Source organism: Sphingomonas arantia (genome assembly GCF_042682045.1).
Taxonomy (GTDB): Bacteria; Pseudomonadota; Alphaproteobacteria; order Sphingomonadales; family Sphingomonadaceae; genus Sphingomonas_R; species Sphingomonas_R arantia.
Genome location: NZ_JBHUGS010000005.1, coordinates 1 through 56,706 on the forward strand (window position 1 = coordinate 1; position 56,706 = coordinate 56,706).

The 56,706-nt window shown below is 67.1% G+C and carries 56 protein-coding genes (1 of these 56 only partly in view); 34 read left to right on the plus strand and 22 right to left on the minus strand.

Going from position 1 to position 56,706, the window contains the following annotated elements:
• The 8 genes from ACFSGX_RS15170 to ACFSGX_RS15205 all read left to right on the plus strand — a co-directional run.
• The coding region (locus tag ACFSGX_RS15170) for a hypothetical protein (RefSeq protein WP_380931163.1) at positions 1-2,394 on the plus strand (2,394 nt) is incomplete at its 5' end.
• Positions 2,391-5,597 (plus strand): hypothetical protein, encoded by a 3,207-nt coding sequence (locus ACFSGX_RS15175; RefSeq protein WP_380931164.1) that lies wholly within the window; start codon positions 2,391-2,393, stop codon positions 5,595-5,597. The genes ACFSGX_RS15170 and ACFSGX_RS15175, both read left to right, overlap by 4 nt.
• Positions 5,594-7,498, plus strand: a complete 1,905-nt coding sequence (locus tag ACFSGX_RS15180; protein ID WP_380931165.1) for a tail fiber domain-containing protein — start codon at positions 5,594-5,596, stop codon at positions 7,496-7,498. Before ACFSGX_RS15175 ends, ACFSGX_RS15180 begins: the two co-directional genes overlap by 4 nt.
• A 108-nt stretch (positions 7,499-7,606) precedes the next feature.
• Positions 7,607-8,110 (plus strand): hypothetical protein, encoded by a 504-nt coding sequence (locus tag ACFSGX_RS15185; protein WP_380931166.1) that lies wholly within the window; start codon positions 7,607-7,609, stop codon positions 8,108-8,110.
• Entirely contained in the window at positions 8,107-8,415 is a 309-nt protein-coding gene (locus ACFSGX_RS15190; RefSeq protein ID WP_380931167.1) for a hypothetical protein, read from the plus strand. The genes ACFSGX_RS15185 and ACFSGX_RS15190 overlap by 4 nt, the downstream gene beginning before the upstream one ends.
• Positions 8,416-8,566: 151 nt before the next feature.
• Positions 8,567-9,052, plus strand: a complete 486-nt coding sequence (locus ACFSGX_RS15195) for a M15 family metallopeptidase (protein WP_380931168.1) — start codon at positions 8,567-8,569, stop codon at positions 9,050-9,052.
• Between the two features lie 44 nt (positions 9,053-9,096).
• Positions 9,097-9,363 carry a ubiquitination-like system serine protease family protein gene (locus ACFSGX_RS15200; RefSeq protein ID WP_380931169.1) on the plus strand — a complete coding sequence of 89 codons (267 nt, stop codon included), beginning with the start codon at positions 9,097-9,099 and terminating at the stop codon, positions 9,361-9,363.
• Entirely contained in the window at positions 9,360-9,779 is a 420-nt protein-coding gene (locus ACFSGX_RS15205) for a hypothetical protein (RefSeq protein ID WP_380931170.1), read from the plus strand. Before ACFSGX_RS15200 ends, ACFSGX_RS15205 begins: the two co-directional genes overlap by 4 nt.
• Before the next feature lie 157 nt (positions 9,780-9,936).
• Here the strand turns inward: ACFSGX_RS15205 and ACFSGX_RS15210 are convergent, their stop codons facing one another.
• From ACFSGX_RS15210 to ACFSGX_RS15220, 3 genes are read right to left on the minus strand one after another with little or no spacing between them, the layout of a single operon-like run.
• The gene (locus ACFSGX_RS15210; RefSeq protein WP_380931171.1) at positions 9,937-10,419 is read right to left on the minus strand and encodes a hypothetical protein; all 483 of its coding nucleotides are present in this window, start codon (positions 10,417-10,419) and stop codon (positions 9,937-9,939) included.
• A 47-nt stretch (positions 10,420-10,466) separates the two neighbouring features.
• A complete protein-coding gene (locus ACFSGX_RS15215; protein WP_380931172.1) occupies positions 10,467-10,640 on the minus strand; it encodes a hypothetical protein in 174 nt (57 codons plus the stop codon).
• Positions 10,637-10,768, minus strand: coding sequence for a hypothetical protein (locus ACFSGX_RS15220; RefSeq protein WP_380931173.1), 132 nt, complete (start codon positions 10,766-10,768; stop codon positions 10,637-10,639). Before ACFSGX_RS15220 ends, ACFSGX_RS15215 begins: the two co-directional genes overlap by 4 nt.
• 233 nt (positions 10,769-11,001) lie before the next feature.
• Between ACFSGX_RS15220 and ACFSGX_RS15225 the strand changes: the two genes are divergently transcribed.
• On the plus strand, positions 11,002-11,841 hold the full coding sequence (locus ACFSGX_RS15225) for a DNA adenine methylase (RefSeq protein WP_380931174.1): 840 nt from the start codon (positions 11,002-11,004) through the stop codon (positions 11,839-11,841).
• 225 nt (positions 11,842-12,066) lie between these two features.
• Here the strand turns inward: ACFSGX_RS15225 and ACFSGX_RS15230 are convergent, their stop codons facing one another.
• A complete protein-coding gene (locus ACFSGX_RS15230) occupies positions 12,067-12,672 on the minus strand; it encodes a hypothetical protein (protein WP_380931175.1) in 606 nt (201 codons plus the stop codon).
• Between the two features lie 680 nt (positions 12,673-13,352).
• On the opposite strand from ACFSGX_RS15230, the gene ACFSGX_RS15235 reads away from it, so the two are divergent.
• From ACFSGX_RS15235 to ACFSGX_RS15260, 6 genes are all read left to right on the plus strand, one after another.
• Positions 13,353-14,990 carry an FAD-dependent oxidoreductase gene (locus ACFSGX_RS15235; RefSeq protein ID WP_380931176.1) on the plus strand — a complete coding sequence of 546 codons (1,638 nt, stop codon included), beginning with the start codon at positions 13,353-13,355 and terminating at the stop codon, positions 14,988-14,990.
• A complete protein-coding gene (locus tag ACFSGX_RS15240) occupies positions 14,987-15,289 on the plus strand; it encodes a UBP-type zinc finger domain-containing protein (RefSeq protein ID WP_380931177.1) in 303 nt (100 codons plus the stop codon). The genes ACFSGX_RS15235 and ACFSGX_RS15240 overlap by 4 nt, the downstream gene beginning before the upstream one ends.
• A 177-nt stretch (positions 15,290-15,466) precedes the next feature.
• A complete protein-coding gene (locus ACFSGX_RS15245) occupies positions 15,467-15,778 on the plus strand; it encodes a hypothetical protein (RefSeq protein ID WP_380931178.1) in 312 nt (103 codons plus the stop codon).
• Positions 15,779-15,802: 24 nt separating this feature from the next.
• Positions 15,803-16,501, plus strand: a complete 699-nt coding sequence (locus tag ACFSGX_RS15250) for a pirin family protein (protein ID WP_380931179.1) — start codon at positions 15,803-15,805, stop codon at positions 16,499-16,501.
• A gap of 49 nt (positions 16,502-16,550) precedes the next feature.
• Positions 16,551-17,471, plus strand: a complete 921-nt coding sequence (locus tag ACFSGX_RS15255) for a pirin family protein (RefSeq protein ID WP_380931180.1) — start codon at positions 16,551-16,553, stop codon at positions 17,469-17,471.
• A 27-nt stretch (positions 17,472-17,498) separates the two neighbouring features.
• Positions 17,499-18,092 carry a TMEM175 family protein gene (locus tag ACFSGX_RS15260; protein WP_380931181.1) on the plus strand — a complete coding sequence of 198 codons (594 nt, stop codon included), beginning with the start codon at positions 17,499-17,501 and terminating at the stop codon, positions 18,090-18,092.
• Here the strand turns inward: ACFSGX_RS15260 and ACFSGX_RS15265 are convergent.
• Positions 18,089-23,188 (minus strand): trifunctional serine/threonine-protein kinase/ATP-binding protein/sensor histidine kinase, encoded by a 5,100-nt coding sequence (locus ACFSGX_RS15265; protein ID WP_380931182.1) that lies wholly within the window; start codon positions 23,186-23,188, stop codon positions 18,089-18,091. The genes ACFSGX_RS15260 and ACFSGX_RS15265 overlap by 4 nt on opposite strands.
• Before the next feature lie 161 nt (positions 23,189-23,349).
• Between ACFSGX_RS15265 and ACFSGX_RS15270 the strand changes: the two genes are divergently transcribed.
• Together ACFSGX_RS15270 and ACFSGX_RS15275 are read left to right on the plus strand one after the other, a co-directional pair.
• A complete protein-coding gene (locus ACFSGX_RS15270) occupies positions 23,350-24,012 on the plus strand; it encodes a response regulator transcription factor (protein WP_380931183.1) in 663 nt (220 codons plus the stop codon).
• A gap of 80 nt (positions 24,013-24,092) precedes the next feature.
• Positions 24,093-24,470, plus strand: coding sequence for a response regulator transcription factor (locus tag ACFSGX_RS15275; RefSeq protein WP_380931184.1), 378 nt, complete (start codon positions 24,093-24,095; stop codon positions 24,468-24,470).
• A 14-nt stretch (positions 24,471-24,484) separates the two neighbouring features.
• Here ACFSGX_RS15275 and ACFSGX_RS15280 read toward each other — a convergent pair whose 3' ends face one another.
• From ACFSGX_RS15280 to ACFSGX_RS15315, 8 genes are all read right to left on the minus strand, one after another.
• Positions 24,485-25,186 carry a YoaK family protein gene (locus tag ACFSGX_RS15280; protein WP_380931185.1) on the minus strand — a complete coding sequence of 234 codons (702 nt, stop codon included), beginning with the start codon at positions 25,184-25,186 and terminating at the stop codon, positions 24,485-24,487.
• A gap of 16 nt (positions 25,187-25,202) precedes the next feature.
• Positions 25,203-26,636, minus strand: coding sequence for an alginate export family protein (locus ACFSGX_RS15285; RefSeq protein WP_380931186.1), 1,434 nt, complete (start codon positions 26,634-26,636; stop codon positions 25,203-25,205).
• A complete protein-coding gene (locus tag ACFSGX_RS15290) occupies positions 26,629-27,078 on the minus strand; it encodes a DoxX family protein (RefSeq protein ID WP_380931187.1) in 450 nt (149 codons plus the stop codon). The genes ACFSGX_RS15285 and ACFSGX_RS15290 overlap by 8 nt, the downstream gene beginning before the upstream one ends.
• Positions 27,075-27,983: a glyoxalase gene (locus ACFSGX_RS15295; RefSeq protein WP_380931188.1), complete on the minus strand. Its 909-nt coding sequence runs from the start codon at positions 27,981-27,983 to the stop codon at positions 27,075-27,077. Before ACFSGX_RS15295 ends, ACFSGX_RS15290 begins: the two co-directional genes overlap by 4 nt.
• Positions 27,984-28,006: 23 nt before the next feature.
• Entirely contained in the window at positions 28,007-29,851 is a 1,845-nt protein-coding gene (locus tag ACFSGX_RS15300) for an amidohydrolase (RefSeq protein WP_380931616.1), read from the minus strand.
• Between the two features lie 110 nt (positions 29,852-29,961).
• Positions 29,962-30,228: a DUF1427 family protein gene (locus tag ACFSGX_RS15305; protein ID WP_380931189.1), complete on the minus strand. Its 267-nt coding sequence runs from the start codon at positions 30,226-30,228 to the stop codon at positions 29,962-29,964.
• Positions 30,229-30,266: 38 nt separating this feature from the next.
• Positions 30,267-31,109, minus strand: a complete 843-nt coding sequence (locus tag ACFSGX_RS15310; RefSeq protein WP_380931190.1) for an alpha/beta fold hydrolase — start codon at positions 31,107-31,109, stop codon at positions 30,267-30,269.
• A gap of 162 nt (positions 31,110-31,271) precedes the next feature.
• A complete protein-coding gene (locus ACFSGX_RS15315) occupies positions 31,272-31,919 on the minus strand; it encodes a hydrolase (RefSeq protein WP_380931617.1) in 648 nt (215 codons plus the stop codon).
• 524 nt (positions 31,920-32,443) lie between these two features.
• Here ACFSGX_RS15315 and ACFSGX_RS15320 point away from each other — a divergent pair.
• On the plus strand, positions 32,444-32,971 hold the full coding sequence (locus ACFSGX_RS15320; RefSeq protein WP_380931191.1) for an NADPH-dependent FMN reductase: 528 nt from the start codon (positions 32,444-32,446) through the stop codon (positions 32,969-32,971).
• Between the two features lie 64 nt (positions 32,972-33,035).
• On the opposite strand, the gene ACFSGX_RS15325 is transcribed toward ACFSGX_RS15320, so the two are convergent.
• The gene (locus ACFSGX_RS15325; RefSeq protein ID WP_380931192.1) at positions 33,036-33,968 is read right to left on the minus strand and encodes a LysR family transcriptional regulator; all 933 of its coding nucleotides are present in this window, start codon (positions 33,966-33,968) and stop codon (positions 33,036-33,038) included.
• A gap of 213 nt (positions 33,969-34,181) precedes the next feature.
• On the opposite strand from ACFSGX_RS15325, the gene ACFSGX_RS15330 reads away from it, so the two are divergent.
• Positions 34,182-34,712 (plus strand): winged helix-turn-helix domain-containing protein, encoded by a 531-nt coding sequence (locus ACFSGX_RS15330; RefSeq protein ID WP_380931193.1) that lies wholly within the window; start codon positions 34,182-34,184, stop codon positions 34,710-34,712.
• Here ACFSGX_RS15330 and ACFSGX_RS15335 read toward each other — a convergent pair.
• Entirely contained in the window at positions 34,699-35,337 is a 639-nt protein-coding gene (locus tag ACFSGX_RS15335) for a response regulator (RefSeq protein WP_380931194.1), read from the minus strand. The genes ACFSGX_RS15330 and ACFSGX_RS15335 overlap by 14 nt on opposite strands.
• Entirely contained in the window at positions 35,337-35,606 is a 270-nt protein-coding gene (locus ACFSGX_RS15340) for a hypothetical protein (protein ID WP_380931195.1), read from the minus strand. Before ACFSGX_RS15340 ends, ACFSGX_RS15335 begins: the two co-directional genes overlap by 1 nt.
• A 498-nt stretch (positions 35,607-36,104) precedes the next feature.
• Here ACFSGX_RS15340 and ACFSGX_RS15345 point away from each other — a divergent pair, with 498 nt between their 5' ends.
• From ACFSGX_RS15345 to ACFSGX_RS15395, 11 genes are all read left to right on the plus strand, one after another.
• The gene (locus tag ACFSGX_RS15345) at positions 36,105-36,419 is read left to right on the plus strand and encodes a hypothetical protein (RefSeq protein ID WP_380931196.1); all 315 of its coding nucleotides are present in this window, start codon (positions 36,105-36,107) and stop codon (positions 36,417-36,419) included.
• Positions 36,420-36,439: 20 nt separating this feature from the next.
• Positions 36,440-36,601 (plus strand): pirin-like C-terminal cupin domain-containing protein, encoded by a 162-nt coding sequence (locus ACFSGX_RS15350; RefSeq protein WP_380931197.1) that lies wholly within the window; start codon positions 36,440-36,442, stop codon positions 36,599-36,601.
• A 107-nt stretch (positions 36,602-36,708) separates the two neighbouring features.
• Entirely contained in the window at positions 36,709-37,221 is a 513-nt protein-coding gene (locus ACFSGX_RS15355; RefSeq protein ID WP_380931198.1) for an OsmC family protein, read from the plus strand.
• Positions 37,218-37,541, plus strand: coding sequence for a hypothetical protein (locus ACFSGX_RS15360; protein WP_380931199.1), 324 nt, complete (start codon positions 37,218-37,220; stop codon positions 37,539-37,541). The genes ACFSGX_RS15355 and ACFSGX_RS15360 overlap by 4 nt, the downstream gene beginning before the upstream one ends.
• Positions 37,541-39,469 carry an amidohydrolase gene (locus ACFSGX_RS15365; protein ID WP_380931618.1) on the plus strand — a complete coding sequence of 643 codons (1,929 nt, stop codon included), beginning with the start codon at positions 37,541-37,543 and terminating at the stop codon, positions 39,467-39,469. The genes ACFSGX_RS15360 and ACFSGX_RS15365 overlap by 1 nt, the downstream gene beginning before the upstream one ends.
• Before the next feature lie 192 nt (positions 39,470-39,661).
• On the plus strand, positions 39,662-40,078 hold the full coding sequence (locus tag ACFSGX_RS15370; RefSeq protein ID WP_380931200.1) for a DoxX family protein: 417 nt from the start codon (positions 39,662-39,664) through the stop codon (positions 40,076-40,078).
• A 184-nt stretch (positions 40,079-40,262) separates the two neighbouring features.
• Positions 40,263-41,234 carry an alpha/beta fold hydrolase gene (locus ACFSGX_RS15375; protein ID WP_380931201.1) on the plus strand — a complete coding sequence of 324 codons (972 nt, stop codon included), beginning with the start codon at positions 40,263-40,265 and terminating at the stop codon, positions 41,232-41,234.
• A 49-nt stretch (positions 41,235-41,283) separates the two neighbouring features.
• Positions 41,284-42,015, plus strand: a complete 732-nt coding sequence (locus tag ACFSGX_RS15380) for an alpha/beta fold hydrolase (RefSeq protein ID WP_380931202.1) — start codon at positions 41,284-41,286, stop codon at positions 42,013-42,015.
• 1 nt (position 42,016) lies between these two features.
• Entirely contained in the window at positions 42,017-42,946 is a 930-nt protein-coding gene (locus ACFSGX_RS15385) for an alpha/beta fold hydrolase (RefSeq protein ID WP_380931203.1), read from the plus strand.
• Complete coding sequence (locus ACFSGX_RS15390) at positions 42,943-43,623, plus strand: isochorismatase family protein (RefSeq protein WP_380931204.1); 681 nt, start codon at positions 42,943-42,945, stop codon at positions 43,621-43,623. Before ACFSGX_RS15385 ends, ACFSGX_RS15390 begins: the two co-directional genes overlap by 4 nt.
• A 16-nt stretch (positions 43,624-43,639) precedes the next feature.
• Complete coding sequence (locus ACFSGX_RS15395; RefSeq protein WP_380931205.1) at positions 43,640-44,257, plus strand: pyridoxamine 5'-phosphate oxidase family protein; 618 nt, start codon at positions 43,640-43,642, stop codon at positions 44,255-44,257.
• 146 nt (positions 44,258-44,403) lie between these two features.
• Here ACFSGX_RS15395 and ACFSGX_RS15400 read toward each other — a convergent pair whose 3' ends face one another.
• Positions 44,404-47,496 carry a sensor histidine kinase gene (locus ACFSGX_RS15400; RefSeq protein ID WP_380931206.1) on the minus strand — a complete coding sequence of 1,031 codons (3,093 nt, stop codon included), beginning with the start codon at positions 47,494-47,496 and terminating at the stop codon, positions 44,404-44,406.
• Between the two features lie 416 nt (positions 47,497-47,912).
• Between ACFSGX_RS15400 and ACFSGX_RS15405 the strand changes: the two genes are divergently transcribed.
• Positions 47,913-48,995 (plus strand): AraC family transcriptional regulator, encoded by a 1,083-nt coding sequence (locus tag ACFSGX_RS15405; RefSeq protein ID WP_380931207.1) that lies wholly within the window; start codon positions 47,913-47,915, stop codon positions 48,993-48,995.
• A gap of 46 nt (positions 48,996-49,041) precedes the next feature.
• Entirely contained in the window at positions 49,042-50,526 is a 1,485-nt protein-coding gene (locus tag ACFSGX_RS15410; RefSeq protein ID WP_380931208.1) for a S41 family peptidase, read from the plus strand.
• Positions 50,527-50,533: 7 nt separating this feature from the next.
• Here the strand turns inward: ACFSGX_RS15410 and ACFSGX_RS15415 are convergent, their stop codons facing one another.
• From ACFSGX_RS15415 to ACFSGX_RS15430, 4 genes are read right to left on the minus strand one after another with little or no spacing between them, the layout of a single operon-like run.
• Positions 50,534-51,940 (minus strand): amino acid permease, encoded by a 1,407-nt coding sequence (locus tag ACFSGX_RS15415; protein WP_380931209.1) that lies wholly within the window; start codon positions 51,938-51,940, stop codon positions 50,534-50,536.
• A 19-nt stretch (positions 51,941-51,959) separates the two neighbouring features.
• Positions 51,960-52,124, minus strand: a complete 165-nt coding sequence (locus ACFSGX_RS15420) for a hypothetical protein (RefSeq protein ID WP_380931210.1) — start codon at positions 52,122-52,124, stop codon at positions 51,960-51,962.
• 49 nt (positions 52,125-52,173) lie between these two features.
• Complete coding sequence (locus ACFSGX_RS15425; RefSeq protein WP_380931211.1) at positions 52,174-53,172, minus strand: 4-hydroxyproline epimerase; 999 nt, start codon at positions 53,170-53,172, stop codon at positions 52,174-52,176.
• Positions 53,172-54,098, minus strand: coding sequence for a dihydrodipicolinate synthase family protein (locus tag ACFSGX_RS15430; RefSeq protein ID WP_380931212.1), 927 nt, complete (start codon positions 54,096-54,098; stop codon positions 53,172-53,174). The genes ACFSGX_RS15425 and ACFSGX_RS15430 overlap by 1 nt, the downstream gene beginning before the upstream one ends.
• A 58-nt stretch (positions 54,099-54,156) precedes the next feature.
• Here ACFSGX_RS15430 and ACFSGX_RS15435 point away from each other — a divergent pair, with 58 nt between their 5' ends.
• On the plus strand, positions 54,157-55,410 hold the full coding sequence (locus tag ACFSGX_RS15435; RefSeq protein WP_380931213.1) for an NAD(P)/FAD-dependent oxidoreductase: 1,254 nt from the start codon (positions 54,157-54,159) through the stop codon (positions 55,408-55,410).
• Positions 55,407-56,582, plus strand: coding sequence for a M24 family metallopeptidase (locus ACFSGX_RS15440; protein WP_380931214.1), 1,176 nt, complete (start codon positions 55,407-55,409; stop codon positions 56,580-56,582). Before ACFSGX_RS15435 ends, ACFSGX_RS15440 begins: the two co-directional genes overlap by 4 nt.
• Before the next feature lie 9 nt (positions 56,583-56,591).
• Here ACFSGX_RS15440 and ACFSGX_RS15445 read toward each other — a convergent pair whose 3' ends face one another.
• On the minus strand, positions 56,592-56,706 hold the final stretch of the coding sequence (locus ACFSGX_RS15445; protein WP_380931215.1) for a DUF885 domain-containing protein. Its footprint extends 1,652 nt past the window's final position; the window shows 115 of its 1,767 coding nt (coding positions 1,653-1,767); the start codon falls outside the window, past its right edge; its stop codon occupies positions 56,592-56,594.

Here is a 56,706-nt window from a genome sequence, read left to right on the forward strand (position 1 = left end):
GCGGCCTCCGGCATGACGGAAGCATTCGGCAAGGTCGGCACGGCGATCGGCGACGTCCTGACCGGCCTGGTGTCCTACGGCGCTGAGCAGGCGCGGCTGGCACAGGAAGAACAGGACCGCCTGAAGATGCTGGACGGATCCACTATCGAGGGCGCGAAAGCACGTGCGGCGGTCGAGCGGCAGTATGCGATCCGCAGTGCCGCTGACCGGGTGTCGGGCTACGCGACGATGACGAACGCGGCCAAGTCGATGTTCTCCGAGCACAGCCGGATCTACAAGGGCCTGCAGGCGGCCGAGATGACGTTCCGCGCCGTGCAGCTGGCGATGTCCATTACGTCGATGGTCCAGAACTCGGCCGAAATGGCCGTGACGGTGGCAAACGCGGCGGTGAAGGCATCGGCTGAAGGCGCGGTCGGCGTTGCCAAGCAGAGCCAGCTACCCTTCCCCGCCAACATCGCCGCGATGGCGGCGACCGCGGCGGCGCTGGTCGGCATCGGCGTCGCGATTCTCGGCGGCGGGGGCGGCAGCACGAACACGTTGCCGAAAGCCAACGAGGGCACCGGCACCGTGCTGGGCGATACCGATGCCAAGAGCGAAAGCATCCAGCGGTCGATCGACATGCTGGGCGAAATCAACGACGCCACGCTCGGCGTCAGTCGCGGCATGCTGTCGTCGCTCCGCTCGATCGAGAGCAGCCTGGGCGGCCTTTCGACGCTCCTCGTGCGCGCCGGCAACATCGACGCCAGCGGCGGCGTCAACGAGGGCTTCAAGACCGACGCCGTCGGATCGATGCTGAGCAAGATCCCGGTCATCGGCGGCCTGCTCGGCAGTCTTTTCGGTAGCAAGACGACGGTGGTGGCCAGCGGCCTGTACGGCGACAGCCAGTCGGTCGGCGACATCCTGTCCGGCGGGTTCGACGCGTCCTACTACAGCGACGTCGAGAAGAAGAAGAAGCTGTTCGGGCTGACCACGTCGACGAAGTACAGCACCAGCCTGACCGGTGCGGACGCCGGGATCGAGGACCAGTTCACACTGCTGCTGCGGCAGTTCTACGACACGATCGGCGCGGCGGCCGCGCCACTCGGCCAGTCGCTCGCCGCCGTGCAGGATCGCCTGCTCGGCTTCACCGTCGATATCGGCAAGATCGACCTGAAGGGCCTGACCGGCACCGAGATCCAGGAGAAGCTGGAGGCGGTGTTCGGCGCGGCGGCGGACGGCATGGCGGAGGCCGCGATCCCCGGCCTGTCGCGCTTCCAGCAGGTCGGCGAGGGCGCGTTCGAGACGCTTGTGCGGGTCGCGTCCACTGTCGAGCAGGTCGACGCGGTGTTCCAGAAGTTGGGCGTCACGTCCGGCACGATGGGCGTCGACATAGACATGGCGGTCGCGGGGCTGTTCGACAGCGTGTCGGACTTCACCAGCGCGGCGGACAGCTACTTCCAGGCGTTCTACTCGGACGCCGAACAGGCCGCTGCGCAGACCGCGCAGATGGGTCGCGCGTTTGCGGGGCTCGGGGTCGCCATGCCCGAGACGCTGGCCGGATATCGGGCGCTGGTCGACGCGCAGGACTTGTCCACGGCGGCAGGTCAGCAGATGTACGCCACGCTGATCCAGCTTGCGCCCGCCTTCGCCGACCTGAAGGGGTCGCTGGACGGTGCGGCGTCGGCCGCCGCGATCGTGCGCGAGCGCGAGGACCTGCAGAAGCAGCTGCTCGATCTGGCGGGCGACACCGCCGCGATCAGAGCGGCGGAGCTTGCCAAGATCGATCCGAGCAACCGCCCGCTGCAGGAGCAGGTCTGGGCAGTCCAGGATGCGCAGGAAGCCGCCAAGGCGGCCGAGCAGCTGCGCGATGCCTGGAAGGGCGTCGGGGACAGCATCATGGACGAAGTGAAGCGGATCCGCGGGCTGACCGATGCCGCGGGCGACAACAGCTTCGCGAGCCTGATGGGGCAGTTCAACGCGGCGAACTCGGCAGCGCGCGCGGGCGACATGGATGCGGCCAAAAATCTGCCCCAGCTTTCGAAGTCGCTGCTCGATGCCGCGACGCTGGCGGCGACCAGTCGGCAGGAACTGGACCGCGTCCAGGCGGAGACGGCCGCGATGCTGGAGGCGACCTATGGCGCGATCGACGGGCTGGGCGGCGCGGACGCCGTCGACGGCGCGATCCCGGCGGCGCTGACCGCGGCGACGTCGGACGCGAGCGGCAGCACCAGCCCAACGGCGGACCTGGTGTCCGAGGTGAAGGCCCTGCGTGAGGAGGTCGCCATGCTGCGCGCCGATACCAACAGCGGAAACGCAACGATCGCCGGCAACACCGGCCGAATTGATCGCCGTCTGGAGGCCGTCACGGCTCCGAACGGAGGTGAGGCGATCAGCGTCACGGGTGTCGCCGCATGAGGGTGGTGACGCCTTCAGGCGAGAGTATCGCCCTCGGCACGACCGAGACCGGCGCCACGATCGGGATCATCGACTATAGCCGCCGGGTCACCGACGACTTCGGTGTGACGACCGTCGTGGAGCGCGGGTTCGCGCGCAAGATGTCGGTGCGCCTGGCGGTTCCGTCCCCCGACGTCGACGCGCTCCAGCGCAGGCTGGCCGAGCTGCGCGCGACGTCCGCGCTCTGGGTCGCCGACGAGCGGTACGCCAGCCTGCAGGTCCAGGGGTTCTACAAGGACTTCCAGATCGACCTGCCGGGCACGTCGGTCAGCTTCTGCTCGATGTCGATCGAGGGCATCGCGTCGTCGGCCGCGGCGGTCGATGCGGGCGGCGATCCCGCGCCCGACGATCGCGCGTCGACGCTGCAGCTGCTCCAGCCCGTCACGGTGACGGACGCGGTGCTGGCGGTCAGCAGCGTGCCGGAGACCGACGCCCCGGCGTGGGACGCCGCGACGCCCTATCCGATCGGTGCGCGGGTCATCCGCGGATCGACGCACCGGATCTACGAGAGCCTCGCCTCCGGCAACCTCGGCAACGATCCGGCTGCCCCGGCCGGGCGCTGGCTGGACCTCGGCCCGACCAACCGTTGGGCGATGTTCGACCAGGCGCTGGGCACGGTGACGACGGCGGCGGGCGCGATCGTCGTGACGCTGGATGCCGGCACAGCCGGTGCGGTCGCGCTGCTCGACGTGAAGGCGGCGACGGTGCGGGTGCAGGCGCTCGGTTATGATCGGACGGTTCAGGCCGGCGCAGGCACCCTCACCTTCCTCGACCTGCCGGCCGGCCCGGTGAACGTCCGGATCGCTGGCGATGGTGCGGTGTCGGTCGGGACGCTGCTGATCGGTCGATGTGTCGGGCTGGGCATCACCGAGGCGTCGCCGACCGCCGGCATCACGGACTTCAGCCGCAAGGTCGTCGACGACTTCGGCGAGGTGACCGTCGTCGAGCGCGCCTGGGCGAAGCGCATGACGGCCAAGGCGCTGATCCGCACCGACGCGCTCGACGTTGTCGCCAGCCGGATCGCGGGGGTGCGCGCGCGACCGTGCCTGTGGATCGGTCAGTCCGGGCTCGACAGCCTGACCATCTACGGGTTCTTCAAGGACTTCTCGGTCGAGGTCGCGGACGGCGTCAGCAAGCTGAGCCTGTCGATCGAGGGGCTGAGCAAGGCCGCGCCCATCACGCCGCTGGGCGTCAATTGGGAGGACGTGCGGGACAGCAATCCGGCGAAGCCGAAGCCTGCCGACGGGGCAACCAACACCGCCGACCCCAACTCCTCGTTCGGACCTGACAAGAACGTCGGCGACGTACTCTACGACCTGACGCAGTTCGATGCGACGATCGCCGCGGCGCAGGAATCTATCCGCGAACTGGACGAAGTCGGCCAGGTGGCCGCGGCCGCCGTGGACGCCGTCAAGTTGCGCGCGGATGCGCTGGAAGTCAGCAGCGATGCGTCGATTGAGGCGGCGCTGCGCAGCATCGTGATCGCTGATGCGGAGCGGCTGGCCCGCGAAGCCGGCACTTTGGTCGACGGGCAGAAGATCAAGGTCGTGGTTCGGCAGGAGGTCGTCGACCGCCAGCTTGGCGAGGCACGGACGCTGGATCGTTTCGACATCCTCGGCATCTTCGGCCAGGACGGTCAGAGCGTGATCCTGAACCTGGACCGGGTGAAGCTCGGACCGAGTGAAACGATGGCGTCGCGGCTCTCGACGATTAACGTGTCGCTCGGCACCACCGCCGGCAAGATTACTGCTCTCGAAGAGATCACGACCAACGGGACGCTGATCACCGCGACACGCTTCAACGAACTGGCGCTGACCGTAGGCGGGGCGGACGGCGCGGGCGGCATCCTCGGCAAGATCACGAACCTCGAAACAATCACCAGCGATGGCACCTTCGCGACCGCAACCGCGCTGCGCAATCTGACGTTGGATGTGGCGGGTGAGGACGGCACCGGCGGGCTCAAGGGGCGCATCGGCAACCTGGAGCAGATCACCACGAACGGCACTTTCGCAAGCGTGTCCGATCTCGAAACGCTTGAGCTGATCATAGTCGGGCCAGACGGGACCGAGGGGCTCCGCGGGAAGATCACGGACCTCGAACAGATCACCACGGACGGGACGTTCGCGACCGCGACGGACCTAGACCTGCTGGAACTGGAGTTCAAAGGACCGGACGGCACCGGTGGCATCAAGGGCGAGATTGCCGACCTTCGCGAAATAACTACGGATGGAACGCTCGCCAAGGCGATCGATCTCGAGACACTCGAGCTTGAGGTCGTCGGGCCTGACGGCACCGGCGGTGTAAAGGGGGCCATCACCGATCTGAAAGAGATCATCGTCGACCCGGATCCGTCGAGAGGTATCGTCGCCAAGGCAGTCTTCGGCATCGACGTCGATGGGTATGTTGTCGGCCGAGTAGAGACGAACGACGGCACGGTCGGCACGCTTACCTTCCGATACGACAACGTCACCTTCCTGGGTCCGAACGGCAACGCGCTGTTCGTGATCGACGCGAACGATCCGCTCGGCGTCTACGCCCCGAACTTCCGGGTCGGCCGGCTGGTCGCCGAGACCGTCACCGAGAAGGAAGTCTCCTTCGGCGCAACCGGCCAGATGTCGCTCTACGATCGTGCGGCGTCGAACGACAACAGCCAGACGACGTTCACCGGGTTCATGGGCGTCGGCATCGTCAGCCGCGACGGGTCGCCCATGACGGGCTTCGTGTCGTTCCATGCGCAGAACATCGGCAGCCCGAACGGCGCTGCCTATTACCGGATCGTCCGGGTGCAGGACGGGCATGTCGTTTGGGGTGGTGCGAACGGGTTGCCAATTGCGGTGTCGCCTGTCGGGCAGATGATGGCCTGGGGTTTCTCGGACAGCGTGCCGATCGCCGCGGAAGCTCAGTACGACGTCCAGGTGCGCTGCACCGGCGGCGCGAACATTCGGTCGTCTGCCCGTCACGAGGAAATCACCGAACGCGTCCGAACGGCCTTTACCCAGATCTGGATCAGCGCGCCGCCGGGGGAAGGTCCCGGCGCGGGCGCTGGCGGTGGCGGGCAGATCAACGGCGATAGCTCCGGTGATGGCGGCACGACCGGGACAACAACCAACAATCCAAGCGGCGTCGGCGGACTGCGCCAGAAGCAATTTGAGGAAATCCCATGACCGATACGGCCATTCCCGCCGAGCTTCTGCAGGGCGTCTCGACGCTGGTCGGGCGTCAAGGCGGCGTCATCGGCGGAAACAGCAACTTTCTCGCTGGCACGCGGGATGACCCGGACAGCTTCAATGCGGAGGGCGGCAAGACCGGCGATCTCGGATACTACCCGATGCAGATGGCGGACGGGCGGGTGGTCTATTTTCCCTGCCTTGACCGTTTCACCCAGATCGCTGCGTTGATCGTCGGGTCGGGTGGTGACCCCCAGCTGACGATCGCCGGCTCCGCCGCGTCATCCAACGCGCGGGAATATGTCTATTCCGGCGTTGTCGTGGACGACGACGCGGTTTCGCAGACGGTCCCGAACAGCGGGTTCAGCTCCAAGGTCAATGCGTTCAACGCGGATCTGCACTTCGGTGGCCCGACTGCCCGCGGCGGCCGGCACGCGGTCAAGGGCTCGACATTTCAGCGCGCGCCAACAGCCGGCGACAATCCAGATCGCAACTTTGTGGGTGTGCAGGGGCAGTCCCAGACCTTCACCGGGGACGGCGGCACCCCGTCCGCCCCGCTCGGTGCGTATTTCGGCATGTCGTCGATCACGCAAATTGAGAGCGGGGCGTACGGCGTTTTCAACGCCACGGCCTTCGAAAGCAATTGCGTCACCATTGCCGGCAGCACCGTCCAGTACCGCAGCGGCATCCAGATCGCGGACTATGTGCAGACGCGCGGCGCACTGATCGATGCTGCGCTCAGCATCTCGGCGATCATCGGCCCGAACCTCGGCGCCCGGTTCGGCATCCACGTCGGTGCCCAGAATGGCGGCAATCCGCTCGGCAGCGATAGTACGCTACTGCGGCTCGACGACACGCCGGTGCTGGCGAACGGTATCGACATGCGGAACACTGCCTTCACCGGGTCCGTGTTCCGGACCCAGAACAGCGATTGGACCGACGGCAACCTGTCCTTGTACAACCCGAACGCGGGCCTTGAGCTGGGCTCGCTGTCCATTGCCGGCAAGCCGCATATCGACTTCCACAGCAGCGGGACCAACGTCGATTACGATAGCCGCATCGAAGCCGAGGGCGGCAACGGCGGTGTCGGCAACGGCGCGATCTCGGTCCGGTCGATCTGGTTTGGTACGCATACGCATCTGCCGCTCGTCGATGCGGGCTACGATCTAGGGTCGGCGATTCGGCGCTGGAACAACAGCTACTTCGCCAACAACCCGACGGTCGGCTCGGACGCCCGACTGAAGCACACCCGCGGCCCGATCAGCGACGCGGAGAAGGCGGTCGCGCGCGGGCTGCCGCTGGTCGTGTTCCAGTATCTCGACGCCGTGGCAGCAAAGGGCGAGGACCATGCCCGGCTGCACTTCGGCATCATCGCGCAGGATCTGATCGCGGCGTTCGAAGCGCAGGGCCTCGACTGGCGGCGGTACGGCGTGATCGGCGAGGATCCAGTGATGGAGCCATTCGAGGTTCGCGAGTTGGTGGACGAGCCGGTGACGCAGGAGGTTACTGAGGACGACGAGCGTGTCGAGGTCGTCGACGGTGTCGCTACCCTGATCCGCGAGCCGGTGACCAGGCGCGTTCCCGTCGTCGACCATCTGCCGATCGTCGACACGGACGGCAACCCCGTCATGCTGCCGGCGATCGGGCCGCGCACGATGCCCGGCGAGCGCGGCTGGATCGGCCGATTGATCCGCGGTCCCGCCGAACCGGTCGTGACGATCCCGGGCACGCCCGAGCGGCAAGCGACCTATCAGCGTCCGCGCACGCAGAAGGTCGAGCGGGTCGTGCGGACCGACACGCGTCCCCAGCTGGACGCGGAAGGTCAGCCGGTGACGCGCTACTCCGTTCGGTACGAGCAGCTGGCCGTGATGATGCTCGCTGCCCTGCGCGACGCCTGATCACAGGCCACTGAACCCCGCGCCGCCGGCGTAATCCAAGGAGCACCCGATCATGAATACGACCCACGTCGTCGGCCTCGTGCCGGTGCGGCCGCAGGCGTGCGACCTGTGACCGATCCTTCCGTTGTCCATGTCGTCGGGGTCACCGCGGTCTGGATCATCTTCCTGTCCGCGCTGCGGTTCATAGCGGTCAGCCTACACGGCCTCCGTCCGGTGCTTCACAGCATCAGGCGGATGACCCGCGCTCGGAAGGCCACATGGGCGGACCGTCGGCGGTGGTTCGGCGCGAGCCTCGATGCGCAATATGCGAACCTTATCATCGCGTTGACGACGCGGTGGTCCGGGGTGCTGCTGTTCGGCGGCATGACGCTGATCGGGCTGGGGTTGTCGTTCGGTAGTGTCGGCGACGTCGTGCAGCTAGTGGCGCGTCTGCCGGATCGCTGGAACGCCTTCGACCGCAGCATGGATTTCGCCGGTGCGATCGCGTTGTCGCTGGGCATGTCGGCAGTTCATGCCGCGGTGACGCGGAAGCGATCGCTCAGCATCTACGTCAGCATTGCCTTCGCGTTGATGGGCCTCGGCATCGGCATCGTCACGGCGGTGCGGCCATGAGGGTTCCTGACACTTGGTGGGTGTTCGCGCTGATGGTGTTCGCCGTCGCGTCCGGGCAGATCGGCCGGCTGGGTCGGCGAATGGAGCAGGATCTTCCCGTCGGTCGCAAGCAGATCATGGTCGAGCTGACGATGCTCCCCGCGTTCGGTGCGCTCGGTGGCGCGCTGGCCGCCGAATATGACTGGCCGGTCTACTTCATCCTCGGTGCCGGTATCGCCGCTGGGTGGACCGGGTTCGGCACGTTCCGACTGATCGTGGGTGTGGTGCGTGCGGCCATGAAGGGGCCGGACGACAAGCCCGAGTAGAAGGGGAAATCCCCGCCGCGATCCTAGGGGGGACATCGCGGCGGGGTGAGCCAAACTTTACCCTGGCTGCCTCACCTCTAGACCTCCCCCGCTTAAAATATCGTTACCGCCGCCCGTGCGGACCGCGGGCCACCTGACATCGGAGATCATCATGAGCATCACTCTCGGTGCGCGATCCGTCGCGCGCCTCGCCGGCGTGCATCCAGACCTGGCCCGCGTCGTGAAGCGCGCGGCGCTGATGGCACGGTCGACAGAGGACTTCACGGTCCTGGAAGGTGTCCGTTCGGATCAGGACGCCTATGCGAACTGGGGCAAGGGCCGCACCGCCGCGCAGCTGGCGGCGAAGGGGATCCCGACCAGCTACGCCCAGCCCAAGCTGGCGAAGGTCACCTGGCTGTCCAACCCGCTCTCGACGAAGCATCGGAAGCAGAAGGACGGCTACGGTCACGCGGTCGACCTCGCACCCTACCCGATCGACTGGAACGACTATGATCGGTTCGATCAGATGGCGAAGCTGGTGATGGCCGCGGCGGAGGTCGAGGGCGTCGAGATCCGATGGGGCGCGGACTGGGACGGCGACGGCAAGCCGCGCGAGAAGGGTGAAACGGACAGCCCTCATTTCGAGCTGGCGCGGTGAGCGCGCTTTCGCCCATCCTCCGCTCCGTCGAGGGCGGCGGCCTTATGTTCTGGTGTCCCGGCTGCGATGGCGCGCATCAGGTGTTCGTCGGCGAGGGCGGCGGGCCACGCTGGGGGTGGAACGGCGACGCAGTCCGCCCGACCTTCACGCCATCGATCCTGGTCGGTTACAACGGCAGTGACGCAGGGGTCGACGGCGCGCCGCCCGAGACCTGTCACAGCTTCGTCGTCGATGGCCGCATCCAGTTCCTATCGGACTGCACCCACGCACTTACGGGCCAGACGGTCGATATTCCGGAGTGGAGCCGGTGACGGCCGGGTTGCTGCTGATCCTGCGCAGGATCTGGCCATACCTCGCGATCGTAGCGGGGCTGGCCGCCGCCTACTTCTGGATTGACCATCGCGGCTACGCGCGCGGCAAGGCTGACGTTGAGGCCCGACACGCGAAGGCGGCCGCACGGATGGTCGCTGCGGCCGATCGCATCCGCACCGCCACCGACAGGCTGGCCGGACAGGCCGCCACCGCTCGCACCGAGCAGGTCACCACCGAAAGGACCATCTACCGTGATGCGATCAAGATCGTCGACCGTCCTGTCTATCGCAGCATCTGCGTTGATGCTGATGGCGTGCAGCTGCTCGACCGTGCCCGCGACAGCGCCAACCGTGGCCTTACCGGCGAGTCTGCTGGCGCCGCCGCCGACGCTTCCCCCGATACCGCGCAACGCTGACGGGACGCTGAGCGGGCAGCAGTGCCTGATCGGGGCGCTGGACCTGTACGGCGTTGCCGGCGGGATCCGGTTGCAGTTGCTTGGTCTGATCGCGGCCGAGAAGGCGCGTCAGGAAACGAAGTAGGCGGGTGATCATCGAGGGCCTGTAGGTCAGCCCTCACTCGTCGGGCAACCCGAGCTGACGAAGGATGCCACGCCAACCACCATAAACGCTGGCGCTGACCGCGATCGGGTTGCTGCCGCCAGCGTCTTCATAGAGGCGGTTGCACCATGACGGATCGGCGCAATGACAGGAAAGCCGGGCCAGAGCGACGCGCAGCGCCTCCGTCTGGATCGGCTCTTTCCCTGCTCGCCCGACTGACCACCGGACGAGCTCGAGCGCCTCGGCGAACCGCTGCCGCGTCTCGTCACCCAGCTTATCGGCGAACGCGACGACCGATAGACGCACGTCCTTCGACCCGCACGCGCAACGGAAGTGGTGGTGTAGCAGGTACCAGTCGAGGTTGCGGCGCCGGCGCATTAGGTCCGCGATCAGAGCCTCTCGGTCGAACTCGCGCGAGTGCCGGCACGCCCGGCAGGTGACGATAAGGTTCGCTTCGATCTTGCGGAGATCGCGAAGAGACTTGGGTGGACCAACCATGCGGAATGAGAACGCATAGGGAACACGTGTAGGAAAGCGATTCGCGGTCAGCCGTCGCCGATGTCGGCCTCGAGAACCCATGCGCCCTTGATCACCACGGCCCGCACACCGCAATATCGGCAGACCGCGCGGAACGGCTCGCCCTCGGCCTGCGGCGGATACGACCATTCGTGATGGACCCCGTCGCACTCCATGGGCGGCGGCAGTTCGTCCGGCGTCATGTGTCCGCCAGCGGGTGCCGCTGCCCCGGCTCTTCCCAGTCCGTGACGATGTCGGTTGGGACCGCTACGAAATGCTCGCGCTTCGTCTCGTCCCAAGATGCGAGCCGTGCCGCCACGGCATCTTCCATCGCCTGCTCTCGGGTCTCCCGCCACGGTCCTCGTGGTCGGTCGAAGACGGTAAGACGATGCCGGGTCATGCACCGGATATAATGAACACACCCGCCGACCGGTAGGCCGAGCGGGGGTGCCGTGCGCCAACACGGCAACCGACGGGAGCTGCCCCGTCACGCGCGGTCGACCAGCCGCATGCGCCCGCACCCGGCGACGCCGGGCAGGCACTACAGAAAGCAGCAAATCCAACATGTATCCAACAATCGAAGTGCGTCCGGTCCGACCGGTCGCCCCCTACCTAGGCGGCAAGCGCAATCTCGCCGGCCGCCTCTGCAAGATGATCGACGCGATCCCCTGCCAAACCTACGTCGAGCCGTTCGTGGGCATGGGCGGCATATTCCTGCGTCGATCGCGCCGGCCAGCGGCCGAGGTCATCAACGACCTGTCGGGCGATGTGGCGAACCTGTTCCTGGTCCTGCAGGAGCACTATCCGTTCCTGATGGATATCTTACGTTGGCGGTTGACCAGCCGGGTGGAGTTCGAGCGACTGCTCGCATTGCCGGCGGACCGACTGACGGATCTCCACCGAGCAGCCCGGTTCTTATATCTTCAGCGACTCGCATTCGGCGGGAAGATTGAGGGACGGGCCTTCGGCGTCAGCCCGGCTACTCCAGGACGATTCGATATATCGAAGCTTGAGCCGATGCTTGCTGAGCTCCACGAACGGTTGTCGGGCGTCGTGATCGAGCGATTGCCATACGATCAGATCATCCTGCGGTATGACGCCCCGGGTACGCTGTTTTATCTCGATCCGCCTTACTGGGGGTGCGAATCGGACTATGGTCCTGACAGTTTCAGCCGAGCCGAGTTTGGACGGATGGCCGAGTTGCTCACGTCGGTTGAGGGCCGGTTCATCCTCTCGCTCAACGACACCCCCGAGGTTCGGGCGACATTTGCAGCCTTCTCGATCGACGAGATCGAGACAACCTGGTCAATCTCCTCGCCTACCCCTGCCGGCGCGACACGGGTCACCGAGCTGGTCATCAGTGGTGGTCGGGCTCCCCTGCCGGCCACGAACCTGCTGCTGTAGGCGAGGCCGGCTGGAACAGGGCGGAAACATCCTCCGGGACTATTCCGGGACTCAGCGTCCCGGAGGATGCCGTTTGATGCCGTAGCATGCCGTCCGAAGAACCTTTCGCTTGCGCCTGTAAGGCAGGTTCGCCTAGGGAAACCGCAGTCGGGGAGTGGCGCAGCCTGGTAGCGCATCTGGTTTGGGACCAGAGTTGCGATACAAATCGCAACACGACAGAGCCCTTCAAATTGGCGGCAAGATTGACGGCCTTCCGTAAGGATGGACAGCTGTTAAGTCTTTCGTCGCGAATATACGCGTGCCGTCAATCGATTGGACCATCGTATAATTATTGTCCGATAGAAGCAGTATACCAATCGCACGCTTTTTTCCGAAATGATAAGCGTAGCATCCGTTGGCGCACTTTTTATTTAATAAATAAACTATCCTTGTCGCAGAGAACGTCCCTGTGCCCATTCCGGATAGCGCGCCAAAGATAAGAAGCTGATAAATGCCACCAAATGCCATCACAGTTTTGAAAAGTTTACCATTCAGCTTCTTGCGTAGGTAAACCCTTCTTGCAGAGGGGCTACGGAATCTGTTTGGAAACCACTTGTGTAGAGCAGAGCGCCAAACGTAGTTGAATATCACGACCACAATAGCACCAACGACTATTAGAATTAGCTGAAGAAGAACAGAGATATACCCGCGAGCAATTGTTGTTTGAATACTTTCCGTGAACATCGCCGGTGAAATGCCAAAGAAGCTCAGTAAAAGTTGCCTGTGAATGTAACCGCCCAGGTAAAACATTCCGGTAAGCGCAACGACCAGCGGTGCTGCGAATGCTGACAAGCTCGATGACCACCCGGCCGGGGTGGGTAAAGCGTTCCCGTCCGAGGGTGTGTGGTTTGAGGCCAAGCAAGGCACCTTTCGCGAATAGACCATCGAGTTGGCGTGAGCCTGGGCAGAAGGGTTCTTAGACCGTTCGACGAGGAAGCCCAACGGTTTGCATTGGCGCGAAGGCGACCAAATTCTTTACCCCAACCTCTCTAACGCATTGATATGCATAACCACGCTTGACGACACCTATGGGGTAAATACCGTTGTTATTGCTGAACAATATGGCTCCACGGCGAAAACACGGGTTCGATTCCCGTTGGGGTCACCATCCACGCTCTAGGCGCGGACTGGCGCGATCAAGCAATCCTTTGCCGCCTGCTGATGCAGCGCGCACTGAGATGGCACTTACGGCGACACCGTGGAAGCATCCGAAGACCGGGGTCTATTTTCTCCGGCGGCAGAGCTCGATCAGCAATTCAATTCCAGACACGCGCGGAGAACCGCGGTGCGCAGATGTGTGCCAGCCTGACTCGCTGAATTGTGCCGTTGAAACACGGTGCCGCCGACCGCGTCCGCCGACACCTCCGTATAATGGTGTACCGTCCGAAAAAGCGTGATGAGAAGACCAACGTACGACCGTGTCGTTCTCAAACGAAGCGATGAAGCGGGATAATCAGAGGGGTCGCAGGTCCATGATCGACACGCGCGAGCATCAACGCTTTCCTGTCCTCGACCAGGCGCAGGTCGAAACCGCGCGCCGGTTCGCCAGTGGCCCGGAACAGCGCTTTGACCCTGGTGCCACGCTCTACGCGATCGGCGATCATGGTGCCCCCGCCTGGCTGGTCATCGACGGCACGATCGAGGTCTTCCGCCGCGACGGGCTGAGCCGCGAGGCACCGATCACCGTCCATCACGCTGGGCAGTTCTCGGGCGAGGTGAACCAGCTTGCCGGCCGACCGTCGATCGCGGCCGGGCGGGCGGGACCCGACGGCTGCACCGCACTGCCGCTCGATCCCGCGCACCTGCGCGCGCTCATGGTCGGGTCGGCGGACCTGGGCGAAATCGTGATGCGCGCGCTGATCCTCCGGCGGGTTGGCCTGATCGAGGCAGGCGGCGCGGGTACCATCCTGATCGGCATGCCCGGCACCCCGGACGTCCTGCGTCTGCAGGATTTCCTGGGGCGCAGCGGCCTGCCCAACCTCGTCCTCGATGTCCGGTCGGACGAGGAAGGGCGCGCGCTGGTCGAACGGATCGGGGTCCTGCCCTCCGAACTGCCGCTTGTCGTCTGCCCCACCGGTCCCATCCTCAAACGCCCGAGCGACGAGGAACTCGCCGCCTGCCTCGGTATTGTCCCGACGATCGATCCGGACCGGCTGTTCGACGTCGCGGTTGTCGGTGCCGGCCCCGCCGGGCTTGCGACCGCGGTCTATGCGGCGTCGGAGGGCCTCTCGGTGATCGTGCTGGACGCGCGCACCATGGGTGGACAGGCCGGCGCATCGGCCCGGATCGAGAACTATCTCGGCTTCCCGACCGGCATCTCGGGCCAGGCCCTGGCCGGCCGCGCGTTCAACCAAGCGCTGAAGTTCGGGGCCGACATCGCGATCCCCGTCGCGGTCGCCGGACTGGACTGCGAGACGTCCGAACTGCGCCTGCGATGCGCCGGCGATCGCACGATCAAGGCGCGGTCCGTCGTGATTGCGTCGGGTGCACGCTACCGCAAGCCCGACGTGCCGAACCTGGCCGAATTCGAAGGCGCCGGCGTTTCCTACTGGGTCTCCGCGGTCGAGGCGCGGTTGTGCGCCGGTGAGGAGGTTGTGCTGGTCGGCGGCGGCAATTCGGCGGGCCAGGCCGTCGTGTTCCTGGCACCGCAGGTCCGGACGCTCCATTTGGTCGTCCGCCGCCCGTTGGCGGAAACCATGTCGCGCTACCTGATCGATCGCATCACGGCGCTGCCAAACGTCGTGCTGCACATCGGTAGCGAAATCGTCGCACTCGAAGGCAGCCGCGAGACAGGGCTAACCGCCGCCACATTCCGCGACCGGCGTGACGGCACCTTGCTCCGGCGCGACGTGAGGCACCTCTTCCTGTTCATCGGCGCGGACCCGAACGCAGACTGGGTCCGCGACTGCGTGGCAACCGACACCAAGGGTTTCGTGCTAACCGGGGCCGGCACGTTGCCGCTCGAAACCAGCATGCCCGGCGTCTTCGCCATCGGCGACGTCCGCGCCGGCTCAACCAAGCGCGTCGCAGCCGCCGTCGGCGAAGGTGCCGCCGTGGTCGCGCAGATCCACGGCATGTTCGCCGAACAGCTCGTCCGGGAGGTACAATGATGTCCTGCACCCACACCCGCACCGTCCGGGACGTGACGCCCAATGCGCGGGGTTGCGCGGAATGCCTGCGGATTGGCAGCGCGTGGCTGCACCTGCGGCTCTGCCGTGCGTGCGGCCATGTCGGCTGTTGCGACCAGTCGCCGCACCGCCACGCCCGCGCCCACTTCCACGCCACCGCCCACCCGATCATCGAGGGCTATGATCCGCCCGAAGGCTGGGGCTGGTGCTATGTCGACGACATTGCGGTCGACCTGCCCGACCAGACGCCGCAGCGCGGCCCCATCCCGCGCTTCTATTAGGCCGCCGCAAGGGTCGGCACGCGGTATTCGCGTGGTTGCAGACGCCGCAGCCGATGACGGGCGGCGCGCCGACAACGGGCATTTCAACATCGTCGAACGTTCGGGATCATTTTATCCGACTGATCGAGCGGGTCGCGATCGCCTATTTCCACCGCATCGGAATGAAGGGAGGACAGCATGAGGAACGGTACAGACACTGGTCCCGATCTGACCCGGCTCGAATGGCAGGCCGTGTCGGTGGCCCTGAACGACGCATCGCGTTGCGGTTGCGGGACCGCCGGTAAGCCAGGCGTCGCCCGCCGCCTATACCGCGCACTGACCGGCATCGAGGGCCCCCGCCCGCTCGCCGATCCCCGGCTGGAGGCAGTCCGCAGCTTCGTCGGCGCGACCAGCCGCCGCCGCCGGATCGCGGAGGATCATGTCCCCGCCCTCCATGACCTCGGCTTCAACGATCGCCAGGTCGACGCCCTCGCCCGGCTGTCCGCCTGACCCGCTCGCTTAAGGAGACACGACATGATCGAACTTCGTCCCTTCGCCTCGCTCGGCGGCGCCAACCATGGCTGGCTCGACGCGAAGCATCATTTCTCGTTCGCCAACTATCATGATCCGAAGCGTGAGAGCTGGGGCAACCTCCGCGTCTGGAACGACGACACGATCGCCCCCCAGTCCGGCTTCCCGCCCCATCCGCACCGCGACATGGAGATCATCACCTATGTCCGCGAAGGGGCGATCACGCACCAGGACACGCTGGGCAACCTCGGCCGCACGGAGGCCGGCGACGTCCAGGTGATGTCGGCCGGCACGGGCATCGCGCATGCCGAATACAACAAGGAGGACGTCACGACGAAGATCTTCCAGATCTGGATCGAGCCGACCCGGACCGGCGAGAAGCCGAGCTGGGGCGCCCGCCCCTTCCCCAAGGGTGACCGGTCCGGCCGCTTCGTCACCCTGGCATCCGGCTTCGCCGATGACGACGACGCCCTGCCCATCCGCACCGATGCCCGCGTCGTCGGCGCGTCGCTGAAGGCCGGCGAAACGGCGGACTACGCGCTCGGCAGGGGTCGTCACGCCTATCTGGTGCCCGCGACCGGCGCCATCGAGATCAACGGCACGCGGGCCGAGGCGCGCGACGGTGTCGCGATCCGCGACGTCGAAACGCTGCGCATCACCGCGATCGAGGACAGCGAGATCGTCCTGGTCGACGCCGCCTGACAAGACTGCCGCCGGGTCCGGCCCGGCGGTTCAACCCGGAGCCTACCAAATGTCCATTCGTTCCAGCGACGTCGGAGGCGTCGATCAGGTCATCCTGCCCCCCGTCCGCGATCTGGGCGACGGCTTCACCGTGCGCCGTGCGCTTCCCTCCGCGCATCGTCGCATGGTCGGGCCCTTCATCTTCTTCGACCAGATGGGCCCCGCGGCGTTCCGCGGCGGCGAAGGGCTCGACGTCCGGCCCCACCCGCATATCGGTCTTGCCACCGTCACCTATCTGCTCGAGGGCGAAATCCTGCACCGCGACAGCGTCGGCTCCGTCCAGTCGATCCACCCGGGCGAGGTCAACTGGATGACGGCCGGATCGGGCATCGTTCATTCCGAACGTACCAGCCCGGAGGTGCGCGCGACCGACGCTAAGCTGTTCGGCCTGCAGACATGGCTAGCCCTGCCGGCCGATCGGGAGGAGGTCGCGCCCGATTTCGACCATTACCAGGCCCAGGACATTCCGATCACGCAGGCGGACGGCACTCGCTTCACACTCATCGCCGGCCGGTCCGACGGTCTCGTATCGCCGGTGAAGACCTTCTCGGACCTCGTCTATGCCGACATCCACCTGCAACCCGGCGCACGGTATCAGGTCCGGGCCGAGCATATCGAACGCGCGCTCTACGTCGTGGGCGGATCGATCGCGGTCGTCGGCCAGACCGGCAGCTTCGCGATCGGCGAACTCGTCGTCCTGAAGCCCGATGCGGAGATCGTCGTCCAGGCCCCGCAGGGCGCGCGGCTGATGCTGATCGGCGGCGAGCCGTTCCCCGAGCGGCGCCACATCTTCTGGAACTTCGTCTCGTCGCGTGAAGACCGCATCGAGCAGGCAAAGCTGGACTGGAAAACGGATCGCTTCCCACATGTACCCGGCGAAACGAACTTCATTCCGCTCCCCGCACAGCCGGAACCGGTCCGCTATCCATAAGCATCCAGAGGGAGGGGAGACACCGGCATGGGCGCACGGGTCATCGGTAAGGGGCGGATCGAGGCGTTCAGCGACGGCGTGATCGCGATCATCATCACGATCATGGTGCTGGAACTGAAGGTCCCGCACGGCACCGGCTTCGCCGATCTGCTGCCGACCGTGCCGGTGCTGCTCGGCTACCTGCTCAGCTTCGCCTATGTCGGCATCTACTGGAACAATCATCACCATCTGTTCCAGGCCGCGCACGGCGTCACCGGGCCGATCCTGTGGGCGAACCTGCATCTCCTGTTCTGGATGTCGCTCATCCCGTTCGTCACCAGCTGGATCGGCGAGGCGGGCGACGCCGTCGCGCCGGTCGCAAGCTACGGGTTCATCCTGCTGCTGACCGCGGCGGCCTACCGCCTGCTCGCGACCATGCTGGCGCGTCACGACGGTCCGGGGTCGCCGCTCGCCGTGGCGCTCAGCGGCGATCGCAAGGGACGGACCTCGCTCATCCTCTATGCGGCCGGGATCGGCGTCTCGTTCCTGTCCCCGGCGCTCGGCCTCGCCAGCTACGTCGCCGTCGCGCTGATGTGGTTCATGCCCGATCGCCGCGTCGAACGCGTGCTGTTGCGGGATTAGGCTGTTCCGGACCCGGCCGACAGCGGCACGGTGAACTCGAACGTCGTGCCCGCGCCCGCCGCCGACCGCACGTCGAGCACACCGCCATGCGCCGCGATGATCGATCGGCAGATCGCCAGCCCCATCCCCATCCCGCTGTCCTTCGTCGTGTAGAACGCGTCGAACACACGCGGCACCGCGGCCGGATCGAGCCCGGGGCCGTTGTCCGCGACCGTCACGGTGACGCTGTCCCCGCCCCGCACCGACGCCAGCGTCAGGCGCCGCGCCACGGCCGGGATCGCGTCCATCGCCTCGATCGCGTTGATGACGAGGTTGTAGACCACCTGGCGCAGCTGCACCGCATCCCCCGCCACGCACTCGTCCCCGGCCTCCAGCTCCGTCACGACGGAGACGCCGCGCCCGTCGATCTCGCTCGCGGCGAGCTTCAGCACCTCGGTGATGATCGTGTCGATCGATATCGGCGCGAGCACGACCGGGATCTGCTTGGCCAGCCCGCGCAGCGCCTTCACGATATCGGCGGCGCGCAACCCGTCCTCGCGGATGCTTTCCAGGCTCGCCTGCACCTCGGCGATATCGGGCTCGGCCCGCCGCAGCCAGCGCAGCCCGGCCCCGGCATTCGACACGATGACCGCCAGCGGCTGGTTGATCTCGTGCGCGATCGATGCCGCCAGATTGGCCATGACATTCAGGTGGGACGTCTTGGCAAGCTCCGCTCGCGCCAGCCGCAGCGACGTCTCGGTTGTCGCGCGCAGCCGGTTCTCCTCGACCAGGTCCGCATATAACGTCGCGGTGGTGATCGAGATCGCGGCCTGCGCGGCGATGATCTCCAGCATGGTCAGCAGGCCGGGCGTGAACACGCCGGACGCCAGGTTGTTCTCCAGGTACAGCAGCCCGATCAGGTCGCCCTGCTTCATCAGCGGCAGGCACAGGATCGACCGCCGCCCGGCCAGCGCCGCCTGCGTCGTCGGGTCGAACCGGCGGTCATGCTGCGCATCGTCCAGAACCAGGCTCCGCCGCGTACGCAACACGGTGTTGAGCAGCCCGATCGGAATGTCGTCCCCCGTCGGGCCGGTCGACACGCGATCGAACGTCACGCCGCCATCGGCCACATGCACGCGCGCCTCGATCATCGGCACCCCGTCGCAGATCAGGATCAGCAACCCGGTCCGCGCCGCGGCATGGACCAGCACCTGCCGCATCAGCGTCTCGATCAGCCGGTCGAGCACGATCTCCTCGGCCACCGCGCGCGCGGAGGCGAGCGCGGTGGCGACGTCGAATTGCGCCTGCTCCAGTGCCACCACCGGCTGATGACCGGGCGCACCCGGCGCGACGGCGGCACGGTCGTCGAGCCGCGCCGCCATGGCGACGGCCCCCAGCCGCCGGAACGCCTCGCGCGACAGGCGGTAATGATGCCGCGCGGCAGACGCCATGTCGTGCGTCGCCAGCAGGTCGCCGGCCAGCCGGTGCGCCAGCGCCTCCTCGCCCGAGAAACCCGACGCCAGCGCCGCGGCGGCCGCCCGATCATAGCGCGCGGCCGCACCCGGCACGTCGCCGTTCAGCCGCGCGATCTCGGCCTCCACGATCAGCATCTTGCTGCGGAATACCGGCGGGTTCAGCGCCGCCCATCCCGCCAGCCGGTCGCGGTCGCGCGCCAGGCACGGCAGGACGTCGCGCGCGCCACCGTCCGCATGAGCCAGCGCCACCGACCGGAAAAGGTGGAAATCGGCGACGTTGATGTTCGCGATCAGCGACCAGATCAGCGCTTCGGTCGCGCCCAGCCATGCCGCGGCGGCCGCGTATCGCCCGCGATACACCTCGCCCATGCCCGCATAGAGCCGCTCCCATGCGATGGTCGGGATCGAGATCGGCCGCCCGTCCTCGTCCGCCAGCCGCTGTTCGCCCGGACCGGCCACCGCGGCCGGATCGTCGCCGTCGCGCAACGCGCGGACCAGGCCGTGCTGCGCGGCGATGATCCCCTCCACGTCGCGATAGCCGACGTGGCGCGTCAGGGTGAAGCCATCCTGGATGTCCCGCTCGACCTGCGCCAGCGGCTCGCCGATCGCGATGACGTCCGTGATGATATGGTTGCAGGCATAGCATGCCATGCCGAGGTCGCCGGTCGAAATCCCGACCGCCGCGCCCGCACGCGCATGGGCCAGCGCATCCGACAGCGGCGCGGTGAACGGCGTGACCTGGTCCAGCGCGACCAGCGCCGACGTGCGCGACGCGCTGTAGTCATACCGCTCCACGATCGCCAGCGCGACCTCCGAATAGGCGCGCCCGTCCGCATAGGCATCGTAATGCCGCGCGATGTAGACGCCGAACCACGCGAGCCCCGTGGGACTGCTCGGTGTCAGCCCGTGGTCCAGCGTCAGCTCCACCATCTTGGCGAGATGGAGGAAGCTCAGATCGTCCTCGATGAAGAAGGACGACGAGAGTGTGGCGAGCAACTCCATCGTCACCGCCACGCCGATGTCGGTCGTCGTGGGCAGTTCGACCAACGCCGCGATCGGCCGGTCGCCCAGCTTGGCACCGACGATATCGTACGCGGTACGCAGTTGAACGGGCGTGGGATGGCGCGGCAGATCGACGTCGAACAGCGCGAGACCGGCCAGCGCCGCCGCCACCGCCGCCTCGTACTTCGACTGGATGGTCAGCAGGATCGCGCGCAGCCGATAGGCACGCGCCCGGTCGATCGGGCGGGACGCGTGGTCGAGCAGCACGGCGATCGCCCGCTCCGCATCGATCAGGCGGGCATTGGCAAGCAGGCATTCGGCACGCAGCAGGCTGGCGGCATAGGCCATGTCGGGACGATCGCGCCACGCGTCCGGCCCGAGCAGTTCCAGCGCCTTGGCGACATAGGCCTGCGCGTTGTCGACCGCCGCCGCCAGCTTCGCCCGCCGGGCCGCGGCGATCAGCGTCTCCACGAACAGCGTCGCCTGCGCGACGGGCAGCGCGTCGCGGTCGGCACGCTCCACCTGGCTTGCGATATCGAACACATGCTCGCTTAGGGCGTCGGACCAGACATCCAGCATGATCGTCGCGATCCGTGCATGCACGCGCCCGCGATCGGCGACCTTGGTCAGCCCGTACGCCGCATCGAGCACCCGATCGTGCGGGAATGCATAACCCGGGCCGCTCCGGACCAGCAGCCCGGCCTCCGCCGCCGCTGCGGCATGGCGGTGCAACGCGTCCGGATCAGCATCCATCAGCCGCGACAGCAGCGCGTCGTCGATCCGCCCGCCGATCAGCGCGGCGCGCCCGACCAGATCGCGCGTCGCCGCCGGCAGACGCTGCAACCGCCGGATCATCAGCGCGACCACGTCTTCGGGCTGCCCATGCCCCGCCACGCGCGCCGGGTTCCAGATCCAGTGGTCCTGCGCCGGGGCGTAGGTCAGCATGCCCTCATCGACCAGCGCGCGCAGCCACTGCCGTACGAAGAACGGATTGCCCGTCGTCCGCTCGTGCAGCATCGCGACGAACGCGTCCGCATCGTTGCCGATCCGGCCCAGCACCCGCCCGGTCAGCCGCGCGACGTCCTCCACGCCGAGCGGCGCGATCGTGAGTTCGGTCAGGGCGGGAATGCCCTGATCCGCCACGCCGCGGATCGCGGCCACCATCGCCTCGGCCCGCGGCTCGGCATCGCGATACGCGATCACCAGCAGGACATGAGCCGGCAGGCTCGCGGCAAACGCCTCGATAAAGCCCGCCGTCGCGTCGTCGGCCCATTGCACGTCGTCGACGAACAGCAGCAGCGGCGTCTCGCGACCGGCGAAGGCCGCGAACACGTTCGACAGCGCCGCGTGGAACCGCGCCTTCGCCTGCAGCGGCGGCAGGTCGAGCAGCGCGGGCGTCGGCCCGATCAGCAGTTCGATCTCGGGCGCCAGGTCGACGATCAAGCGTCCATGCCCGCCGAGCGCCTGGATCAGCACCGCCCCCATGCGCGCGATCTCCGCATCGCCGCGCGCCAGCACGCCGGTGACCAGCGCTTCCACCGCCTGCCCGAGCGCATGGTTGGGAATGTCGGTGCGCAGCCGTTCGCACTTGCCGTGGACCATGTTGACCGCGGACGCTTCGAACGCGCCGGCCAACGCGCGGACCAGCGCGCTCTTGCCGACCCCGGCCGCCCCCTCGATCAGGACGATCTCCGACGCACCGCTCGTCGCCACCCGGCGGAACGCCTGCCCCAGCCGCGCCGTCTCCGCCTCGCGACCGACGAACGCATCCGCCCGGTCGTTCAGCAGCGGCGCGTCCGCCGTGCCGAGCGCGAACGGCTCGATCGTGCCCCGCGCGTCCCACGCCTCGCGGCATTGCTGCAGGTCCGTCACCAGCGCGGCCGCACTCTGGTAGCGATCGGCGGCATCCTTCGCGATCAGCTTCATCACGACCGAACCGATCGCTTCCGGCACATCGCTGCGGACGCGGTGCGGCGCCGGCGGTTCGGCGGCGAGATGCGCGTGCAACCACCCGGCGGCAGTGGTCGCAGTAAACGGCAACCGCCCGGTCAGCCGCTCGTAGAAAATGATCCCCAGCGCATACAGGTCGCTGCGGACATCGCCGCCGGGCTGCACCCCGCGCAAGCTCTCCGGCGCGGCATAGGGCATGTCCGCCTCGTGCCGGTTCGGCGGCGGCGCATCCGAATGGGCGGGGCAGCAGAACCCGAGCGCCGTGAGCCTGACGGTGCCGTCGGTGTGCGCCACGATCCGCGCCGGGCACAGCGCGCGGTGGATCAGCCCCGCCCGGTGCATGCCGTCCAGCGCACCCGCCGCGGCCTCCGCCCCGCGCAGGAACGCACCGATATCGCGGTCCTGCCCTCTGCCGCCATCGCTCGACGAACCGCGATCGTCATAGACCAGGCTTAGCCCATCGCCGGTCCGGATCCGCGCGATCGGCACCATCGCCCACGCCGCATCCAGCTGATCGCGGATCGCGAACTCATGCTCCAGCGCGGCGATGTCGGCCGCCGCCTCCCACGGCCCGCAGGCGACGATCATGGTCTCGCCCGACGCCCGATCCTCGCGGCGATAGCGCGTCCCGTTGCCGGCCGGGAGTGCGCTCTGCCGACCGCTGCGCAGCCATTCTTCGTCGAAATGCACCGCGCGACCCGCCTTCCCCTGTCGATGGCCGGAGGGATAACAGCGCCCGCGGCCAAGCGCGACCGGCAATGGACCGACGATCCGGCGATACCTTAGGTTAGGTTGCGCCGGACGGCCGTTGGGTGCGACGACCCGGTTCGGCCCATCCGCTGGAAGGAAGCATGTTGCGTACCGGTTCCCCCGACATCGAACCCGGAACGGCGGCCGCGGTCGATCCCGATCTGGCCGGCACCGTCGTGGTCGTCGATGACGATCCGATGGTCCTGAAGGCGATGAGTTCGCTCTTCCGCTCGCTCGGGCTGGAAACGGTGCTGCACGCGGCCGCCGACGGCATGCTCGAAATGCCGACCCCGCCCGCACCCGCCTGCGTGCTGATGGACATCCGCATGCCGGGGCTCGGCGGCCTCGACGTGCAGAAACTGCTAACCGTGAAGGGCGAGACGATCCCCGTGATCTTCATCACCGGGCACGGCGATGTCCCGATGAGCGTCACCGCGATGAAGGCCGGCGCGGTCGATTTCCTGCCCAAGCCGTTCCGCGACGAGGATGTGATCGCCGCCGTCCGCACCGCGCTGCTCCGCGACCGCGACCGCACCGCCGTCGATGCGGTCCAGGCGCGCTACCGCTCGCTCACCCCGCGCGAGCGCGAGGTCCTGACGCTAGTCTGCGACGGCCTCATGAACAAGCAGATCGCCGGCAAGCTCGGCCTCAGCGAGATCACCGTGAAGCTCCACCGCGGCAGCATGATGCGCAAGATGGGCGTCCGGATGGTCGCGGATCTCGTCAAGCTGGTTCGCGTGCTGGACTTGCCGAGCGCAACCTAGACCTAAATATGGTTTCGGCGCCCGGCCGGCGTTTCTACCTCATTCGTTTTGGCGATGGGCGCATGCCCGGAAAAGGAAGCATGAGCATCGCAAGCCCCGCCGTCGCCATCGTCGAGGACGACGCCGCCGTGCGAACGGCCGTCGGCAACATGGTGCGATCGCTCGGCCTGCGCGCCTGCCCCTACGACTCAGCCGAGGCATATCTGGCCGTGCTGCCGGGCGACATCGACTGCATCATCTCCGACGTGAACATGCCCGGCATGTCCGGGCTCGATTTCCAGGAGGCCCTCCGCGCACAGGGGGTCACGACGCCGTTCATCGTCATGACCGGGTTCGCCACCGACGCCATGGCCGCGCGGGCGAACGCCAACGGGGCCTGGTGCTTCCTCGAAAAACCCTGCGATCCCGAAGCCATCGTCGGCTGCCTGCGCCGCGTGTTCCACGACCTGCCGGACTGACGCCGGCCGCCCGCTCAGCCGCCCACAGGCTCGGCCGACCGCGGATGCAGCGCGCAGGCGATCGTGCCCGCCAGCACCAATCCGCCGGCCACCGCCAGCGCGGCCGACAACCCCCAACGCGACACAATCACCGCCCCGATGACCGCCCCGACAAAGATTGCCGCGACCGATGCGACCCGCCGCCCGATATTCGGATTGCCGCCGCCCGCCAGGCTGGAGTCCGCCGCCAGCCCCGTCAGCGTCAGCGTCAGTACGGTCGTGGTCAGGTCCGGGATCTTCAGCTGGCGGATCGTCGCGTTGCGGAACCCCATGGTGACGGCGGTCAGCGCGATGATCGCGTAGAGCCGCCCGTCCGGGCTCTGCGCCGCCACGTCGAACCCGGTCGCGACCGCCGCCGCGATCCAGAGCAGCCCCGCCTCGACCAGTGCGGCGACCAGCAGCCAGCGGCGCAGCGGCTTGTCGGCATGCGCCCTGCCCGTCCGCCCGGCGGCGAGCGCGCCGATCAGGAACGCCCCGATCGCGACGACATAGGACGGCGCATGGAAATTCGGCGTGCCCGCCGTCGCAAAGCCCAGGAACACGACATTCCCGGTCATGTTGGCGGTGAACACCTTGCCCAGCCCCAGCACGCTGATCGCATCGACCAGTCCGGTCGCGACCGACAGGGTCAGCATCAACGGGACCCGCGGGTCGAATGGAGGGGGCGCAGCACTCATCGATCGAAATCCTTCTTCAAAACCGGAAATTGCTCTCGAGCCCCAGCATCGTGATCGTCTTCGCGGGCCCCGTCTGACGGATGAACCCGCCGGGTGCGAAGGCGGAGAGCGAGGTCGAAAGTTCGAGTTCGGGGGTCGCCTGCCACGCCAGCGACGCCTCCACCTCGCGCCCGATGAAGCGCGCGGTGGCGGTGCCGGGCGCGCGGATCAGCTGGCCCGGAATGTCGTAGACCCCGTCCGCCCGCGCGTAGCGCCAGTAAGCCATACCGGCGAGGCTTGCGGAGACGCCCGACCCGATCGCCATCGCGACGCGCGGATTGACGCTGACGATGTTGGTCGGACCGACCGGCGACAGCTCACCGAAATACTTGCCCTTGGGGAACAGCGCGTTGAACGTTCCCAACCGCCCGTCGCCGGCCCGCCTGTCGCCGCTCACGATGTTGACGCGCAGCACCGCGTCCGGCGTCAGCGGCGCATCGGGAAAGGACCGCCCGACCTCCGACCCGAGCGTCCACGCCGCGATCCTGCCACCGGCGAAGCGGCCGAACTGCGCGACCCCCTCGATGTTCCAGTGCCAGCCGGCCGCGCCACCGAACAGCCGCGCGCCGACGCTGTGCCGAACCTCCCGCCCCGTCCGCTCGCCGAACGTCGCGGCCCGGTTGCGATACCCGAGATAGTAGAGATCAAGCCCCGAACCCGCGCCGACCGCCGGCACCGTCATGTACGCCCCCCACAGCGCCTTGCCGCGGAATCGCCTGTCGTCGAAACTCCGCGTCCCGGCCGCCACCGGCCGCACCGCCAGCAGGCTGATCGTCGCGCCGCGCAGCGACACCAGCCCGCGCAGCCCGTCGAACGCCAGCGGCACGTTCGGTCCGTAACGCGTGCCGACGAGCCGCTCGGTCCCCAGCGACAGCATCTGCCGCCCGCCGCGCACCGTCACCCCCGCGCCCGCCGTGCTGCCCGTATCGGCGTCGCCCAGCCGAACGTCGACGAACCCTTGCAACAGGTCGACCCGCGTCTCGTCGACCGGTCCCGCCGACGGCGCGACGCCGATGGCATAGGCCGCAATCGGCTGCACGAACGCCCGCACCCCGATCGCCCCCGTGCCGACATGCAGGTCGGCATAGGGCATCGCGCGCAGCCAGAGATAGCCGTCGTCCGGCGCCTCAGCCCCGCCCCACAGGCTGTCGCGATACGCCTCGTTCCGCGCGCGCAGCTCGACGCCGGTGGTCAGCCAGGCCTCCGCCCCGACCGGCACATATTTGAACCGGCCGGTCCAGTGCGCCGCCCGCTCGGCCGGATCGGCCAGCGCGGTCCAGTGCTCGTCGTAGCGCGTGATGGTCAGCGTCGGCGCCTGCCACGCCTCCGTGGCGGCCGGCGCGGCGCCGGGCTCCGTCTGCGCCGCCACCGGGGCCGCGACGCAGATCGCCAGCAGCGCCAGGCTACGCACCGCCCCCGGCTCCTCGCCGCTGCCCGGCCTCCGCCACGATCGCGGCAAGGACGAACCCGCCGATCAGCCCCAGATGCTCGAAAAAGGCGTTGGTCGCCATGAACCGGTCCTGCCCGGCGGGCATCGCCCAGAACGCGTTGGCGGTGATCGCGGCGAACAGGGTGAAGGCGCCCAGCATCCCCGCACCCAGCCACACCAGCCGCCCGGACAGGATCAGCAGCGGCCCGACGATCTCCACCGCGATCGTCGCCGCCGCCCAGAACGCGGCCGGCTGCATCCCGAAATGCGCCTGCTCGGCGACCGCCGCCGGCCAGTCGCTCGCCTTGACGATCCCGCCCAACAGGTACGCCCCGACCAGCGCCAGCCGGGCAAGGAACCCCGTCCAGCGCCAGTCCAGGATCGCATCGACGAAGCGCGGATCGCGCGCGGACAGCGTCGTCATTGCGTGATCGGCGAATGGACTTCGGCGATGTAGCCGCCGGGAAACCGCACGATCGCGGACTGCCGGTCGTTCTCGGTATGCGCCGCGACCAGCGTCTCGACGCCCGCCGCCTGCGCCTTGGCGAGCGTCGCCTGGAGGCTGGCCACCTCGTAGCCCGTCACGTCCCGACCATAGGGCCATGGCAGCTGGTTGTCGGACACCATCACGGTCATGCGGCCGTAGCCCGAGGCGACCCGGATGCGGCGATAGACCTTGCCGGGTTGCCCGATCTCGCCGCCGTCGGCCGCCCTGTCGTCGGAGACGATCCGGCCATGCGCGAACCCGGTCCAGCTGCGGACGAAGGCGTCGGCAGCGTCCGGCGTCAGATAGACACGGTTTTCGGGTATGGTCGCGAGCGTCGGATAGTTCGGCTTGGTGGTGTGCCAGTACATCTGCATGCCGACGCCGCCCGGCCACTGCACCACCGCGTCGCGACCGATCGGGTCGGGAAACGTCGCGATCAGCCGCGTCGCGCCGTGCTTCACCGCGGACGCCACGGCCCCGTCGATGTCGGTGACGAGATACCCATTGCGTTCGGCGCCGAACGGGAATGGAATGGGCGTCGTGAAACCGAACACCGACACCGACCCCGCAGGGGTCAACACCAGCTGCGAGAGGGTCTTGCTGGTGGTCGGCGTGACCTGAAACGCGCCCTTCTTCGTGCTCGTGCCGCCGAAGGTCGCCGTCAGGCTCGCGACGAACCGGTCGAAATCCTCCGGCGCGACATAGACATGCGTCGTGTCATACTGCGGGCCGACCGCGAAATCCGCCGTCGCCGCGGCCGCCGGAACCGTCCGGGCCGCGACCGGCACGACGGGTGCCGCACCGAACAGCGCGATAGCCGACAGGATCGTGAAGCGCTTCATCGAACGTCTCCCTTGCAAATGGATCAGACCGCCCAGCATCCGCAGCCGAACGAACCCCAGAAGCCCTGCACGTCGGCGACGGGCACCTCACGTCCCAGCGCGGCTGCATGGTTATGACCGTGGACCGAACAGGCACTGGCGCAGCCGCACGCGCTCGCCAGCTTCGCTGCGGCCTCCGGCGTGCGGTGGTAGCCGCCGAACGTCGCGATCGGCGACCAGTCGGGCATCGGCCGCGGCAGTGCCGGCGCGAGCGGCGCATAGTCGCCCTCCCCCGACACGACCTTGCCGCCGAGGATCGTCAGCACGGATCGCAGGTGCGGAATGTCGCGCTCCGGCACCGCGAAATAGTCGCCCGACAACACCGCCAGATCTGCCAACTGTCCCGCCTTAATCCGCCCCTTCTTGCCCACCTCGCTTGAAAACCACGTATTCTCGTGCGTCCACATGGCGAGCGCCTTCTCGCGGCTCACGCGGTTGGCACCGGGGTAAAGCCCCAGACCGCCGACCGTCCGACCGGTCACCAGCCAATTGAGCGATACCCAGGGATTGTAGCTTGCGACGCGCGTCGCGTCGGTGCCCGCCCCGACATGCAGCCCGGCGGCGAGCATCTTCGCGATCGGCGGCGTGCGTTCGGCGGCCTTCGCGCCGTAACGCTCGACAAAAGACTCGCCCTGATACGCCATGCGGTGCTGTACCGCGATCCCGCCGCCCAGTGCCGCGATGCGGTCGATGTTGCGATCGCTGATCGTTTCGGCATGATCGAAGAACCAGTTGATCCCGTCGAACGGGATGTCCCTGGCGACCTTCTCGTACACGTCGAGCGCGCGCCCGATCGTCTGGTCGTAGGTCGCATGCAACCGCCACGGCCATTTATGTTCGGCGAGCAGTCGGATGACGGGTTCGAGGTCGCCTTCCATGTTCGCCGGCATGTCGGGCCGCTCGACGCGAAAATCCTCGAAGTCCGCGGCGGAATACACCAGCATCTCCCCCGCGCCGTTGTGGCGGTACGTGTCGTCGCCCTGACCCGGCGTCACCTGCTTCACCCAGCCTTGGAAATCAGCGAGTTCCTCCTTCGGCTTTTGCGTGAACAGATTGTAGCTGATGCGCAGCGTCAGCTGGCCGTCGGCGTGCAGCTTCTCGATGATCGCATAATCGTCCGGATAATTCTGGAACCCGCCGCCCGCGTCGATCACGCCCGTGACGCCCAGCCCGTTCAGTTCGCGCATGAAATGGCGCGTCGAATTGAGCTGATATTCGGGCGGCAGCTTCGGCCCCTTGGCCAGCGTCGCATACAGGATCGTCGCGTTCGGCTGCGCGAGCAGCAGCCCGGTCGGATTGCCCGCGGCATCGCGCACGATCTCGCCGCCCGGCGGATTGGGCGTGTCCTTGCCATACCCCACGACGCGCAGCGCCGCGGCGTTGAGCAACGCGCGATCGTACAGGTGCAGGATGAAGACCGGCGTGTCCGGCGCCACCGCGTTCAGCTCGGCGATCGTCGGCAAGCGCTTTTCGGCGAACTGATGCTCGGTGAAGCCGCCCACCACGCGCACCCATTGCGGTGCGGGCGTCTTGTCCACCTGGGCGCGGAGCATCGCCATGGCATCCGCCAGGCTCGGCACCCCGTCCCAGCGCAGCTCCATATTGTAGTTCAGCCCACCGCGGATGACATGCATGTGGCTGTCGATCAGGCCGGGAATGATCCGGCGGCCCCTGGCGTTGATCACCTCCGCCGTCGGGGCCGCGGCGCGTACTTCCTGCTCGCTGCCGACCACCAGGAACCGGCCGTCGCGGATCGCCACGGCCTGCGCCTCCGGGTTCTCGCGGTCGAGGGTCGTGACCAGGGCGTTGACGAGGATCAGGTCGGTCATGGCGGGCTTCCTTGTGGCGGCGGGCAGAGGGCCGGCGGACGGCGCACCGGCGAAGGCGGGCATGGCCGCGGACGCCGCCAAGCCGGCCAGCGTCTCCCGGCGGGTCGGCGTCATGCGACGTCCTTCCGCGCGGCGTCGGCCGACCGGTCACCCGGCAACCGGCCGAGCACCGGTGCCGCGCAGATGTCGGCCACCGACGCTGCAACCGGCTCCCCGGCCAGCACGCGCCGGACAACCGGCAGGACCTGTTCGCCCAGCAGGATGCCGAGCAGACCGACCAGCGCGATCACCGGCGGCGCGGGCGACTTGACGCCGAGGAGGCCGTACACGCCGCCCACCAGCAGGCCGGCGGCAAGCGCGATCAGATACGGTTTCATTGCGCGGACCTCCCCGAACGTCAGGACTTGGGGGGCGATCAGCCGCGGATGAACGCGAGCAGATCGGCGTTCAGGACATCCGCGTTCACGGTCAGCATGCCGTGCGAATAGCCCTTGTAGAGCTTCATCGTTGCGTTCGGCAGCAGCTTGGCCTGCAACTCCACCGCGTTCTGGTACGGCACGACCTGATCGTCATCGCCCTGCATCACCAGCGTCGGCACCGTGATCGCCTTCAGGTCGTCGGTCTGGTCCGTCTCCGAAAACGCCTTGATGCCCGCATAATGGGCCAGCGCGCTGCCGGTCATGCCCTGCCGCCACCAATTGTCGATCACCGGCTCCATCACCGTCGCGCCCGGCCGGTTGAAACCGTAGAATGGCCCCGCGGCGACATCGCGAAAGAACTGCGCACGGTTGGCGGCCAGCGCACTGCGGAACCCGTCGAACACCGCGATCGGCAGGCCGCCCGGATAACGCTCGGTCTTCACCATGATCGGCGGCACCGCACTCACCAGCACCGCCTTGGCGACGCGGCCCTGCGGCTGGCCGTGCTGCGCGACATAGCGCGCCACCTCGCCGCCACCCGTCGAATGGCCAATATGCACCGCGTTCTTCAGGTCCAGGTGGCGCGCCACGGCGTCCGCATCCGACGCATAATGGTCCATGTCGTGACCGCTATCGACCTGCGCCGACCGGCCATGACCGCGCCGGTCATGCGCCACGACGCGGAACCCCTGCGCCAGGAAGAACAGCATCTGCGCGTCCCAGTCGTCGGACGACAGCGGCCAGCCATGATGGAACATGATCGGCTGGGCGGCCTTCGGACCCCAGTCCTTGTAGAAGATGTCCGTGCCGTCGGTGGTCTTCACAAATCCGCTGCTCATCTTGCTCACTCCATTTGATTGGTTGCGTTGCGATCGGGCGAAGGCACCTGCCGGCAGCAGCGTTGTCGCGGCCGCGCTGGCGGAGCCGAGGACGACCGACCGCCGGGACATCGTGATGTTGGGACCCGCCATGGGATCGTCCTCCTGGCTGGGGTCGCGCGATCAGCCGTGGCTGCCTTCCGAGGCACCGAACATCGTCTTGGCGTATGTGACGCCCAGCCCGTAGGCGCCGCCCCAAATCTTCGCGATCCCGGTGGTCGACTCATATGTCTCGGTCCGCGCCCAGTCGCGCTGCAGCTCGAGCAGATACTGGAGCGACGTCATCGGCACGGCACCCAGCTGAATCATCCGCTGCACCGCGCGCTCATGCGCCTCGACCGAGATGTCGCCGCACGCGTCGGCGATGAAATACACCTCGAACCCCTGGTCGATCGCGGAGGCGACCGGCCCCACGATGCAGACGCTGGTCCACAGGCCCGCGAACACGATCCGCTCCTTGCCGATGCGGTTGACCTCGTCGATCACCGCGGCGTCCTCCCACATGTTCATCGACGTGCGGTCCAGCATCGGCTGATGCTCGAACGCCGCGACGATCTCGTCGAACATCGGGCCGGAGAAGCTCTTCTCGGCCACGGTCGTCAGGATGGTCGGCACGCCGAACGACTTGGCCGCGTGACTGACGAGCGCGGCGTTGTTGCGCAGCTGCGTCGTGTCGATCGACTTCGTCGCGAACGCCATCTGCGACTGGAAGTCGATGAGGACCAGCATGTGATCGGTTGGCGAGATCAGGGACTTGCCGGGTTGCGCCATAGCCTCGATATTCACGATAAATCTCCCGAGATTAAAGTCATTGTTAAATTAGAAGCGATTGATTGGAATACATTTACCAAGAAACAAGGTGGCATGTTCGATGCGATATCGGTCTACCAACCAGCTTTTTAGCACTGACCGCCTTCTGTCTGACCCAAACTGCTAAATCTACTATACCTAGGGTTATGCCCATCTGGCTGTTTCAGCCCAGCAAGCCTCTGCTTGGAAGAACGCAGGGCAAAGGTCGGTACGGAGCGACTGACCGGCAGAACAGCAGTTGCAGTCGGCTCGGCGCCCCGAGGCGTCCTGCCGTGGGCGTGGAACATCCAGCAGCACAAAAACAGGATGGGGGGCTCCGCATGACAGACCGTGCCTCAAATTCAGAGAATTTTACCGTCTTTCACTCGCCATGCGCGGACCGAGCGGGGATGCCGATCACCGGCGTCTGACGGTCAGAGCCGGCCGCCAATCAGACGCGGAAAGGAACCAATCCCATGGCCCATGACCCTCGACCCGTAACCTTGGTGACATTGCTGGGCAGCCTGCGGAGCGGGAGCCTGCATGCGGCCGTCGCCCGTGCGCTTCCGGCGCTCGCTCCCGAAGGCGTCACCGTCTTGGCGCTCGGCAGCATCGCCGAACTGCCGCACTACGACGCGGACCTTCAGGCCGTGGGCTTCCCCCCTGCGGTGCTCGCGATGGCGGACGCGATCCGTGCTGCGGACGGCGTGGTCGTCGTCACGCCGGAGTACAATTATTCGGTGCCGGGTTCGCTGAAGAACGCCCTCGACTGGTTGTCGCGCGTGACTCCTCAGCCCTTCGCCGGCAAACCCGTTGCGATCCAGACCGGCTCTCCCGGCATGATCGGCGGCGCGCACGCCCAATATCATCTGAGGCAGACGATGGTCTTCCTGGACGCGCACGTCCTCAACAGGCCGGAAATCATGATCGGTGGCATGCACGACAAGATCGACGCCGAAACCGGGACGATCACCGACAGGACGACGGCCGACCTCATCGGGCAGCAGCTGGCCGCTCTGGCCGCAATGGCATGATACTGCACGGCGGCAGCGAAGACCCGCCCTCCCTGATCGATCCGGTCCGGAATCCATGACGCCGTCAGATGTCCGTCAGGCCGATCTCCTCGGCATCGTCGGCGGCCCCGAGCGTCAGGAACCGATCCAGCAGCCAGGACGCCGCGGGCCCGGGCGGCGTATCCCGCCGCCAGACCCCGGCGAACCGGTATATGCCGCCCGGGCTTTCCGGCATCGCCAGCCGCTTCAACGTACCCGCGATCAGGTCTGGCCGGACCAACGGCAGCGGCATGTTGCCCCAACCGATCCCCTCCCGCAGCAGGGCATGCTTCGCGCCCAGGTCCGCCAGACGCCAGGTCCGGGTGCCGACCACCGAAAAGTCGCGCCCTTCGGTCAAGGGCGAACGATCCGTCAGGACGAGCTGGACATATCTGCTGCCCGCACCCGGCGGAATGCTGTCCATCCGCGCCAGTTCATGATCCGGGGCCGCCACCGGCACCATGGCGACCGATCCGGCCGAATGACTGTCGGTCCCCTCGACGCCCGCCGCGAGCGGTCCGGAAATGCCAACCACCGCCTTGCGTTCGAGGACGAGTGCCGTGACGGCCCCAAGCGCCTCGACGTGCAGCCGCAACGCGACGGTCGGGTAGGCCGCCGCGAATTCGCGCAGGATGCAGCCCAGCCGTTGGGTCGGCAGCATCACGTCGACGGCAAGATTGACCTCCGCTTCCAGCCCATCGAGCAAGCCCTTCACCTTGGCACGAAGCTCGTCGACGCCCTGCGCGATGCTCCGCACCTCCGACAGAACCGCACGGCCGGCCGTGGTCAGATGCGGCTTGCGGGTTCCCTCGCGGTCGAACAGGACCAGGCCCAGCTGATCCTCGAGATTGCCGATGCCGTAGCTGATGACCGATACCGCGCGGTTCAGCCGGCGTCCCGCCGCGGCGAAGCTTCCCGTTTCGACCACGGCCAGGAAGACGCGCAACTGATCGAACGTCGGTGTACCGGGACCCGCCATTTCACTTCCATCGACCGTTTGCACTCACTCTATCTCGGCGATCGACGCTGTCGAGATCACCCGCCCCGTACACCATCTAAACACAGGGGAAGGCATCGACGGCGGTATCCGGAAATCGCCATATTTTCCCGGATTCGATGCGCCGCAATGACCCGTTCGGGTAGTGCGGAGGCACCCGAACCGGCGATGCGCACCTGTCTCGATCGGCATACGATGCTCGTGCAAGGCAGCGGGTATCGCGTGGCTTGCATCCGCAGAGGGGTCACGCCGATGTTCTTCCATACTGCACCGCTCGCCTATACCTGGCAGATCGAACTGCAGCCTCAAGCGCAGATCGGCATGGCGACGCGGCGCGCGAAACGATCCTTCGCCTTCGGACCGTTCGTGCTGGAACCGGAACGCCAGGCGCTCCTCAAGGACGGCAACAGCGTCCGGATCGGGGGACGTGCGCTGGATATCCTGACCCTGCTGGTCGAGCGGTCCGGCGAGGTCGTCGGCAAGCGTGAACTTTTCGAACGTGCGTGGCCGGACACGTTCGTCGACGAAGCCAACCTGAAGGTGAACATGGCCGGCATCCGACGCGCCCTCGGCGAGGGCCCCGGCACCGCTCGATACATCGCGACGGTCGTTGGGCGGGGCTACCGGTTCGTCGCCGACGTCGTGCCGACCCGGGCATCGACCCGCCAAATGCCAGCCGTTGCGTTGCCCCGGTTCGAAACCGGCCCCTCCCTCATGGCTCGATGAACCCGCGTCGGCGGGCGATGGTGACGGCATGGGTCCGGTCATCCACTCCCAGCTTTGCGAAGGCACTTTTCAGATGCGCTTTCACCGTATCGGCGGACAGATCCAGCCGCCAGGCGATCTGCTTGTTGGGATGGCCCTCCGCCACCAGGCGCAGCACCGAGATCTCACGCTCGGTCAGGTGATCGTCGAGCATGTGCGCCGCCAGCGCGTGCGCCACGTCCGGGCTCATGGCCTGGCGACCGGCATGGACGGCGCGTATCGCATCGAGCAGATCCCGGCGGATGCAGGTCTTCAGCAGATAGCCGGACGCCCCCGCCCGGATCGCGCGCACCGCCTGCGCATCGCCCGGATAGGTGGTCAGGATGACGATCCTCGCCTTGGGCGACCGTCGGCAGATGGTTTCGACCGCCGCGATCCCGCCGATGCCCGGCATCTGGACATCCATCAGGGTCACGTCGGGTCGCAACGAACCGAAAAGCTCGATCGCCTCCTCGCCGGTCGCCGCCTCTCCGATGACGACCATGCCCGCCTCGCGATCGACGAGCGCCGCGATGCCGTCACGGATCATCTGATGATCGTCCACGATCAGCACCCGGATGCAGTCGCCGGACGCGCCATCGGCCATCACCCGAACCCCTCAAGGCCGATCCCGTGGTCGGCGATGTGATCGAGAGCCAAGGTCGGCACTCTCGATATCCCGTCCCGCTTGACGAACCAGGTCTTGCCCCGCCGCGTCTGAGCCATCCGCCCGAAATCGAGCCGCCCCTCCTGCGCCACCCCCCGCCAGACGGCGTGAAGATCCAGAAGAACGAACGCAAACTGCGTCGGAAATTCGCCTAGCCCACACGAATGACCGGACCAGGCCGAACCGGCCACGGTCGTCGACGCCTGCATGTCCCGCCCTCCCCGCCCCGGCCGCGTATAACGTCCTGTCCCGTCAATGCCGCAGGCACCGCCCCCGCGAATTCACCCGAAGTCATCGTGCCATATCCCGCCAAAATCACAAGTCGTTGGCTCCCGTTGTTCGAAACAGACCGGACGCAAGTCGTCAAACCGGACGGAATGCGCGTCCACGCACTCAATCTTGGCACCGCCAGCCTAGTCCCGACTCTGCAACGGCAAACCCTATCCCTCGGCAAGGCACCCGAACTTGTTGACCTCTATTCTTGAAGGCAAAGCCACCAGCGCCGCACAAGTCGTGCAGCTGCCGAAACTCTCCGTCCGTTTTCCCCGGCGACCTCCCTTCCATGTGCAACGAGCTGGTTCGCCACCCTCCGATATCGCAGGTTTAACCGCGCTTTACTTCGCCAGGTCTCCGGCCGGGAGTATCGGACGGATGAAGGTACGGACGCCGATCGCGCCGCGTACAGATGCGGTCCCAAGGAGCAAACCATGCCCTCGCCAACCAGTCCGAACCTCAGCCGCACCGAATGGGCGGCGGTCGCCGTGGCGTTGCAGGATACCGCGCGCTGCGGCTGCACGGCGGAGGCGATCGATGCCTCATCCGGCAGCCTTCGGCGTCTCACCCAGTTTCTGTTCGGACGCCATGGTCCGACCCCGCTCGCGGATCCGCGTCTCGAAGCCGTCCGGCGTTTCGTCTGCGCCAGCCACGTCGGGTCGGGCGCCTCCTCGGATCTGGCAAAGGCGCTGACCGACCACGGGTTCAGTCAGGCGCAGATCGATGCCCTCGATCTGCTGTCGCGCTGAGGCACATCTCAAGCGAGCCCTTGCCGGAAAAGCGCCACATCTATTGGCACTTCGTATCGAGCCGCACGGACCGGATCGAGCAGGTGAAACGCGACTGGCGCGAACGCGGCTTTCCGGAAGTGCCCGACGACGCAGATTTCATACCCCTGCCGGACGAGCCCGGCCCGGTCCGTTATCCATGAGGAGAAATGCGATGCAGCGGTCGAGTTTCCGCCCGGATCGGTCAGTCGGGACCACGGACGTGCCGGGGGGCAGCCACGCCCTACCTCCCGCGGTGGGAGTGGACGGCATGACCGACGACCCCGCCATGATGGACGAGGCGATCGCCGAGGATGCGGACACCGGATACCTCCAGGCGCGCGTCCAGGTCGCCGGGATCGAGCTGATCGCCGACGAACCGGTCTCCGTCGGTGGTCAGGGAACCGGCCCAAGCCCCTACCAGCTCATGGCCGCCGCCCTGGCGAGTTGCACGACGCTGACGCTCCGGCTCTACGCGACCCACAAGGGCTGGCCGGTCAGGCGCATCCGCACGGCCGTGGGGCATGTCCGGACCGACGACGCCAAACGGCCCAGCCGTTTCACCCGCTGCATCGAAATCGACGGCGACCTCGACGATCTGCAGCGCGCGCGAATGATCGTGATCGCCGAGAAATGCCCCGTGCATCGGCTGCTGGTCGGCGGGGCCCAGATCAGGACGCTGGCCAGCAATGCGCCCCCGCCGACACAGCCTGCGATCGACCATGTCGTGGACATGGAGGCGCTGATTGCGGTCGGCCGCGGTTCCTTCGACTTCGCTCGATGATGGCCCGCTCCGCCCACAACCGACCCGGCATCACGGCACGCACGCCGCGGCGATCGGGCAGGATCGTCACGCGATTGACCGTGGCGGCACTCGGCCTGATCGCCGTCCTCACCGGTATCGGCGTAAACGCCCTGCTGGAGGACATCCTCATCAGCGGCATCGCTGCCGGAATGGTTGTGCTTGTCCTGATCTCCGTCATGGATACGTTGGGGCTGCGACTGCTGGTTGATGGCGGTCCCACCACGCATCGGCCGCGCCGTAGATCGGCAAACGGTCTGGAGCGGTCCGGGCCGGAGACTGCGAAGGGGGATGAGCCATGATGCTCGGTCGGCGCGACGTCCTGCGGGGCGGCGCCGCGGCAGCCCTGCTTCCGCTCACCACTGCCGACGGAAAACAAGCAAAGACAGACCTGCTGATCGTCAACGCCCGGATCGCCACGCTGGACCGTTCCAACCCGCAGGCGGAAGCCGTGGCGATCCGCGATGGACGCTTCCTGGTGGTCGGCAGCGAGCAGGCGGCGCGATCTGCCGCCAGGGCCGGCGCCGTGGTGATCGATGCAGGGGGTCGCCGGCTGATCCCCGGGCTCATCGACAGCCACATGCACATCATCCGCGGCGGCCTGAACTACAACATGGAGCTGCGCTGGGACGGCGTCCCCAGCCTTGCGGATGCGATGGCGATGCTCAAGCGCCAGGTCGACCGCACGCCGGCCCCGCAATGGGTGCGCGTGGTGGGCGGCTTCACCGAGCATCAGTTCGCCGAGAAACGCCTGCCGACGATCGCCGAACTCAACGCCGTCGCGCCGGACACGCCGGTGTTCATCCTGCACCTTTATGATCGGGCGCTGCTCAACGCCGCCGCGCTGCACGTCGTCGGATACGCGAAACACACGCCGAACCCGCCCGGTGGGGAGATCGTGCGCGATGCCGCGGGAAACCCGACCGGACTGCTGCTGGCCCATCCGAACGCGACGATCCTCTACTCGACGCTGGCCAAGGGGCCGAAGCTGCCGCCCGAATACCAGCTCAATTCGACGCGCCATTTCATGCGGGAACTGAACGGCTTGGGCGTGACCGGCGTGATCGATGCGGGCGGCGGCTTTCAGAACTATCCCGACGACTATGCCATCATCGAGAAGCTGCACGCCGACGAGCAACTGACGCTGCGGATCAGCTACAACCTGTTCACGCAGAAGCCACAGCAAGAGCTTGCCGACTTCGCCGGGTGGGTGAAACAGGTCGGCCCTGGCCGGGGCGACGACAGCTACCGCCACAATGGCGCGGGCGAGATGCTCGTCTATTCCGCAGCCGATTTCGAGGATTTCCGCGTTGCGCGACCGGATATGCCACCCGGCATGGAGGGGGACCTCGAACTGGTCGTCCGGCTGCTCGCCGAACATCGCTGGCCGTGGCGCCTGCATGCGACCTACGATCAGACGATCGGACGGGCACTGGACGTGTTCGAGGAGGTCCATCGGGACATCCCCCTGACCGGGATCAACTGGTTCTTCGATCACGCCGAAACGATCAGCGACCGCAACATCGAGCGTATCGCGGCGCTGGGCGGCGGGATCGCGATCCAGCACCGCATGGCGTATCAAGGCGAGTCTTTCGTCGAGCGTTACGGCGCGAAGGCTGCCGAGCGCACACCGCCGATCGCGAGGATGCTGGCCGCCGGGCTGCATGTCGGGGCGGGTACCGACGCGACGCGGGTCGCCAGCTACAATCCCTGGGTCTCGCTCAACTGGCTCGTTACCGGCCGGACGGTCGGCGGTCTGTCGCTGTACCCCGCCGCGAACCGTGTCAGTCGAGAGACGGCATTGCGGATGTGGACCCACCAGAACACGTGGTTCTCGAACGAGGAGGGCAAAAAGGGGATGGTGAAGGCCGGGCAGCTCGCCGACCTGGCGATCCTGTCGGACGACTATTTCAGCGTGCCGGAGGCCCGCATCCCGCATCTCCGATCCGTCCTCACCATGCTCGGCGGTCAGGTCGTCTATGGCGACGCGGAGTTCGCTGACCTTTCGCCCAAAATGCCGCTACCGATGCCGGACTGGTCGCCGGTCGCCACGTTCGGCGGCTATCGTCGCACCCAAGAAAAGGCCGCCAAGTTGGCCGGCGCATGCGGCTGTTCTACGGCCTGCAACGTCCACGGTCACGATCACGCCGTCGCGCTCGGTGGGCAGGTTCCGGCGGCCGACGTGCAGGGCTTCTGGGGCTCGCTGGGCTGCGGCTGCTGGGCCGTCTGACCGCACGGCACCGAACGACCCGACACCGCGACATTGCTCCGTGCGGCGTCACGGAAACGACTGACCGCTTTCATTCACTTGCCAAGATCATAGAACAAATACCGCGACTTTATTCGACTGTTTGGACGACGCGAACGGAGCCATCTGGGGCTCACCGGCGAGCGGCAGCTCGCACCAAACAGGAGAATTTCGATGGCAACCCTTCCCCTCAATTCCCGTGCAGTCTCTTATACTCCCGGCGCGCTTCCCGCGGTCGGCCGTGTCGGCCTCGCATCCATCTTCGTACTGAGCGGCCTGGCAAAGGTCGCGGCACCGGCTGCCACCGTCGGCTACATCGCGTCGGTCGGCCTCCCCCTTCCTTATCTGGGCCTCGCGATCGCGCTGATCATCGAGCTGGTCGGCGGTGCGGCACTGATCCTCGGCTACCGCACGCGTTTGGTCGCGGGCGTCCTCGCGGCCTTCTCGATCGTCACCGCCCTCGCCTTCCACAGCGCGCTCGGCGATCAGAACCAGTTCATCCATTTCTTCAAGAACGTCGCGATCGCCGGCGGCCTCCTGAACGTCATCGCATTCGGCGGCGGCGCATGGAGCCTGGATGCACGCCGATAAACGATCGGCACACGGACGTTAGACCACCGGGCGGCATGCCGTCCGGTGGTATCTGCATCAACATGTCAACACCGGCAAAGCTACCGCCTTTTACCGCGCTTAACTGAGGCACCGCCGCGACTTCCGATACCACTCGATCCGCGGGTGGCTTCACCGTCCCGCAGTCATCGAACTGGAGGGACGCATGAAGAGGCTTCTGGCACTCGCCTTGGGATGTTCGGCGCTGGCCGGTGCGGCCGACGCCCAGACCGTCTGCCGCCCCGCGACAACCGCTACCGCTGCGCAGGTCCCGGTCGTGCGATACAAGTCGGTGAAGATCGAGGGCGTCAACGTCTTCTACCGCGAGGCCGGCCCCGCAAACGCGCCGGTGCTCCTCCTCCTCCACGGCTTTCCGACCTCGTCGCACATGTTCCGGAACCTCATCCCGCTGCTGGCGGATCGGTACCACGTCATCGCGCCCGACTATCCCGGCTTCGGTCAGAGCGATGCGCCCGACCATAACCGCTTCAGCTACACGTTCGCCAAGCTGGCGGACACGGTCGATACGCTCGTCACGACGCTCGGCGTCACCCGGTACAGCATGTACGTCATGGATTACGGCGCGCCGGTCGGCTACCGGCTCGCGCTCAAGCATCCCGAGCGCGTGCAGGCGCTCATCGTCCAGAACGGCAACGCCTACATCGAAGGGCTCGGCGCGTTCTGGGATCCGATCAAGGCCTATTGGGCGGACCCTTCGTCGCCCGCGCGGCGCGCCGCCTTGAACGGTCTGGTCACGCTCGAAACGACGAAGTTCCAGTATACCGACGGCATGGGTGAGCTCGCCCGGATCAGTCCCGACAACTGGGTCGTCGATCAGGCCTTGCTCGATCGACCCGGCAACCGCGACATCCAGCTGGACCTGTTCCGCGACTACGGCACGAATGTCCCGCTCTACCCCAGGTTTCAGGCGTTCTTCCGCGATCACAAGCCGCCGACGCTGATCGTCTGGGGCAAGAACGACAAGATCTTCCCCGAACCGGGCGCGCACCCGTATCGGCGCGATCTGCCCAACGCGGAAATGCACATCCTCGATACCGGCCACTTCGCGCTCGAGGACAAGCTCGACGTCATGGCACCGCTGATCCGCAACTTCCTCGACAGGACGGTCTGCCGGTAACCGCCGACACCCGATCCCCGCGAAGACCCTATCCGAAAAGAGGCAGGACATGACGGACACCGCGAACAGCATCGGCACCGCGCCCGCCGCCGGACCGACAACCTCGATCGTGCTCGTCCACGGCGCATTTGTCGACGCCTCCGGCTGGCAGCCGGTGTACGCCGACCTTGTCGGACGCGGGTTCGAGGTCCTCGTCGTGCAACATCCGACGATCACCCTGGCTGACGACGTCGCCGTCACCGAACGCGCGATCGCGGCCGCCCGCCATCCCGTCATTCTGGTCGGACACAGTTACGGCGGTGCGGTGATCACCGAGGCCGGCGCGCATCCGCGGGTGGCGGCACTCGTCTACCTCGCCGCGTTCGCCCCGGCCGAAGGGGGATCCGTCGCGGCCCTGACCTCGGCTCCCCCGGAACCCGGCGAGGCTCCGGCACCGGTCCTGCCGCCCCAGGACGGTTTCCTCATCGTCGATCCGGCGCGCTTCGCACAGGCGTTCGCCGCCGACGTCGATCGCGCGACGACCCGGTTCATGGCCGCCGCCCAGCTACCCTGGGGCCTCGGGGCGGTGACCGCGACCATTGGCCGCGCCGCCTGGCGGACCAAGCCGTCGCACTATATGGTCGCGACGAGCGACCTGATGATCCCGCCGCGCGCGCAGCGGATGATGGCCGAACGCATCGGCGCCACGATGGTGGAGGTCGACAGCAGCCATGCCGTCATGCTGTCGCATCCGCGCGAAGTCGCCGATCTGATCGCGACGGCTGCGGCCACGGTCGGCTGAGATGGCCCCCGCCCCCGCCGCCCCGCCAGTGACCTACCACCGGACCGCGAAGATCGCGGGAATCGACATCTTCTACCGCGAGGCGGGATCTCCCGACGCGCCCGTTGTGGTCCTCCTGCACGGCTTTCCAAGCTCTTCGCACATGTACCGCAACCTGATTCCGGCGCTGGCCGACGCCTACCACGTCATCGCGCCGGACCTGCCGGGCTTCGGCCTCTCCGAAATGCCGCCGCTCCACGCGTTCGAATATGGGTTCGCAAAATTCGCGGACGTCGTCGACGGCCTGCTCGAGACGCTCGGCGTTCGGCGATACGCCCTCTACGTCATGGACTATGGCGCGCCGGTCGGGTTTCGGCTCGCGCTTGCACATCCGGACCGGATCTCGGCCCTGATCATCCAGAACGGCAACGCCTATGAAGACGGCATGCAGGCGTTCTGGGCGCCGACCCGAGCATTCTGGGCGGACGACACCCCGGCCACCCGCGATGCGATGCGGCCATTCATGAGCCTCGAAGGGACGCGCTTCCAATATGTGACCGGCGTGGACGATGTCGCCAGGCTCGATCCCGCCGCCTGGCTCCACGACCAGCTGTTCCTCGATCGACCGGGCGCCGTCGACATCCAGTTCGCGATCATCCGCGACTATCGTTCGAACCTGGCGCTCTACCCGGCGTTCCACGCCTACTTGCGCGCCTGCCGCCCCCCCGCGTTGATCCTGTGGGGGGCCCGCGATCCCATCTTCCGCCCGGATGGCGCGCACGCCTTCCTTCGCGATCTCCCCGACGCGGAGCTCCACCTTCTCGAAACCGGACACTTCGCGCTCGAAGACCGCGCCGATGAAATGGTGCCCCTGATCCGAACCTTCCTCGCGCGGCATCTCGCTGCGCAGCCCCAGCCATCATCCCCCGCCAGCACAGGAGATCGACGATGACATCCCATCCCACCGCGAAGCCGAGCACGCTCCCGACCGGCGGCGGCGCCGCGCTGATGGACCCGGCCGACACCTTGGTCCTGCTCCTCGATCATCAGTCCGGTCTGTTTCAGACGGTCAAGGACATCCCCGTCGCCGACCTGCGGCGGAACGTCGCGATGATCGCCAGGCTCTGCACCCTCCTCGACATCCCGGTGATCACGACCGCGTCCGAACCGTCTGGAACCAATGGCCCGCTGATGCCGGAGATCCACGAACTGGCTCCGCATGCCGTCTACGTCGCCCGCAAAGGCGAGGTGAACGCATGGGACAATGCCGACTTCGTCGCCCAGGTTGAGTCGACCGGACGCAGGACGCTCGTCATGGCCGGCGTCTGGACCAGCGTCTGCGTCATGTTCCCGGCGCTCGATGCCCGCGTCGCCGGGTATGACGTCTACGCTGTGATCGATGCGTCGGGGGACCCGAGCGAATTGGTTTCCCGCACCTCGCTGGCCCGCTTCGTCCAGGGTGGCGTGAAGCCGACGTCGACGAACGCGCTGCTGTCGGAACTGCATCGCACCTGGGCCCGGCCGGAGGCGGCCGATCTCGCGCAGCTTTATGGGCTCGTGGCGCCGAACTATGCTGCCGTCATGGAAAGCTACCAGCGCGCTCAGCAGGCCGCCCGGCAGTCCAGCTGAGCATCGGAGACGTGCCTTGTCCTACGGGTTCCTGGATATCGCCATAACGCCGAGCGTTCGTGACGCTCAGAAAGCCCTGAACGCGGATCATCTGTGGCAGGACTTCCGGGGGCACCGCGACTTCGACCGGTTCACCGCGAGGGAGACGGACTTCATCGCCCGCCGGGACAGCTTCTACATCGCTTCGGTGTCGGAAAGCGGCTGGCCGTATGTCCAGCATCGCGGTGGACCGGTCGGCTTTCTGAAAGTCGTCGATGACCGGACGCTGGCCTTCGCCGACTACCGCGGCAACCGCCAATATATCAGCACCGGCAATCTGGCGGCGAACGCCCGGGCATGCCTGATCCTCGTCGACTATCCCCGCCGGTCGCGCCTCAAGATCTACGCCCATGCCGAGAAAGTGTCGCTCAACGCCGATCCGGCGCTTACCGCCCTGGTCGGCGACGATCGGTATGGCGCGGACCTCGAACGCATCTTCCGCCTGCGGTTGCAGGCCTTCGACTGGAACTGTCCCCAGCAGATCGTGCCGCGTTTCACGCAAGCCGAGATCGACGTGGCCGTCCATCCCCTGCAGGAAAAGTTGGCTCAGCTCGAAGCCGAAAACGAGGCGCTCCGTAAGCGCATCGCCGACTGAGACGCCCCCCACGAGTACCGAGCCCTCCCGAACCGCTTTTGCCGTGGGGCGGATCCGGTTGCACTCCAGCCGACGCACCGTCCACTCAACAGGCTGCGTCCAGCTTGCCGCCGTCATGATCCGGCTACGCTGAACGGCGATACCGCCTAGTCGATCGCGGAGCACCCCACCGCGGACCCGCGCCCCCGAAAGAGCCGATTGGCCAGCCGCCCGGCCGCGTTCCACCAGCCAGTCCGCCGAGCCGCGCCGCGATCGTCATAGGCGACATAGGCGGGGATCGTCAGCATCACCTCCGTACCGCCGCCGACAGCAGAGCACACCGTGAGTGTGCCGCGCAGCTTCCTCGCCCGCTCGCGCATGCCTTGCAGGCCGTAATGCCCGTCCCTGCCGCCGCTATCGAGGATCGCGGGCGCGATCCCGATACCATTGTCGGCGAACCGGATCGAAAACGGCCGCGCGAAGCGAAGCTCGATCAGAAGCTCGGTTGCGCGGGCATGCAGCCGGACATTGGCGATCGCCTCGGCGGCGATATGCACGATCTCGTCGAGCGCGATCGGCGCAAGGCGGCGGGGATCGCCGATCGTCTGGATACGAACCGAAGACGCAGGATCGAAGCCCTGCGTGTCGGCGATCTCGGCGAGGATCGCGGCGATGCCGTCGGGATCATATCGCGCGCGCAGGTCGCGCACGCGATCCCGCCCTTCGGCAATTGCCCGGTCGGCGCGGGTCAGGGCGTGCTCCAGTTTCGAGCGTTCCGGCGCGCCTTGCGGCAGGTCTTCCGCCGCCACCTGGACGTGGAGGGTGAGGGTCTGAACCGATTGCAGCAGCGTGTCGTGCAGTTCGCGGGCGATGCGTTCGCGTTCGCCCATCCGCTCTGCCATCTGCGCGCGGATACGACGGGCGACCGCTCGCAGCCGCAAGGCATAGCCAAGCCAGACCAGCCCCAGCAGCCCGAAGCCGCAAAGCACGCGAAACGGCCAGCTCTGGAAGAATGTCGGCGGGATTTCGAACGCCAGTGTTGCGGGCCGTCGGCTCCATACGCCGTCATCGTTCGCCGCCATGAGCTGGAACTTGTAACGGCCCGGCCCAAGCCCCGTGTAAAAGGCCTCACGGCGCGGACCCGCATCGACCCAACCGTCGTCGACCCCCTCCAACTGGTAGCGGAACCGCACGCGGGACGGCACGGAAAGGCTGGTTGCGGTATACTCGATCTGGAGGTTGGACGCGCCTTTCGGCAGCGTGATGGGTGTATCCGCCGCATAGCTGCGGCCTCCGGAAACCAGGGACTGGACGACTACCGGCGGTGGAAGCGCGTTGAAGGACAGTCGCTTGGGGTCGATCCAGGCGACGCCGAGCCTCGTAATGAACCAGAGACGCCCGTCGGACGCCTCGATCGCCGTTTGCGACCAGGAATCCTGCTGCGCCACGCCGGGCATCCCATCGTTGCGATCGAACACGCGTGCCTTCAGCCGGCGAGCGGTATGGGCGAAGGCATCGTCCACGTCCGCGCGATCGATCCTGACCACGCCGGCCACGGTGTTGAGCCACAGGTCGCCTTCGGCCGTTTCGACGATCCCGGCCGTCCGGCTCAGGAACGGATGAACATCCGCCTTGAGGGTCACGAAGCGCCGGCCGTCGAACCGTGCCAACCCGAAGTCGCCGCCCGCATACACATGCCGTCCCCGGCCTGCGATGACCACAACGGTCCCCAGTGCGGGATCGTCCCGGGCGGAGAACACCCGTCGCGCGGGTCCATCGATCATCTCGATGCGGTGCGCTTCCGCGATCCATATCCGCCCGAGCGCGTCACGCAGCATCTGCATCGGCAGAATACTCCGTGACGCGAGGCGCGGTTCGGCCTTCCATCCATATGGCATCCGGCAAAAGGCGCCTTCCGCGGACGAGACGCAGATCCGACCCGCGGCGTCCTCGATGAGAGCAAACGGCCTGGGTCCCGCCCATGGCAACGGCACGTCCCGAACGCGGGTGCCGGACAGAATGCCGAGCGTTCGGTCCGTACCGATCCAGGTCCGTGACCGTGCATCCGTGTGAAGGACCAAGGTCCGCCGCGGCAGTTGCACCAACTTACGGGCGACACGGTCCGCGCTCGCCTGGAACAGGGCGTCGTTTGAAGTGACATACATCGTGCCTGCGGGGCCCGGCGCGATCCGGAAACCATTGCGCGAATCCGTCGGCAGGCCGGTCGCAACCACGGCGCTCGTCTCGCGAAACTGATCGAGACCAAGGTTCGTCCCCACCCAGACATTGCCTTCCCGATCCTCCAGGATCGGATTGGCAAGGTTGGACGTCAGGCCGCGCTCCACGCCGAACCTCTCCTTTGCGCCATCGGCCGGGAGCGTGCGGCCGACCAACCCGACGCTGCTGAGACGAAAGACGCCGCCACTTCCGTACGTTCCCCAAAGACTGCCGTGTCGATCGAACAGGATGCTCTCCGCCCGCGGATTGGCCGTCCCGGGCGGCACGATCCATGTCGGTGCGGCTTGGGCAGGCCATGCCGCGATGCGCTGGAGACCGGGGCGGGCGCCGGTGGTCAGCCATATCGCGCCGTCCGGCGACTGCTTGAGCTTCGGCCTGCCCGCTGCCGAGGCGGCGACGCGCGAAAAGCGACGTGCGCCTGGTCGCAACACCTCGAGTTCGCCACCCGCCGCGATCCACACCGATCCGTCTCGCGCGCCCAGGACGCTGGTCGCCGCGCCCGCGACGACCCCATAAGCGTCGCCAACACTCTCCCATCGACCCCTATGGAAGCGCGCGACCCCTCCCCTGTCATCCTCGCCAAGGGCCGCCCAGATCCCGCCTGCGCGGTCCTCGGCCAGCTCCAGCACCGGGACCGGCGGCAGGCCCAAGTCGAAAATGGTCAAATGGCCCGAGCGGAGTCTCGCCACGGCGCCCGATGCAAAGCCAATCCAGAGGTCACCGCTGCGGGTGGCCAGCAGCGAATTGACGTTGAGCGAGGGAAGGCGTTCGCCGCCAAATGGTCGAAACTTCTCGAAACGAGCGCCGTCGAACCGGTAAAGTCCGCTTCCCGTGCCCAGCCAGAGATATCCGTCGTTCGACTGGGCCAGAGCCCAGATCTCCGGTGGCGCGCCGTCTCTCGATGTCCAGGCGGTGTGCCGCAGTTGCTGGAGGCTGCGCTGCGCATTCGCTACGCCTGCTTCGCACAGGCTCAATAGCGCGGTCAGCATCGCCAGCAGAAGGAATTTCGGAACGGACGACATCCCTCACATCTTCTTTCAAGGCGGACGCGGCGTCATCTGGCGACCTGTCCGTGACTATTTTATTTCAGAAATAGCAATACGGTGCTGCATCCGCCGACGTTCATTATCAAATTCAGGCCGATACAAGATAACCGATGTTCCCGCATTGTAGCGATCGTCCAAATGGGTGAAACCAGTCGAATTGGGCTTGCCTCGTTAAAGTGGATAAGTATTGCCTCAGCGTGACGTGGTTCGTTTGAACTGCGTGGGGCGCAGGGGTCGAGCACGAAGTGGCGCCGGACGAAGTTGTAGATGAAGCGCGCTGAGCGCGATTTGCCCGGAAACTGCGACATCCTCCCGATCAGTGGCGGCACCGCTCTATCGTCCATTGACGTTTTTAAGGAGACGGGGCTGATGAGCGTGTGAGCATCGGTCCCATGTCCCTTTTCCTCGGCCTGTTCGAGGCGCAGATGCTGGTGCTCGCCACCGCCATCATCGTCGGCCGGCGGGGGGCAGCGCAAAATTATCTCGGCGCGCTGCTGATCGTCCTGTGCGGGATGCTGACCCCGTTCACCATCGGCTATGCCGGCTTCTACGATCGCTGGCCTTGGCTGTCGTTCGCACCGTTCGCCGTGCCGCTTGCCATGGGGCCACTCCTCTACGCTCACCTGAACGCACTGGTCTTCGATCGTCCGATCTCACGCTGGCACGCCGCCTTGCCCGTGGCCCAATTCGCCTACCAGGCGGTCGCGTTCTGCCTTCCGCTCGACTTGCGCGGGGCGTTCGATCGTGAGGTCCAGCGCCCGTGGCTCGATCCGATCCTGGCGATCCTGCTGCTCATCTCGATGGTCGGCTATGCCGCGGCGGGCTTGCGCGCGTTGCGCCGGCACCGGGCATGGCTCTCGGCACGCCGGGCGGACCTTGCGGCGGCGCGGCGGGTGCGGGCGGTGCTGATCGCCTATGCCGCCATCGTGGCGGTCCGGACGGGGTATCTCGCTGCCGACGCACTGGTCGCGCCGCTGTCCTACTTCGACATGTTCGGCTTCTACGTCGTGCTGGCGATCGTCGGCAATTACCTGGCGATCGAAGGTTGGCGTCACGCCGACGCCCGACCGCACCCGATCGTCGAGCCCGTCGAGCGCGACTGGTCCCCGATCGCCGCCGACTGGATGCGCCGTATCGAGGAGCAAGGCTGGTGGCGCGATCCGGATCTCGATCTGGCAGGGCTGGCGCGCCGGCTCGGTACCAACACGGCCTATCTGTCGCGGGGGCTGAACGACGGCCTCGGGCTCGGGTTCGCCGAGGCCATCAACGGACTGCGCGTCGAGCATGTCGCCGCCCGGCTACGGGATGGGACCGATGCCGATATCCTGACGCTTGCGATCGATGCCGGCTTCGGATCGAAGGCGACGTTCAACCGCGTCTTCAAGGACCGGTTCGGCGTCACCCCGTCCGCCTATCGCCGCGTCTCAACCGACAAAAACGTCGCGGGACCCCCGGATATGCAGCGCACCGGCTGACAGCCGGAGGCATCGGCTTCGGAGCACATTCGCCCGGAGCACCACCATGATCCAACTCGATCGTCGCCAAATCCTGACGGGAGCGTCTGGACTGGCCGCCGCCCTCCTCCCTGCCCCCGCCCTGGCAGCCGGCGACCTGCTGTCACCAGCCGCGATGCGCCAAGACATCGGCATCCTGTACGATGCCTATGCCAGCCTGCATCCGGGCCTCTATCGCTACCTAACTCCCGCTGGGTTCCAGCGGGAATGTCGGCGCCTCGATCGGTTCGCCGGCACCCCCCGCAGTTTGGGCGAGTTCTACATGGCGCTGGCGGCGTTCACCGCGACGATCCGGTGCGGCCACAGCTTCCCCAACCCCGCCAACCAGACGCCGGCCGTGGCGGCCACGCTGTTCGGCAGGCCCGACCGCCTGCCGTTCGCCTTCATCTGGCTCGACCAGCGCATGATCGTCACCGCCGATCTCGGCAGCGGGCACAATCTGCCGGCGGGAACTGAGATAGTCGCGATCGACGGGATCGCCGCACGGGTCATGCTGGCGAGGATGCTCCCATATGCCCGCACCGACGGCGGGAACGACGCGCGGAAGGTTGCCGATCTCGGTATCCCCGGCGGCGCCGATCAGCCGGCCTTCGACGTCCTGCGCGCGCTGCTCTCTCCGTCGTCCGGGCAATCGGCCCGTATCGTGGTCCGCACCGCCGGCGGCACCGCGACGGTCGCATGTCCCTTGATGACCGCCTCAGCACGCGACGCGGCGTTGCGTCCTCCATCCCAAGCATCCCCCTATGGCTGGACGTTCGATCTGCGTGGTGATGTCGGCGTCCTCACCATGCCGACATGGGCGGTCTTCCGTGACGAATGGGATTGGCGCGGCTTCATCGACGCGAGCCTGGATACGGCGGTCGACCGCAAGCTGTCGGGCCTCGTTGTGGACATCCGCGACAATGGCGGCGGCCTAGACTGCGGGGCGGCGATCATCGCCCGCCTGATCGATACGCCCCTGGCGACCGACAGCTATTCCCGCCATGTGCGCTACCGGAAGATCCCCGATCGGCTGTCCCCCTACCTCAAGACGTGGGACCGCAGCTTCCGGGATTGGGGAGCCTCCGCCGTCGGCCCCGACGCGGCGGGCTTCTATGCTCTCACGCGCCCCGGCGATGCGTCCGACACGGATCTCATCCGACCGGCCGGCCGGCGGTTCGCGGGCAAGGTCGCCGTGCTCGTCGGGCCAAAGAATGCGTCAGCCACCTTAAGCTTCGCCGGCCTCATGCAGCGGCACCGACTGGGTACGCTGGTCGGCGAGCAGACCGGCGGAAACCGGCGCGGCATCAATGGCGGCGCGTTCTTCTTCATCAACCTGCCGGCATCGGGCATCGAGGTCGATCTGCCCCTGATCGCCTACTGGCCCGACGTGCCGCAACCGGATGCCGGAGTGATGCCGGACATCCGGGTTCCGGCGCGCGCCGTCGATGTGCAGGCCGGGCAGGACCGCCAACTCGCGCGGGCCATCCTTGCCGCCTCAGCACCGGCCTAACCCTTTGTCACGCGGCCTCCCGGCCCACACCGCTGTTGCGACGACCGTAAGCCGCATAGAGCGCCAGCCCTGCCACGTTCCACATCACGAACCGCACCAGCGTCGAGGACGGCAGGCTGGCCAACAGGTAGAGGCACCCCAGCACCGTCACCGTCCCGACCACATAGGCGGCGGGGCAACGAAACAGACGGGGCAGCTGCGGTGCGGTGCGACGCAGGACCATCAGGCAGATGCCGACCGAGATGAACGCGATCAACGTCCCGGCATTGGCCAGTTCGGCAATCTCGTCGAGCCGGAAGAAGCCGGCGACCGCGGCGATCGACAGGCCGGTCAGCACCGTGATCAACGTCGGCGATCCCGTCCGCCGGCTCACCTTCGCCAGCCCGCGGGGCAGCAGACCGTCGCGCGCCATGACGAAGAAGATCCGGCTCTGGCCGTACATCATCACCAGAATGACCGACGGCAGCGCGATCACCGCGGCAAGCGCGATCAGCTGTGCCGCGAACGGCTGGTTCAGCTGTCGCAGGACAAGCGCGAGCGGTTCCGGGGAATTGGCCAGCTGCGTGAACGGCATGGCACCGATCGCCGTCACCGCGACCGCCATGTAGATCACGGTGCAGACGAGCATCGACCCGACGATCCCGATGGTCAGGTCGCGCTTCGGGTTCTTCGTCTCCTCCGCCGATGTGGCGACCGCGTCGAAGCCGTAGAAGGCGAAGAACACGATCGCTGCGGCCGCCATCACGCCGCGCTTGTGCCCGGCCACTTCCGTCGATCCAAAGCCGTAGGGCATGAACGGATGCAGGTTCGCGTTCTGGAACGCGGGCAGCGCGTAGACGACGAAGATCGTCAGCGCGACGAGCTTGATCAGGACCAGCACGATATTCAGCGTCGCGCTCTGCCGCGTGCCGAGGATCAGCATCCCCATGACGGCAAGCGAGACGAGCACCGCCGGCATGTTGACGATGCCGCCGCCATGCGGCCCGACCAGCAACGCCTGCGGCAGGTGGATCCCCGCCGTCTCGATCCAGCCGACCAGATATCCCGACCAGCCCACCGCGACCGTCGAGCAGGCCAGCGAATATTCCAGGATCAGGCTCCATCCGACGACCCAGGCGACGGTTTCGCCAAGCGCCGTGTAACTGAACGTATAGGCACTGCCCGCCGCCGGGATCAGCGTCGCCAGTTCGGTATAGGCCAGCGCCGCGCACGCGCAGATGACGCCGCAGATCACGAAGGCCAGGATGACGCCCGGCCCCGCCCGCTCCGCCCCGACCCCCACCAGCGTATAGATCCCGGTCCCGACGATCGCGCCGACGCCGAGCGCGATCAGATGCGGCCAGCTCAGCGTCTTGGCGAGGCTATGTTCCTGGCCATGGGCCGACGATTCGAACGATTTGCGTGGTCCAAACATTGCCCATCCCCGAATATGGTTACGCGTCGCGCGCCGTCCCGAACTGGTGCCGCAGTTGAGTCGGCCTCGATTGCAAATGGCCGGCAAGCAGCGTCAGCATCCGCCCCTCATCGCGGACAATCCTCGCGCCCAGCCGGCCGCAAATGCGCGCCGTGACGATCTGCCCACGGACAACGATGCGCATCGATGTGCGGCTCGGCAGGCGGGATTACCGCGCCGGTACCGCACAGGCTTCATGAAACCTGGAAACCTTCCCAGAAACGGTCTTCCCGGTCGATCCAGATCGTGTTGAACCCGGTCGCGACGGCCGATCCCTCGATCGACGGAATGATCGCGGCCGTGTCGCCCAGGCTCGTCGCCGCCTCCACACGCCCGACGAACCGGCTGCCGATGTAGCTTTCGTGGACGAAGCGGTCGCCAACCGCCAATCGGCCGCTGTCCGCCAGATGCGCCAGCCGTGCGGAGGTGCCGGTGCCGCACGGGCTTCGGTCGATCGCCTTGTCGCCGTAGAAGACCGCGTTGCGCCCGTCCGCGCCGTCGCCGCGGGGCACATCGGCCCACAGCACGTGGCTGACGCCGCGGATCGTCGGGTCGATCGGGTGGACCGGCTCGAACACGGCCCGCACCGCCTCCCGGACGCGACCGCTCAGCGCGACGATCTCCGCCGCGCCGAGATCGTCGAGGCCGGTGTAACGCCCCTGCGGCTCGACGATCGCATAGTAGTTTCCGCCATAGGCCACGTCGACGACGAGCGGTCCGATGCCGTCGATATCCACCTGGATACCCCGCGCGGCGACGTAGGCCGGCACGTTGGTGATCCGGACCGACGTGACCTTCGGGCCATCGGTCTCGTACGTCACGTCGATCACGCCGGCGGGTACTTCGATCCGCAACCGTCCCGGCGCGCCCGGCTGGATCAGGCCGTGTTCCAAACCGAACGTCACCATCCCGATCGTGCCGTGCCCGCACATCGGCAGGCATCCGCTCGTTTCGATGAACAGGATGCCGATATCGGTGTCGGCTCGCGTCGGCGGATACAGGAATCCGCCGGACATCATGTCATGCCCACGCGGTTCGAAACAGAGCCCGGTGCGGATCCAGTCGAACCGCGCCATGAAGTCCTGCCGCCGTTCGGACATCGACGCGCCCTTCAGCAACGGCGCACCGCCCGCAACCAGGCGAACCGGGTTACCGGCGGTGTGCCCATCGATGCAGAAGAATGTGTGCCGCATCAGGCGGGGGCAAGCGCCGGTTCGGCGGGCGAAAGCGTCGGCCGCGTCGCCGCCGCCTGCTCGACCATCGCGATCACCTCGGCCCGGCGCGCCCCGACCAGCGGGTAACGCGGCGGCAGGACGCGCTCGGACCCGCGACCCATCACCTGCTCGGCCAGCTTGATCGACTGGACCAGGTCATGCTCGGCATCCAGGTGGAGCAGCGGCATGAACCAGCGATAGATCTCCATCGCCTTGGCATGATCGCCGCGCTGGAACGCGTTGACCAGTTCGACGGATTCCCGCGGAAACGCGTTGGTCAGGCCGGAAACCCAGCCCTGCGCGCCGAGGAACAGCCCCTCCAGCGCGACGTCGTCGAGCCCGGCGAACAGCACGTAGCGATCGCCGAACGCATTCTTCACGTCGGAGAAACGGCGCGTGTCGGGCGCCGACTCCTTGACCGCGACGATGTTGGCAACGTCGACCAGTGCGGCCAGCACCTCGTTGTCGATCAGCGTGCGATAGGCGGGCGGGTTGTTGTACAACATGATGGGCAGGCCGACCTGTTCGGCCACACCCCTGAAATGCAGCACCAGTTCGGCCGGCTTCGGCACATAGACCATCGGCGGCAACAGCATCAGGCCGTCCGCCCCGACCTTTTCCGCCGTCTGCGCATAACGGACCGCGCGGCGCGTATCATATTCCGAAACGCCGGTGATCACCGGCACACGGCCATGCACCGCCTCGACGATCGCGGTCAGTATCTCGACCTTCTCGTCATAATCGAAGGAGTTGTTCTCGCCGACCGTGCCGAGTGCGATGACACCCGTCACGCCGTCGCGGATCAGATCGTCGACGACACGTTGCGTGTCGCCCAGATCGACGGTCATGTCCTCGCGGATCTGCGTCGTGACGGCCGGAAACACGCCTTTCCATTCGACTGACATTCGGTATCGACCTTCCTGTTTCTCAATCTATATACTGTATACGAAAATCGCAGATACGGTGCAACAGGAGAATGACGTGGGCGGGATCGGGATCGTGGGGGGCGGCATCGTCGGACTCAGCTGCGCACTCGCCATGCTCGATCGGGGGCGTGGCGTTACAGTGTTCGAACGCGCCGCCGATTACAACGCCGCATCCTGGGGAAATGCCGGTCATATCGCGGTCGAGCAGGTGGCACCGCTCGCCTCCCCCGCCGCGTTGCGGTCCGCGCCGTCGCGGCTGTTCGGCGTCGGCGGTGCTCTGGCGCTGCCGCCATCGATGATCGGGCGCTGGCTGCCGTTCGTCCTGCGCCTGGCCGGTGCGTCGACGCCCGGCCGCTTTGCCGCCGGAACAGCCGCGCTCACGCCGCTGCTGGCCGGCGCCATGCCGGCCTGGCGCGATCTGGCGGCGGCGATCGGCACGCCGGACCTGCTGCGGGAGGATGGCCACATCGTCGTCTGGGACACGCCTGCGGCCGCCCGCCGCGGCCGCGAACGCTGGTCGCAAACCGTGATCGGCACGGCCCAGATCGTCGACGCCGAACCGGACATGCTGCAACGACTGGGCACCCTGACCGAACATGTCGGCGGCGCGATCCGCTTCACCGGCAGCGGACAGATTGCGGACCTCCGCCGGCTCGCCGTGGCGCTCGAGGCCGCGGTCGTGGCGCGGGGCGGCCGGATCGTCCGGCAGGATGTCCGGCTGATCGAGACCGCGGGACGGATCGCCGTCGCCGGGCATGATATCGATCAAGTCCTGGTGGCCGCGGGCGTGCGGTCGCGCGCGCTGCTCGAACCGCTCGGCTACCGCGTGCCGATGATCGCCGAGCGCGGCTATCATGTCCGGGCACGCGCCGATCGCTGGCCGGCGGACCTGCCGCCCGTCGTGTTCGAGGACCGATCGATGATCGTCTCGCGTTATGCCGACTGCGTTCAGGCGGCGAGCTTCGTCGAACTCGGCGACCCCGATGCGCCGGCCGATCCGCGCAAGTGGGAACGGCTGGAACAGCACGTCCGCACGCTCGGCCTTCCGATCGCGGGACCCTATGATCGCTGGATGGGCGCACGTCCGACCCTGCCCGACTATCTCCCGGCCATCGGCCGCTCCACCCGACACGCCAACCTGATCTACGCGTTCGGGCACCAGCATCTCGGCCTGACGCTGGCGCCGGTGACCGCGCGACTGGTCGCCGCGCTGATGCTGGGGCAAACTTCTTCAATTCCGCTCGACCCGTTCGACCTCAACCGGTTCCGCAACACAGGACGTCACCCATGACCATCGGCGGATCCACTGTCGCGCGCGAACTGGCGAGCCTTCACGCCTGGCCAACGCCCGCACCGCGCATCGCCGCGGCCGAACGCACGGCACGCCTCGCCAAGGCCCGCGCGCTGACGGAGGCCGCAGGCGCAACCGCGATCCTGATCGGCGCGGGGCCGAGCCTGCGGTATTTCACCGGCCTCCCCTGGCACGCGACCGAGCGGCTGGTCGCGCTTCTGCTCCCGGTAACCGGTCAGCCGATCCTGATCTGCCCACGCTTCGAACAGGGTTCGCTGGAGGCCGGACTCGAAATCGACGCGGACCTCCGCCTCTGGGAGGAGGACGAAAGCCCCTACGCACTGGTCGCCGATGCGATCGCGGGCCGGTTGCTGTTCGATCCGCAACTCCCCTACGGCATGGCGTCCGCACTGGCCGCCACCGGCCTCACGCTCGGCGATGGCGGCTCGGTCGTCGACACCTGTCGCATGATCAAGAGCCCGGCCGAACTCGCGTTGCTGACGCAGGCCAAGGCGATGACGCTCGAAGTCCAGCGCCGCGCCGCCCGCATCCTCCACCCCGGCGTCGCCGCCAGCACCGTCATACGCTTCATCGACGAGGCGCACCGCGCGATCGGCGCGTCAGGCTCGTACTTCTGCGCGGTCCAGTTCGGTCGCGCGACCGCATTCCCGCACGGCCTGCCCGGCGATCAGCGGCTGGAGGGGGACCAGCTTGTGCTGATCGACACCGGCTGCCAGGTCGAGGGCTATCATTCCGACATCACCCGCACCTACGCGTTCGGCAATGTCGGCGATGAGGCACGCGCGATCTGGGATGTCGAACATGCCGCGCAGGCCGCGGCCTTCGCGGCGGTCCGGCCCGGCGTCCCGTGCGAAGCGGTCGATGCCGCCGCCCGCGCGGTGCTGGAGAAAGCCGACCTCGGCCCAGACTACCGCCTCCCCGGCCTGCCGCACCGCACCGGCCACGGCATCGGCCTTTCGATCCATGAGCCCGCCTATCTCGTCCGCGGTGACCGGACGCCGCTTGCCCCCGGCATGTGCTTCTCGAACGAACCGATGATCGTCGTGCCCGACCGCTTCGGTATCCGGCTGGAGGATCATTTCCACGTCACCGAAACCGGTGCAGCCTGGTTTACCGAGCCGCAGCCGTCGATCGACCGCCCCTTCGGCTAGCGGCCAATCTCACTCCTCGTCGGGATAAGGCCCCTTGCCGCCCGCCGCGATCAACGCATCGGTCCGCGCCTGGATCACCGGCACCGGCACCGATCCCATCTCCAGCATCGCGTCGTGGAAGGCG

Bases quoted from the DNA above. Each gene is read 5' to 3' on its own strand.
- ACFSGX_RS15175 (WP_380931164.1), top strand. From the start codon at position 2,391: ATGAGGGTGGTGACGCCTTCAGGCGAGAGTATCGCCCTCGGCACGACC.
- ACFSGX_RS15180 (WP_380931165.1), top strand. From the start codon at position 5,594: ATGACCGATACGGCCATTCCCGCCGAGCTTCTGCAGGGCGTCTCGACG.
- ACFSGX_RS15190 (WP_380931167.1), top strand. From the start codon at position 8,107: ATGAGGGTTCCTGACACTTGGTGGGTGTTCGCGCTGATGGTGTTCGCC.
- ACFSGX_RS15195 (WP_380931168.1), top strand. From the start codon at position 8,567: ATGAGCATCACTCTCGGTGCGCGATCCGTCGCGCGCCTCGCCGGCGTG.
- ACFSGX_RS15200 (WP_380931169.1), top strand. From the start codon at position 9,097: ATGTTCTGGTGTCCCGGCTGCGATGGCGCGCATCAGGTGTTCGTCGGC.
- ACFSGX_RS15210 (WP_380931171.1), bottom strand. From the start codon at position 10,419: ATGGTTGGTCCACCCAAGTCTCTTCGCGATCTCCGCAAGATCGAAGCG.
- ACFSGX_RS15215 (WP_380931172.1), bottom strand. From the start codon at position 10,640: ATGACGCCGGACGAACTGCCGCCGCCCATGGAGTGCGACGGGGTCCAT.
- ACFSGX_RS15220 (WP_380931173.1), bottom strand. From the start codon at position 10,768: ATGGAAGATGCCGTGGCGGCACGGCTCGCATCTTGGGACGAGACGAAG.
- ACFSGX_RS15225 (WP_380931174.1), top strand. From the start codon at position 11,002: ATGTATCCAACAATCGAAGTGCGTCCGGTCCGACCGGTCGCCCCCTAC.
- ACFSGX_RS15235 (WP_380931176.1), top strand. From the start codon at position 13,353: ATGATCGACACGCGCGAGCATCAACGCTTTCCTGTCCTCGACCAGGCG.
- ACFSGX_RS15240 (WP_380931177.1), top strand. From the start codon at position 14,987: ATGATGTCCTGCACCCACACCCGCACCGTCCGGGACGTGACGCCCAAT.
- ACFSGX_RS15245 (WP_380931178.1), top strand. From the start codon at position 15,467: ATGAGGAACGGTACAGACACTGGTCCCGATCTGACCCGGCTCGAATGG.
- ACFSGX_RS15250 (WP_380931179.1), top strand. From the start codon at position 15,803: ATGATCGAACTTCGTCCCTTCGCCTCGCTCGGCGGCGCCAACCATGGC.
- ACFSGX_RS15255 (WP_380931180.1), top strand. From the start codon at position 16,551: ATGTCCATTCGTTCCAGCGACGTCGGAGGCGTCGATCAGGTCATCCTG.
- ACFSGX_RS15260 (WP_380931181.1), top strand. From the start codon at position 17,499: ATGGGCGCACGGGTCATCGGTAAGGGGCGGATCGAGGCGTTCAGCGAC.
- ACFSGX_RS15270 (WP_380931183.1), top strand. From the start codon at position 23,350: ATGTTGCGTACCGGTTCCCCCGACATCGAACCCGGAACGGCGGCCGCG.
- ACFSGX_RS15275 (WP_380931184.1), top strand. From the start codon at position 24,093: ATGAGCATCGCAAGCCCCGCCGTCGCCATCGTCGAGGACGACGCCGCC.
- ACFSGX_RS15280 (WP_380931185.1), bottom strand. From the start codon at position 25,186: ATGAGTGCTGCGCCCCCTCCATTCGACCCGCGGGTCCCGTTGATGCTG.
- ACFSGX_RS15290 (WP_380931187.1), bottom strand. From the start codon at position 27,078: ATGACGACGCTGTCCGCGCGCGATCCGCGCTTCGTCGATGCGATCCTG.
- ACFSGX_RS15295 (WP_380931188.1), bottom strand. From the start codon at position 27,983: ATGAAGCGCTTCACGATCCTGTCGGCTATCGCGCTGTTCGGTGCGGCA.
- ACFSGX_RS15300 (WP_380931616.1), bottom strand. From the start codon at position 29,851: ATGACCGACCTGATCCTCGTCAACGCCCTGGTCACGACCCTCGACCGC.
- ACFSGX_RS15305 (WP_380931189.1), bottom strand. From the start codon at position 30,228: ATGAAACCGTATCTGATCGCGCTTGCCGCCGGCCTGCTGGTGGGCGGC.
- ACFSGX_RS15310 (WP_380931190.1), bottom strand. From the start codon at position 31,109: ATGAGCAGCGGATTTGTGAAGACCACCGACGGCACGGACATCTTCTAC.
- ACFSGX_RS15315 (WP_380931617.1), bottom strand. From the start codon at position 31,919: ATGGCGCAACCCGGCAAGTCCCTGATCTCGCCAACCGATCACATGCTG.
- ACFSGX_RS15325 (WP_380931192.1), bottom strand. From the start codon at position 33,968: ATGGCGGGTCCCGGTACACCGACGTTCGATCAGTTGCGCGTCTTCCTG.
- ACFSGX_RS15330 (WP_380931193.1), top strand. From the start codon at position 34,182: ATGCTCGTGCAAGGCAGCGGGTATCGCGTGGCTTGCATCCGCAGAGGG.
- ACFSGX_RS15335 (WP_380931194.1), bottom strand. From the start codon at position 35,337: ATGGCCGATGGCGCGTCCGGCGACTGCATCCGGGTGCTGATCGTGGAC.
- ACFSGX_RS15340 (WP_380931195.1), bottom strand. From the start codon at position 35,606: ATGCAGGCGTCGACGACCGTGGCCGGTTCGGCCTGGTCCGGTCATTCG.
- ACFSGX_RS15345 (WP_380931196.1), top strand. From the start codon at position 36,105: ATGCCCTCGCCAACCAGTCCGAACCTCAGCCGCACCGAATGGGCGGCG.
- ACFSGX_RS15355 (WP_380931198.1), top strand. From the start codon at position 36,709: ATGACCGACGACCCCGCCATGATGGACGAGGCGATCGCCGAGGATGCG.
- ACFSGX_RS15360 (WP_380931199.1), top strand. From the start codon at position 37,218: ATGATGGCCCGCTCCGCCCACAACCGACCCGGCATCACGGCACGCACG.
- ACFSGX_RS15365 (WP_380931618.1), top strand. From the start codon at position 37,541: ATGCTCGGTCGGCGCGACGTCCTGCGGGGCGGCGCCGCGGCAGCCCTG.
- ACFSGX_RS15370 (WP_380931200.1), top strand. From the start codon at position 39,662: ATGGCAACCCTTCCCCTCAATTCCCGTGCAGTCTCTTATACTCCCGGC.
- ACFSGX_RS15375 (WP_380931201.1), top strand. From the start codon at position 40,263: ATGAAGAGGCTTCTGGCACTCGCCTTGGGATGTTCGGCGCTGGCCGGT.
- ACFSGX_RS15380 (WP_380931202.1), top strand. From the start codon at position 41,284: ATGACGGACACCGCGAACAGCATCGGCACCGCGCCCGCCGCCGGACCG.
- ACFSGX_RS15385 (WP_380931203.1), top strand. From the start codon at position 42,017: ATGGCCCCCGCCCCCGCCGCCCCGCCAGTGACCTACCACCGGACCGCG.
- ACFSGX_RS15390 (WP_380931204.1), top strand. From the start codon at position 42,943: ATGACATCCCATCCCACCGCGAAGCCGAGCACGCTCCCGACCGGCGGC.
- ACFSGX_RS15400 (WP_380931206.1), bottom strand. From the start codon at position 47,496: ATGTCGTCCGTTCCGAAATTCCTTCTGCTGGCGATGCTGACCGCGCTA.
- ACFSGX_RS15405 (WP_380931207.1), top strand. From the start codon at position 47,913: ATGTCCCTTTTCCTCGGCCTGTTCGAGGCGCAGATGCTGGTGCTCGCC.
- ACFSGX_RS15410 (WP_380931208.1), top strand. From the start codon at position 49,042: ATGATCCAACTCGATCGTCGCCAAATCCTGACGGGAGCGTCTGGACTG.
- ACFSGX_RS15415 (WP_380931209.1), bottom strand. From the start codon at position 51,940: ATGTTTGGACCACGCAAATCGTTCGAATCGTCGGCCCATGGCCAGGAA.
- ACFSGX_RS15420 (WP_380931210.1), bottom strand. From the start codon at position 52,124: ATGCGCATCGTTGTCCGTGGGCAGATCGTCACGGCGCGCATTTGCGGC.
- ACFSGX_RS15425 (WP_380931211.1), bottom strand. From the start codon at position 53,172: ATGCGGCACACATTCTTCTGCATCGATGGGCACACCGCCGGTAACCCG.
- ACFSGX_RS15430 (WP_380931212.1), bottom strand. From the start codon at position 54,098: ATGTCAGTCGAATGGAAAGGCGTGTTTCCGGCCGTCACGACGCAGATC.
- ACFSGX_RS15440 (WP_380931214.1), top strand. From the start codon at position 55,407: ATGACCATCGGCGGATCCACTGTCGCGCGCGAACTGGCGAGCCTTCAC.